Source organism: Chelativorans sp. J32 (assembly GCF_000518985.1).
GTDB lineage: Bacteria > Pseudomonadota > Alphaproteobacteria > Rhizobiales > Rhizobiaceae > Chelativorans.
The window spans coordinates 1-54,803 of sequence record NZ_JAEQ01000005.1 but is presented as its reverse complement, the minus strand read 5'-3'; the positions used below and the strand labels follow the sequence as shown (position 1 = coordinate 54,803).

The 54,803-nt window shown below is 61.9% G+C and carries 56 protein-coding genes, 1 other RNA gene and 1 pseudogene (1 of these 58 running past the window's edge); 41 read left to right on the top strand and 17 right to left on the bottom strand.

The annotated features are described in order from the left end of the window. A protein-coding gene (locus tag CHEJ32_RS0109315; RefSeq protein WP_028033633.1) for a YggS family pyridoxal phosphate-dependent enzyme crosses the window boundary here: on the top strand, window positions 1-472 show its 3' portion. Its footprint begins 206 nt before the window's first position; the window shows 472 of its 678 coding nt (coding positions 207-678); the start codon falls outside the window, past its left edge; the stop codon is at window positions 470-472. 227 nt (window positions 473-699) lie between these two features. Here CHEJ32_RS0109315 and pncA read toward each other — a convergent pair whose 3' ends face one another. The 5 genes from pncA to tsaD form a co-directional block, all read right to left on the bottom strand. Beyond that, window positions 700-1,299, bottom strand: coding sequence for a bifunctional nicotinamidase/pyrazinamidase (pncA, locus tag CHEJ32_RS0109310; RefSeq protein ID WP_028033632.1), 600 nt, complete (start codon window positions 1,297-1,299; stop codon window positions 700-702). A 27-nt stretch (window positions 1,300-1,326) separates the two neighbouring features. Then, the gene (locus tag CHEJ32_RS0109305; RefSeq protein WP_028033631.1) at window positions 1,327-1,752 is read right to left on the bottom strand and encodes an EVE domain-containing protein; all 426 of its coding nucleotides are present in this window, start codon (window positions 1,750-1,752) and stop codon (window positions 1,327-1,329) included. Then, window positions 1,752-2,048: a YciI-like protein gene (locus CHEJ32_RS0109300; RefSeq protein ID WP_028033630.1), complete on the bottom strand. Its 297-nt coding sequence runs from the start codon at window positions 2,046-2,048 to the stop codon at window positions 1,752-1,754. The genes CHEJ32_RS0109305 and CHEJ32_RS0109300 overlap by 1 nt, the downstream gene beginning before the upstream one ends. A gap of 80 nt (window positions 2,049-2,128) precedes the next feature. Beyond that, window positions 2,129-3,112 (bottom strand): NAD(P)H-dependent glycerol-3-phosphate dehydrogenase, encoded by a 984-nt coding sequence (locus tag CHEJ32_RS0109295; RefSeq protein ID WP_028033629.1) that lies wholly within the window; start codon window positions 3,110-3,112, stop codon window positions 2,129-2,131. Further along, window positions 3,109-4,197 (bottom strand): tRNA (adenosine(37)-N6)-threonylcarbamoyltransferase complex transferase subunit TsaD, encoded by a 1,089-nt coding sequence (tsaD, locus tag CHEJ32_RS0109290; RefSeq protein ID WP_028033628.1) that lies wholly within the window; start codon window positions 4,195-4,197, stop codon window positions 3,109-3,111. Before tsaD ends, CHEJ32_RS0109295 begins: the two co-directional genes overlap by 4 nt. 122 nt (window positions 4,198-4,319) lie before the next feature. On the opposite strand from tsaD, the gene hemC reads away from it, so the two are divergent. The 10 genes from hemC (at window position 4,320) to CHEJ32_RS0109245 (ending at window position 13,019) form a co-directional block, all read left to right on the top strand. Beyond that, window positions 4,320-5,249, top strand: a complete 930-nt coding sequence (hemC, locus tag CHEJ32_RS0109285; protein WP_028033627.1) for a hydroxymethylbilane synthase — start codon at window positions 4,320-4,322, stop codon at window positions 5,247-5,249. A 6-nt stretch (window positions 5,250-5,255) separates the two neighbouring features. Then, window positions 5,256-5,954, top strand: a complete 699-nt coding sequence (locus CHEJ32_RS0109280) for a uroporphyrinogen-III synthase (protein ID WP_034658148.1) — start codon at window positions 5,256-5,258, stop codon at window positions 5,952-5,954. A gap of 89 nt (window positions 5,955-6,043) precedes the next feature. Then, on the top strand, window positions 6,044-7,471 hold the full coding sequence (locus CHEJ32_RS24295; protein WP_028033625.1) for a mitofilin family membrane protein: 1,428 nt from the start codon (window positions 6,044-6,046) through the stop codon (window positions 7,469-7,471). Window positions 7,472-7,481: 10 nt separating this feature from the next. Next, window positions 7,482-9,089, top strand: coding sequence for a heme biosynthesis protein HemY (locus CHEJ32_RS0109270; protein ID WP_028033624.1), 1,608 nt, complete (start codon window positions 7,482-7,484; stop codon window positions 9,087-9,089). A gap of 131 nt (window positions 9,090-9,220) precedes the next feature. After that, window positions 9,221-9,691: a TerB family tellurite resistance protein gene (locus CHEJ32_RS0109265; RefSeq protein WP_028033623.1), complete on the top strand. Its 471-nt coding sequence runs from the start codon at window positions 9,221-9,223 to the stop codon at window positions 9,689-9,691. A gap of 9 nt (window positions 9,692-9,700) precedes the next feature. Then, window positions 9,701-10,486, top strand: coding sequence for a glutamine amidotransferase (locus tag CHEJ32_RS0109260; protein ID WP_028033622.1), 786 nt, complete (start codon window positions 9,701-9,703; stop codon window positions 10,484-10,486). Window positions 10,487-10,559: 73 nt separating this feature from the next. Then, a non-coding RNA gene (gene ssrS / locus CHEJ32_RS26685) (6S RNA) lies at window positions 10,560-10,716 on the top strand. 50 nt (window positions 10,717-10,766) lie between these two features. Next, complete coding sequence (locus CHEJ32_RS27105; protein ID WP_028033621.1) at window positions 10,767-11,354, top strand: 5-formyltetrahydrofolate cyclo-ligase; 588 nt, start codon at window positions 10,767-10,769, stop codon at window positions 11,352-11,354. A gap of 9 nt (window positions 11,355-11,363) precedes the next feature. Beyond that, window positions 11,364-12,188, top strand: coding sequence for a TIGR00282 family metallophosphoesterase (locus CHEJ32_RS27100; RefSeq protein WP_028033620.1), 825 nt, complete (start codon window positions 11,364-11,366; stop codon window positions 12,186-12,188). A 63-nt stretch (window positions 12,189-12,251) separates the two neighbouring features. Next, entirely contained in the window at window positions 12,252-13,019 is a 768-nt protein-coding gene (locus CHEJ32_RS0109245; protein ID WP_028033619.1) for a TerC family protein, read from the top strand. Window positions 13,020-13,053: 34 nt separating this feature from the next. Here CHEJ32_RS0109245 and CHEJ32_RS0109240 read toward each other — a convergent pair whose 3' ends face one another. Further along, window positions 13,054-13,401: a helix-turn-helix domain-containing protein gene (locus tag CHEJ32_RS0109240; protein WP_028033618.1), complete on the bottom strand. Its 348-nt coding sequence runs from the start codon at window positions 13,399-13,401 to the stop codon at window positions 13,054-13,056. Between the two features lie 159 nt (window positions 13,402-13,560). On the opposite strand from CHEJ32_RS0109240, the gene CHEJ32_RS0109235 reads away from it, so the two are divergent. Next, window positions 13,561-14,265, top strand: a complete 705-nt coding sequence (locus CHEJ32_RS0109235; RefSeq protein ID WP_028033617.1) for a glutathione S-transferase family protein — start codon at window positions 13,561-13,563, stop codon at window positions 14,263-14,265. Window positions 14,266-14,302: 37 nt separating this feature from the next. Here the strand turns inward: CHEJ32_RS0109235 and CHEJ32_RS0109230 are convergent, their stop codons facing one another. Then, entirely contained in the window at window positions 14,303-15,100 is a 798-nt protein-coding gene (locus tag CHEJ32_RS0109230; protein ID WP_028033616.1) for an MBL fold metallo-hydrolase, read from the bottom strand. Window positions 15,101-15,282: 182 nt separating this feature from the next. Between CHEJ32_RS0109230 and CHEJ32_RS0109225 the strand changes: the two genes are divergently transcribed. Beyond that, a complete protein-coding gene (locus CHEJ32_RS0109225; RefSeq protein ID WP_028033615.1) occupies window positions 15,283-16,032 on the top strand; it encodes a YebC/PmpR family DNA-binding transcriptional regulator in 750 nt (249 codons plus the stop codon). Window positions 16,033-16,037: 5 nt separating this feature from the next. After that, window positions 16,038-16,322, top strand: a complete 285-nt coding sequence (locus tag CHEJ32_RS0109220) for a SelT/SelW/SelH family protein (protein WP_028033614.1) — start codon at window positions 16,038-16,040, stop codon at window positions 16,320-16,322. Between the two features lie 118 nt (window positions 16,323-16,440). Here CHEJ32_RS0109220 and rpmE read toward each other — a convergent pair whose 3' ends face one another. Continuing rightward, the gene (gene rpmE, locus CHEJ32_RS0109215) at window positions 16,441-16,662 is read right to left on the bottom strand and encodes a 50S ribosomal protein L31 (protein ID WP_028033613.1); all 222 of its coding nucleotides are present in this window, start codon (window positions 16,660-16,662) and stop codon (window positions 16,441-16,443) included. A 201-nt stretch (window positions 16,663-16,863) separates the two neighbouring features. On the opposite strand from rpmE, the gene CHEJ32_RS0109210 reads away from it, so the two are divergent. Then, window positions 16,864-18,669 carry an ABC transporter transmembrane domain-containing protein gene (locus CHEJ32_RS0109210; protein WP_028033612.1) on the top strand — a complete coding sequence of 602 codons (1,806 nt, stop codon included), beginning with the start codon at window positions 16,864-16,866 and terminating at the stop codon, window positions 18,667-18,669. Window positions 18,670-18,750: 81 nt separating this feature from the next. On the opposite strand, the gene CHEJ32_RS0109205 is transcribed toward CHEJ32_RS0109210, so the two are convergent. After that, window positions 18,751-19,782, bottom strand: coding sequence for a peptidoglycan -binding protein (locus tag CHEJ32_RS0109205; protein ID WP_028033611.1), 1,032 nt, complete (start codon window positions 19,780-19,782; stop codon window positions 18,751-18,753). Further along, the gene (locus tag CHEJ32_RS0109200; protein ID WP_028033610.1) at window positions 19,782-20,795 is read right to left on the bottom strand and encodes a MotA/TolQ/ExbB proton channel family protein; all 1,014 of its coding nucleotides are present in this window, start codon (window positions 20,793-20,795) and stop codon (window positions 19,782-19,784) included. Before CHEJ32_RS0109200 ends, CHEJ32_RS0109205 begins: the two co-directional genes overlap by 1 nt. 143 nt (window positions 20,796-20,938) lie before the next feature. Between CHEJ32_RS0109200 and CHEJ32_RS24290 the strand changes: the two genes are divergently transcribed. Then, complete coding sequence (locus CHEJ32_RS24290; protein ID WP_051469567.1) at window positions 20,939-21,847, top strand: NAD-dependent epimerase/dehydratase family protein; 909 nt, start codon at window positions 20,939-20,941, stop codon at window positions 21,845-21,847. 212 nt (window positions 21,848-22,059) lie between these two features. Here CHEJ32_RS24290 and CHEJ32_RS0109190 read toward each other — a convergent pair whose 3' ends face one another. The 4 genes from CHEJ32_RS0109190 to CHEJ32_RS0109175 all read right to left on the bottom strand — a co-directional run bounded on the left by CHEJ32_RS0109190 (window position 22,060) and on the right by CHEJ32_RS0109175 (window position 25,334). Further along, on the bottom strand, window positions 22,060-22,854 hold the full coding sequence (locus CHEJ32_RS0109190; protein WP_028033609.1) for an inositol monophosphatase family protein: 795 nt from the start codon (window positions 22,852-22,854) through the stop codon (window positions 22,060-22,062). Between the two features lie 30 nt (window positions 22,855-22,884). Then, window positions 22,885-23,448, bottom strand: a complete 564-nt coding sequence (efp, locus tag CHEJ32_RS0109185; protein WP_028033608.1) for an elongation factor P — start codon at window positions 23,446-23,448, stop codon at window positions 22,885-22,887. A gap of 201 nt (window positions 23,449-23,649) precedes the next feature. Then, window positions 23,650-24,678 (bottom strand): tetratricopeptide repeat protein, encoded by a 1,029-nt coding sequence (locus tag CHEJ32_RS0109180; RefSeq protein ID WP_028033607.1) that lies wholly within the window; start codon window positions 24,676-24,678, stop codon window positions 23,650-23,652. After that, on the bottom strand, window positions 24,675-25,334 hold the full coding sequence (locus CHEJ32_RS0109175) for a thiamine phosphate synthase (protein ID WP_028033606.1): 660 nt from the start codon (window positions 25,332-25,334) through the stop codon (window positions 24,675-24,677). The genes CHEJ32_RS0109180 and CHEJ32_RS0109175 overlap by 4 nt, the downstream gene beginning before the upstream one ends. Before the next feature lie 169 nt (window positions 25,335-25,503). Between CHEJ32_RS0109175 and CHEJ32_RS0109170 the strand changes: the two genes are divergently transcribed. The 20 genes from CHEJ32_RS0109170 (at window position 25,504) to CHEJ32_RS0109075 (ending at window position 45,166) form a co-directional block, all read left to right on the top strand. Then, window positions 25,504-26,277 carry a sulfite exporter TauE/SafE family protein gene (locus tag CHEJ32_RS0109170; RefSeq protein WP_028033605.1) on the top strand — a complete coding sequence of 258 codons (774 nt, stop codon included), beginning with the start codon at window positions 25,504-25,506 and terminating at the stop codon, window positions 26,275-26,277. A gap of 54 nt (window positions 26,278-26,331) precedes the next feature. Further along, a complete protein-coding gene (locus CHEJ32_RS0109165; RefSeq protein WP_028033604.1) occupies window positions 26,332-27,975 on the top strand; it encodes an acyl-CoA synthetase in 1,644 nt (547 codons plus the stop codon). 323 nt (window positions 27,976-28,298) lie between these two features. Next, window positions 28,299-28,832: a DUF1465 family protein gene (locus CHEJ32_RS0109160; protein WP_028033603.1), complete on the top strand. Its 534-nt coding sequence runs from the start codon at window positions 28,299-28,301 to the stop codon at window positions 28,830-28,832. A 60-nt stretch (window positions 28,833-28,892) separates the two neighbouring features. Further along, window positions 28,893-29,408, top strand: coding sequence for a crossover junction endodeoxyribonuclease RuvC (gene ruvC / locus CHEJ32_RS0109155; protein WP_028033602.1), 516 nt, complete (start codon window positions 28,893-28,895; stop codon window positions 29,406-29,408). Further along, on the top strand, window positions 29,405-30,025 hold the full coding sequence (gene ruvA / locus CHEJ32_RS0109150) for a Holliday junction branch migration protein RuvA (RefSeq protein WP_028033601.1): 621 nt from the start codon (window positions 29,405-29,407) through the stop codon (window positions 30,023-30,025). Before ruvC ends, ruvA begins: the two co-directional genes overlap by 4 nt. A 69-nt stretch (window positions 30,026-30,094) precedes the next feature. Next, complete coding sequence (locus tag CHEJ32_RS0109145; RefSeq protein WP_028033600.1) at window positions 30,095-30,385, top strand: AbrB/MazE/SpoVT family DNA-binding domain-containing protein; 291 nt, start codon at window positions 30,095-30,097, stop codon at window positions 30,383-30,385. Continuing rightward, a complete protein-coding gene (locus tag CHEJ32_RS0109140) occupies window positions 30,364-30,780 on the top strand; it encodes a PIN domain-containing protein (protein WP_084032745.1) in 417 nt (138 codons plus the stop codon). Before CHEJ32_RS0109145 ends, CHEJ32_RS0109140 begins: the two co-directional genes overlap by 22 nt. Next, a complete protein-coding gene (gene ruvB, locus CHEJ32_RS0109135) occupies window positions 30,777-31,817 on the top strand; it encodes a Holliday junction branch migration DNA helicase RuvB (RefSeq protein ID WP_028033598.1) in 1,041 nt (346 codons plus the stop codon). The genes CHEJ32_RS0109140 and ruvB overlap by 4 nt, the downstream gene beginning before the upstream one ends. A 147-nt stretch (window positions 31,818-31,964) precedes the next feature. After that, window positions 31,965-32,429 (top strand): tol-pal system-associated acyl-CoA thioesterase, encoded by a 465-nt coding sequence (ybgC, locus tag CHEJ32_RS0109130; protein ID WP_028033597.1) that lies wholly within the window; start codon window positions 31,965-31,967, stop codon window positions 32,427-32,429. Between the two features lie 239 nt (window positions 32,430-32,668). After that, window positions 32,669-33,397: a protein TolQ gene (tolQ, locus tag CHEJ32_RS0109125; RefSeq protein ID WP_028033596.1), complete on the top strand. Its 729-nt coding sequence runs from the start codon at window positions 32,669-32,671 to the stop codon at window positions 33,395-33,397. Then, window positions 33,397-33,843 carry a protein TolR gene (gene tolR / locus CHEJ32_RS0109120; protein WP_028033595.1) on the top strand — a complete coding sequence of 149 codons (447 nt, stop codon included), beginning with the start codon at window positions 33,397-33,399 and terminating at the stop codon, window positions 33,841-33,843. Before tolQ ends, tolR begins: the two co-directional genes overlap by 1 nt. Before the next feature lie 5 nt (window positions 33,844-33,848). After that, window positions 33,849-34,907, top strand: a complete 1,059-nt coding sequence (locus CHEJ32_RS0109115) for a hypothetical protein (RefSeq protein ID WP_028033594.1) — start codon at window positions 33,849-33,851, stop codon at window positions 34,905-34,907. 35 nt (window positions 34,908-34,942) lie between these two features. Beyond that, a complete protein-coding gene (gene tolB, locus CHEJ32_RS0109110; protein WP_028033593.1) occupies window positions 34,943-36,259 on the top strand; it encodes a Tol-Pal system beta propeller repeat protein TolB in 1,317 nt (438 codons plus the stop codon). 167 nt (window positions 36,260-36,426) lie between these two features. Beyond that, a complete protein-coding gene (pal, locus tag CHEJ32_RS0109105) occupies window positions 36,427-36,948 on the top strand; it encodes a peptidoglycan-associated lipoprotein Pal (RefSeq protein WP_028033592.1) in 522 nt (173 codons plus the stop codon). Window positions 36,949-37,106: 158 nt separating this feature from the next. After that, window positions 37,107-38,123, top strand: a complete 1,017-nt coding sequence (gene ybgF, locus CHEJ32_RS0109100) for a tol-pal system protein YbgF (RefSeq protein WP_028033591.1) — start codon at window positions 37,107-37,109, stop codon at window positions 38,121-38,123. A 3-nt stretch (window positions 38,124-38,126) separates the two neighbouring features. After that, complete coding sequence (tilS, locus tag CHEJ32_RS0109095) at window positions 38,127-39,446, top strand: tRNA lysidine(34) synthetase TilS (protein WP_028033590.1); 1,320 nt, start codon at window positions 38,127-38,129, stop codon at window positions 39,444-39,446. A 112-nt stretch (window positions 39,447-39,558) separates the two neighbouring features. Then, window positions 39,559-41,496 carry an ATP-dependent zinc metalloprotease FtsH gene (gene ftsH / locus CHEJ32_RS0109090; RefSeq protein WP_028033589.1) on the top strand — a complete coding sequence of 646 codons (1,938 nt, stop codon included), beginning with the start codon at window positions 39,559-39,561 and terminating at the stop codon, window positions 41,494-41,496. A 468-nt stretch (window positions 41,497-41,964) separates the two neighbouring features. After that, window positions 41,965-43,320 carry a phosphoglucosamine mutase gene (gene glmM / locus CHEJ32_RS0109085; protein ID WP_028033588.1) on the top strand — a complete coding sequence of 452 codons (1,356 nt, stop codon included), beginning with the start codon at window positions 41,965-41,967 and terminating at the stop codon, window positions 43,318-43,320. A 125-nt stretch (window positions 43,321-43,445) separates the two neighbouring features. Further along, window positions 43,446-44,306, top strand: a complete 861-nt coding sequence (locus CHEJ32_RS0109080) for an outer membrane protein (protein ID WP_028033587.1) — start codon at window positions 43,446-43,448, stop codon at window positions 44,304-44,306. A 182-nt stretch (window positions 44,307-44,488) separates the two neighbouring features. After that, window positions 44,489-45,166 (top strand): outer membrane protein, encoded by a 678-nt coding sequence (locus CHEJ32_RS0109075; RefSeq protein WP_051469565.1) that lies wholly within the window; start codon window positions 44,489-44,491, stop codon window positions 45,164-45,166. 64 nt (window positions 45,167-45,230) lie between these two features. On the opposite strand, the gene CHEJ32_RS0109070 is transcribed toward CHEJ32_RS0109075, so the two are convergent. Further along, a complete protein-coding gene (locus tag CHEJ32_RS0109070) occupies window positions 45,231-46,601 on the bottom strand; it encodes a dicarboxylate/amino acid:cation symporter (protein ID WP_028033585.1) in 1,371 nt (456 codons plus the stop codon). 255 nt (window positions 46,602-46,856) lie between these two features. After that, the gene (locus CHEJ32_RS0109065; RefSeq protein WP_028033584.1) at window positions 46,857-47,180 is read right to left on the bottom strand and encodes a hypothetical protein; all 324 of its coding nucleotides are present in this window, start codon (window positions 47,178-47,180) and stop codon (window positions 46,857-46,859) included. A gap of 207 nt (window positions 47,181-47,387) precedes the next feature. Here CHEJ32_RS0109065 and CHEJ32_RS0109060 point away from each other — a divergent pair, with 207 nt between their 5' ends. Next, complete coding sequence (locus CHEJ32_RS0109060) at window positions 47,388-48,560, top strand: phosphoserine transaminase (RefSeq protein ID WP_028033583.1); 1,173 nt, start codon at window positions 47,388-47,390, stop codon at window positions 48,558-48,560. A gap of 67 nt (window positions 48,561-48,627) precedes the next feature. Further along, a complete protein-coding gene (gene serA, locus CHEJ32_RS0109055) occupies window positions 48,628-50,226 on the top strand; it encodes a phosphoglycerate dehydrogenase (RefSeq protein ID WP_028033582.1) in 1,599 nt (532 codons plus the stop codon). A gap of 42 nt (window positions 50,227-50,268) precedes the next feature. On the opposite strand, the gene CHEJ32_RS24285 is transcribed toward serA, so the two are convergent. Then, the gene (locus tag CHEJ32_RS24285; protein WP_034658168.1) at window positions 50,269-51,195 is read right to left on the bottom strand and encodes a DMT family transporter; all 927 of its coding nucleotides are present in this window, start codon (window positions 51,193-51,195) and stop codon (window positions 50,269-50,271) included. Between the two features lie 190 nt (window positions 51,196-51,385). Here CHEJ32_RS24285 and CHEJ32_RS0109045 point away from each other — a divergent pair, with 190 nt between their 5' ends. The 3 genes and pseudogenes from CHEJ32_RS0109045 to CHEJ32_RS28055 all read left to right on the top strand — a co-directional run. Beyond that, window positions 51,386-52,684 (top strand): adenylosuccinate synthase, encoded by a 1,299-nt coding sequence (locus tag CHEJ32_RS0109045; protein ID WP_028033581.1) that lies wholly within the window; start codon window positions 51,386-51,388, stop codon window positions 52,682-52,684. Window positions 52,685-52,976: 292 nt separating this feature from the next. Continuing rightward, window positions 52,977-54,605, top strand: coding sequence for a hypothetical protein (locus CHEJ32_RS0109040; RefSeq protein ID WP_028033580.1), 1,629 nt, complete (start codon window positions 52,977-52,979; stop codon window positions 54,603-54,605). Window positions 54,606-54,695: 90 nt separating this feature from the next. Further along, window positions 54,696-54,803 (top strand): annotated as a pseudogene (locus tag CHEJ32_RS28055) (IS630 family transposase); the annotation flags it as partial.

Below are 54,803 nucleotides of genomic sequence, written 5' to 3'. Positions count from 1 at the left end.
GAAAGACGCCTATCCCGATATCGAACTCCATCTCATCGGCCCCCTCCAATCGAACAAGGCCAGGGAGGCCGTGGCCCTGTTCGACGTGATCGAGACCGTCGACCGGGAAAAGATCGCTGGCGCGCTTGCCGCGGAGATCGCGAAGCAGGGCCGCCGCCCGCGCCTTTATGTCCAGGTCAATACGGGACTGGAGCCGCAAAAAGCAGGCATCGATCCGCGTGAAGCCGCGGCATTCGTTGCCCGCTGCCGTGAGGTGCATGGGCTCGAAATCGAGGGACTGATGTGCATTCCGCCCGTCGACGAGAATCCCGGACCGCATTTCGGCCTGCTCGAAAAGCTTGCGGGCGAAGCGGGCGTGGAAAAACTATCTATGGGTATGTCCGGCGACTATGAGACGGCCATTGCTTTCGGCGCGACAAGCGTGCGCGTCGGCTCGGCGATCTTCGGCAGCCGCGCATATCCCGGCGCCTGAGCGGGAGGCGAGGACGCTAATCGTCGTTATCGCTGCCATTTCCCTAGCTGTCATCCCGGCCCGGGAGTGAAGCCCGGGGCCTATTGGCCGTGAGACACAGAGCGCGGCCCGGCGTTATCTTGCACCTGGTCGGTGCCGTCTTTGCGTTAGCGGGGACCGGTCGTTCCCTCGATGATCCCTCCTGCTGTCGGCCGGGGTGACGGTAGAAGGTTCTAGCTGAAAGCTCCTCAAACCAGCTCTACGGCGGCGGCCTTCATCCGCTGCGTCATGGCGGCAAGCGAACCGCCAAGATCGATGGCGCGGCATGCCTGCAGCACCACGGTGGCGTCGAAACCTTGCTTTCGCGCATCCAGCGCGGAATAGGCGACGCAGAAGTCAGTCGCGAGACCGGCGAGCGTCACCTTGGCGATGCCGCGCTCGCGCAGATAGCCGGCGAGCCCGGTTGGTGTCTCATGGTCGTTCTCGAAAAAGGCGGAATAGCTGTCGATCCCGCCGCGGAAGCCCTTGCGGATGATCAGCTCCGCCTTCGTCCATTCCAGGCCGGGATGGAATTCGGCTCCCTGCGTCCCCTGCACGCAATGGTCTGGCCAGAGCGTCTGTTCGCCATAGGGCATTGCGATCGTCTCGAATGGAGCTTTGCCGGAGTGGGAGGAGGCGAAGCTGGAATGGCCGGCCGGATGCCAGTCCTGCGTCAGGATCACGTGGTCGAATTGCTGGATGAGACGGTTGATGATCGGCACGACCTCGTCGCCATTGTCGACGGCGAGCGCGCCACCGGGGCAGAAGTCGTTCTGGATGTCGATGACGATGAGCGCTTCTTTGGCCATTGTCGCCTCCCTTTCCTTCAGAGCCGATCAGGGTGCCTTGTCGAGCCCGCCCATACGGCAGATTTCCTCCCATTCCGCATCGCTCACCGGCTGAACGGAAAGCCTGGAATTGTTGACCAGAACCATATCCCTGAGCTTCGGATTGGCTTTGATCTCCTCCAGCGAAACCGGCCGCGGGATGTCCTGCACCGCGCGGATATCCACGCATTCCCAGCGCAGGTCGTCGGTGGTGGAATCGGGATGGGCCGTCGCGATGATCTCGACGATGCCAACCACGCTGGTTTCCTTGACCGAGTGGTAAAAGAATCCGAGATCGCCGATTTTCATCGCCCTCATATTGTTGCGCGCCTGGTAATTGCGCACGCCGTCCCATTCCTGTCCCTTGTCGCCCTTTTTCTTTTGCATCTCCCAGGACCAGGAGGTGGGCTCGGACTTGAACAGCCAGTAAGCCATCACGCGTTCTCCGGTTTGTTGAAAACCCAGTTCCAGGGATGAATTTCGACGGATTCGAAGAGACCGGCAAGCGCATAGGGGTCCGAACGTGCCAGTGCCTCGGCATCGACCAGGCTTGCCGCTTCCACTGCCACCATGCTGCCATTGGGCTTGCCGTCGCCATCGAGGAATGGGCCGGCAAATCGGAGCTTTCCTTCCGCGTTGAGAGTCTCGAGATAGGCGAGATGCTCAGGCCGCGTGTCCATGCGCAGTTGGAGATGACCGGGTTTATCCCGGCAAAGAATGACGAAAATCATTGAGGTCTCCTGCCCTTGGCCAATAGGAAGTCGTTAAACAGCGAGTTGTGATCTCGTGGGAGGTTCGTCGGCATCGTTCCCTATTCGCTCTTCAAGGGGCGGGCGAGGAGCGCTTGCATCGCCGTTTCGACCGTGAGCCGTCCCTCCAGGATACCGTTCACGGCTTCCACAATAGGCGCCTCCAATCCGCGTTCGCCGACGAGTCTTGCCGCTATCCCGGCGGTGAACACCCCTTCGGCCAGCGGCAGGTTCTCGATGCTTTCGCCGCGCCCCAGTGCCACGCCATAGGCGAAATTGCGCGACTGGGAAGAACTGCAGGTGAGAATGAGATCGCCCAGGCCCGAAAGTCCCATCAGCGTTTCCGTCCGAGCGCCGAAAGCCGCCCCGATGCGCCGGAGTTCCACGAAGCCACGGGTCGTTATGGCGGCCACGGCGCTTGCGCCTAATCCTGCGCCGGTTGTGGCACCTGCCGCGATCGCCAGCACATTCTTGAGCGCGCCTCCGAGTTCGACGCCGACGAGATCGTCGCTCGAATAGCAGCGCAGATGCGGTGCCGAGAGCCTTTTCGCAAGCTCTGCCGCCAGCGCACCGTCCGGAGATGCGACGGTCACGGCGGTGGGAAGACCCCGCGCCAGGTCGGTGGCGAAGCTCGGGCCCGAAAGTGCGGCGAGCGAGTTGCCGCGCAGAGCCTCGCGTGCGGCCTCGGACATCAGCCGACCGGTCTCGCGCTCGATCCCTTTGGCGCAAAGCACAACTGGAACATCCGGCGCGAGCACGTTAGACGCTGAGGCGAGCACTGCGCTGAGATGCTGCGCGGGTATGGCCGCAAGCACGCAATCTGCTTCGCTGACGGCCGCCGCCAGATCATCCGTGGCAAGCACGCGAGGGTCGATTGTAACGCCGGGCAGGTAGCGGCTGTTTGCATGGGTATCGTTGATTTCCCGCACAAGATTGGGATCGCGAGCCCAAAGCGTGGTCCTATGGCCGGCCCTTTGCATCGTAAGTGCCAGCGCGGTTCCCCAGGCGCCGGCGCCAAGGACGGCGATGCTCCAGCTCGTGCTCATGCCTTGGCTCCTCGCTTTCCCGCCCCGAAAAGTGGCGCGGAACTCTCATCCAGGGGCCAGCGCGGACGCGGGGCGAAGGCGAGCGCATTTTCTTCCGCAAGTCCGGCCTCCAGGCGTTCCAGCCCTGCCCAGGCGATCATGGCTGCATTGTCGCCGCAGAGTTTGATGGGCGGCGCGACAAGGCGAAAACCTTTCTGGCGGCAAAGGCTTTTCAGCGTGTTCCGGATCGCCGCATTTGCCGCCACGCCGCCGGCGACGACGAGCGCCGGCTCCTTCAGATGCGAATGCTCGGTTCTGAACCGTTCAAGACTGCGTGTCACGCGGTCTGCCAGCGTTTCGGTCACCGCGGCCTGGAAAGAGGCGCAGATGTCGGCAATGTCCTGCTCGGAAAGAGGTGCAAGCTCGCTGGCAGTGCGGCGCACGGCTGTTTTCAGGCCGGAAAAGGAAAAGTCCGGCCGCGCTTCGCCCTTGAGCGGCCGCGGAAATGCAAAGCGCGTCGCATTTCCCTGGGCGGCGGCCTTTTCCACGCTCGGCCCGCCGGGATAGGGCAGCCCGAGCAGCTTTGCCGTCTTGTCGAAAGCTTCGCCGAGAGCATCGTCTATGGTGCTCGCCCAGCGCTCGTATCGGCCGATGTCTTGAACGTGCACGATCTGCGTGTGGCCGCCCGAGACGAGCAGGAGCAGGTACGGGAATTCCAACCCGTCCGTCAGGCGCGCGGTGAGCGCGTGACCCTCCAGATGGTTCACGGGCAGGAGAGGTTTGTCCAGCGCTGCGGCAAGCGCCTTTGCCGTCGTGAGTCCGACGATGAGCCCGCCTATCAGGCCCGGGCCGGCAGTGGCGGCGATACCGTCGATTTCGTCAAGCGTGACGCCCGCTTCCTCAAGGGCTGCCTCGATGACGCCGTCGAGCGCTTCCACATGGGCGCGCGCGGCGATCTCGGGCACCACGCCACCGAAGGCGGCATGCTCCTCGATTTGACTCAACACCACATTGGAAAGGATCGCAGGCGCTCCGTCCTCGCCGCGCGTGATAACGGCGGCGGCGGTTTCGTCGCAGCTCGTCTCTATCCCCAACACGCGCGTCATTCAGTCCGGTCCACCTTGGTTGCCCACGCGTCCGATCCCCGCTAGGTATCGACGCGGTATCTTGTAGAGCCAATATAGCTATCCACCATAGTGGATACGCCGGTTAGCACGGACATGGCGGCATGCAAACTGATGTGGTGAAAATCGGGACGCGCGGCAGCGCATTGGCGCTTGCCCAAGCGGCCGAAACCCGGGCGCGACTGATGGCCGCGCACGCCCTCCCGAAAGAGGCGTTTGAGATCGTCGTCATCCGAACGTCCGGCGACCAGATTCAGGATCGCCCGCTTTCCGAAGCGGGTGGCAAGGGCCTCTTCACCAAGGAAATCGAGGAAGCGCTACTGGATGGCCGAATCGACCTGGCCGTCCATTCTTCCAAGGATATGCCGACCGTCCTGCCCCAAGGGCTCGAGCTTTCCGCCTTCCTGGAAAGGGAGGATGTGCGTGATGTCTTCATCGGCCGCGATGGGAAGCGCCTCGAGGAGCTTGCCCAAGGTGCCAATCTGGGCACGTCGTCGCTTCGCCGGCAGGCGCTCGCGCTCCGGCTCCGGCCTGACCTGAAAGTGGGCATATTCCGCGGCAATGTGCAGACGCGCCTCAGGAAGCTCGAAGCGGGAGAAGCCGACGGCACGCTGCTCGCGCTCGCCGGGCTCAAGCGGCTCAAGCTCGACCATCTCGCTACCGAGATCCTCGATCCGACGGCGTTTCCGCCCGCCTTGGGGCAGGGGGCAATCTGCATCGAAAGCCGGGTCGGCGATGAGCGGATCGCATCGCTGGTGCAGGCGATCCACCATCCCCCGACCGGTTTTGCGCTTTCCTGCGAGCGCGCGTTCCTTGCCGCCCTCGACGGTTCCTGCCGCACCCCCATGGCCGGGCTTGCCAGGGTCGAAGGAGACCGGATCTCCTTTTCCGGCATGATCCTCACGCCGGATGGCGGGGAGGTGCACGAAATCGACGGCGAGGGCGCGGTGACCGACGCGGCGGAGATCGGAACGGATGCCGGGCGACGGATTCGCGAGAGGGCGGGGGCCGGCTTTTTCACAAGCTGGAGCTGAACCGTGATGCGTGTTCTGGTCACGCGTCCGGAGCCCGGGGCAACCCGAACAGCCCGCAAGCTTGCAGCGCTGGGTTTCGAACCCGTGCTCTTGCCGCTGACCAGGATCGAACCGCTCCCGCTCGATGCCTTGCCTGACTTGGAGAAATTCAGCGCCGTGGCTATTCCGAGCGCGAACGCGGTGCGCCATTTGCCGCCTGCTTTCCTGAAGCAGATTTCTCACCTGCCGGCATTTGCTGTAGGGGAAAGGACCGGCCAGGTAGCGGCCGAGGCCGGCCTGTCCGTAAGCGATTCCAGTGCCGGCGATGCGCAGCGCCTCGCCGGCCGAATCATCGATACCGTGGCTTCGGGCTCTCACATCCTCTATCTTTGTGGGCGCGTGCGCCGAAACATACTGGAGAGCCGTCTTACTGCCGCCGGCCTCCCGGTGACAGCGGTCGAAACCTACGACACGATGCCCCTTCCCATCTCGAATGATGAATTCAGGGACGCGACCGCAAATCGTCCCATCGACAGCGTGCTTGTTTATTCGGCCTTCGCCGCGGAGGTTCTGTCGCCCTTCGTCTCATTGCTCAAGACGGCCCTATTCATCGCCATCTCGGAGCGTGTTGCGCAAAAATTGCCCGATATCGCCGGGATGCGCGTCCTGGCCGCACGGGAACCAACGGAAGAGGCTATGCTTTCCATGCTGCCAAGGCGTGATTAGCGTCAATCTTTTTTCAGGCCCGAAACCTATAATTGGGCACCCAAGTAGGATATCGGCGCAGAGCGCGGATTTAGCAACGGAGCTGCCAGATGGCCAAAACCCCAAGGGCACGTCACTCCAAGCCGAGCCGAGAGCCGGTGACGATCGATCTGGAGGCCGAACCCGTGCAACGGGAGCGCGATTCGGCGGAGCAAGTCTCGCCCGCAGGCGATGCTGCAACCGATCAGGAACCCATTGCAGACGCGTCCGAACCGGGGTCCTCAAGCGGTCCAGCCGCCGCCGCTGCGGAAAACCAGCCCTCTGAAAGGAACTCCCCATCCCCGGAGACCCATGGCGAAGCGGTCTCAGGGCCTGACCTCCCCCTGGAAGAATCTTTGCAACCCGAGGAAGCCCGGCCGGACACCGAAACATTCGAGCGGCCCGCGCCGGAAGAAGCGGCCGCGCCGGCTCGCAGTGGCGGTTTCGCAAACGCGCTTACCGGCGGGATCCTTGGTGCGCTGATCGCGCTCGCCGCCGGGGGAGCGGTCCTTTGGGCGGGGGTGCTGCCCGATCGGCGGCAGCAGGATGCCGATCCCGCCGTGCAGAATCTGGAACAGCAGGTCGCGACGCTCCAGAACGAGCTTTCGCAGTTACGGGAAAGCGCTTCTGCTGGGCCTTCCCAGCAAGCATTGGAGCAGGCGCTGGCGGAACCGCGGCAGCAAATCAGCGAATTGCGCGAGACCGTAAACGCGCTGCAATCAGCTTCGCCGGACCAGAGCGGCGCGGAGCTGCAAAAACTGGGGCAGCAGCTTGCCGAACTGGAGCGTCGCGTCGCTTCGGTAGCCCAGACGGCAGGCGGCGGCGACACGTCTCAGCTTTCACAGCAGATGAACGAGCTTCAAGGGCAGATTGCCTCGGCAGTGGAGGTGGCGGGTACCGCACAGCAGACGAGTGCGGCGACGGCGCAGCGGCTCGACGAACTCGCCGGTCAGGTCGCTCAGCTCAGCGAGCAGGTGGCCAAGGAAGACGAGGGACCGAGACTCGCTCTCATCGTGGCCGCGTCCGCTCTCAGGTCTGCAGTCGAGCGGGGTGCTCCCTTCGCGAGCGAGCTGGAGACCTATTCCGCGATTGCTCCCAATGCACCGGAGCTCGATCCGCTCAGGCCATACGCGCAGACCGGCATCCCCACGGAAGCAGCGCTTGTGGATGAGGCGCCGAATGTCGCCTCCCGCATCGCCGCATCCACGTCCGATCTGCCGCCTGATGCAGGCATGTTCGATCGGCTGATGGCAAGCGCACGTTCAGCAGTTACCGTCCGTCCCGTGGGCGAAGTGCCGGGCGATACGCCTGACGCCATCGCCGCCCGCATGGAGGCAGCCGTGAAGCGCGGGGACTATGCCCAGGCGCTGGCCGAATACGAATCGCTGCCGCCGAGTGCCAAGGAGGTGGCCGCCGATTTCGCAGAGAAGTTGCGGGCGCGGCAGGCAGCGGACCAGGTCCTCGAAAAGGCGCTTTCGAGCGCGCTGAAGCCAGCGTAAGGACGGCGCCATGTTCCGCATCCTCTCTTTCTTCGTCATCGTCCTGCTGCTCGGGCTCGGCTTTGCCTGGCTGGCTGACCGGCCGGGCGAGCTTGCCATCACCTTCGGCGGCTATCAGTACCAAGTGACACTGATGGTGGCTGCGGTGCTGCTGGTCGCTGCAGTTGCGGCCGTGATGATCCTCTGGTGGATCATCCGTGGCATCTGGACCAGCCCTCATGCCGTGCGGCGTTATTTCCGTGCGCGGCGGCGCGACCGGGGTTACCAGGCGCTTTCGACGGGTCTGATCGCGGCGGGGGCCGGCGATGCGGGCGTTGCCAGGCGCATGGGTCAGCAGGCCGCAAAGCTTATTTCTTCCGATCAGGAGCCTTTGATTCATCTTCTCGACGCGCAGGCATCGGTTCTCGAAGGCGATCACGAGGCCGCCCGTGCGAAGTTTCAGGCAATGGCCGAGGATCCGGAGACGCGCCTTCTCGGCCTGCGCGGTCTTTATCTTGAGGCGGAGCGCCTTGGCGAACGTGAGGTCGCCAGGCATTATGCTGCGGAGGCCACGAAGATTGCGCCCCAGCTTGGCTGGGCCGCCAATGCTACGCTTGAGGCCAGGACCGAGGCAGGCGACTGGCAAGGCGCGCTTACGTTGCTCGGCCAGCAGAAGCCGTCGGGCAAGGAGGAACGTGAGGCTCTCGCCCGAAAGCGCGCGGTGCTGCTCACGGCGCAGGCCATGGCTGAGCTCGATATCAACGCTGCCGCGGCCAAGACCGCCGCGCTCGAAGCTCATAAGCTGCAGCCGGATTTCGTCCCAGCGGCGGTGACGGCGGCCCGGGCGCTTTTCCGCCAAGACGATCTGCGCCGCGGCGCGAAGGTGCTGGAATCCGTATGGGCGAAATCGCCGCACCCCGAGGTGGCTGACGTCTATATCCATGCGCGGCCCGGCGACTCGACCCATGACCGGCTGGCGCGTGCAAAGAAGCTGCGGCGGTTGAAGCCCAACAATGCCGAATCGGAGCTTGCCGTCGCCCGTGCCGCCCTCGATGCAGGCGAATACAAGGAGGCCAGGGAGGCGGCTGAGGCGGCAGTGCGGCTCGATCCGCGTGAAGGAGCGTTCCTGCTCCTGGCGGATATTGAGGAAGCGGACACGGGGGACCAGGGCCGCGTTCGTCACTGGCTGGCGAAGGCTGTGCGCGCGCCGCAAGACCCCGCCTGGGTGGCGGATGGGTACGTTGCCGAACGTTGGGCTCCAGCTTCACCTATCACGGGCCGGCTCGATGCGTTCGAGTGGCGCGCGCCCATGGAGCGGCTCGGTCAGGTTATCGAAGGAGAAGACGCCTTGCGGGCGCTACCGCCGGTGGAAGCTGCCGCTGCACCCGCCGAAGAGCCCCAAGACCTTACCCTCGAAGCGGAAGCCGAGCCTGTCCGGCAAGAAGCCGTTCCGGTGGCAGGCGAAGGAGCAGCGCCTGAAGCTCCTCGCCCGAATGCCGACAACGGCTCGCAGAAGGACAAAGGCGATGCTTCCGTTGAGGAAGAGGAGGAGCTTCGGCCGCCATTGCCTGACGACCCCGGCGTCGAGCCGCGGCAAGAGAGCCGCGCCGACGAAGCCAACAGGTTCCGGCTATTCTGAGGGACGAATTCGAGCAAGGAACGGAGGCTTCCTGCGTTCGTTTTTCTTTGAACCATGTTGGCAGCCGCAAGAAAGGCATTGTGGGCTTTCGCGGGGGCTTTAACATGCATGTCTGATTCCATAGGTCTGCCATGTTCGATCGCATCCTCTCATTCCTCAAGGATCTGCCCTCCGGCGCCAAGACATCGCGCCTGCAGGAGGATGATCCCCGCGTGGCTGCGGCGGCGCTGCTCATTCATGTGATGGCGGCCGATGGCATGTGCAGCGCTGACGAGCGCGCCCGGCTCAAGAAGGCGCTGTCACGCGCCTACAATGTCAATGGCGCCGAACTGAAGGCGCTGTTGAAGGCCGCCGAAGAAGCGGAAGCCGATGCGGTCGACCTCTATGCGTTCACCAGCGTGCTCAAGCGGAATCTTGATGAGAACGCCCGCGCCGAGTTCATTCGCCTCATGTGGGAAGTGGTCCTTTCCGATGGCGAGCTGCACGAACTCGAGGATAATCTGGTCTGGCGGGTGGCCGAGCTGATCGACGTTGATACGCGCACACGCGTTGCCATGCGGCAGAGCGTGCAGGCTGAAAGCGGAAAAAAGGGGAGCGAGTAGCTGCAAGAGATGGTCCGGGGGGCGGGTAAGAAAATCCTGGTCGTCTTGCATCAGGAAATGTCCAGTCCTGGCCGCGTAGGCCAGCTTCTCGAAAAAACCGGCTTCACGCTGGATATCCGTCGGCCTCCCTTGGGCGATCAGCTGCCGGAAACGCTGGAAGAGCATCACGGCGCCGTTGTTTTCGGTGGCCCGATGAGCGCCAATGACAGAGACGAATTCGTCGTCCGTGAAACTGAGTGGCTTGCCGTTCCCCTGAAGGAGGAGAAGCCTTTCCTCGGCATCTGTCTCGGTGCCCAGATGCTGGTGAAGCATCTGGGAGGGCAGGTGAAGAGCCATGACGACGGGCTCGTGGAGGTTGGTTGGTATCCGCTCAGGGCCACGGAGGAAGGCCGGCAGCTCCTGCATTGGCCTGAAATGGTCTACCAGTTCCATCGGGAAGGTTTTTCGTTGCCCTCCGGGGCGACCCTCCTCGCCACTTCGGATCATTATCCAAATCAGGCCTTCCACTATGGCAGGAATGCCTGGGGCATCCAGTTCCACGCGGAGCTCACCCGAATGATGATGCAGCGTTGGGTCGTCCACGGCGCGCAGCGCTTCGTGCTGCCCGGCGCGCAGCCGGGGCGCGATCACCTGGGGGGCCGGCTGATCTGGGACATGCATCTGAGGCAGTGGCTGGTCGAATTCTTAAACATCGTCTTCGGCGGCGGCATCGATGTCGAGATCTCCGCCGGTGCGGAATTCGAGGCGCAGAAGCCGATCGGCCGCCGCAAGATCGGCCGGCGAGGGATAGCGTAAGTTTTACTGCAAATCTGCATCTTCTGCCGGCAAGAGGCTGGCATGGGTTGCCGCTGGAGCCTATATTGGTTGTGGCGGTCTGCGCCTCGCGACAGGAATTCAATTCCCCGGGGCCTTATCGATCCTTAAGGGAGCTGTCCCTGGCCTTGCCCGTGGGCTTGGTCATACGGCGCCCACCTACTTTGTAGGTTCCCGGGATCGGTCATTCCATCGGTTGCCGTGGATCGCCGCTTTCCCCCCGTCAGGGCGCATTCGCGCTGCAGTTCACACCAAGGCAAGGATGACCCTCCCACCCCGCGAATTGAAGAAGATGCTGCGGCAGGAGGCGCTTGCGCGTCGCGACGCGCTCGATCCCCGCTGGCGGATCGAAGCTTCGTTCCGCTTCGCGGAGAAGGCAAGCGAGATTGCGCCAATGCCCGGAACGGTCGTTTCGGGCTTCTGGCCCATGCGGTCGGAGGTAGATGTTCGCCCGCTGATGGCGGCGCTCAGGGATGGCGGCGCGCGCTTGTGCCTGCCTGCGATCCTCGACAAGACGACGATTGTCTTCCGCGAATTGCTGCGTGGCGCGCCGCTTGTGGACATGGGCTTCGGCACGCAAGGACCCGGCGAGGATGCGGCGGAACTCGAACCCGAATTGATGCTTGTGCCGCTTGCCGCTTTCGACGCGCGCGGGCACCGGATCGGCTACGGCGCCGGATATTACGATCGCGCGATCGAGCGGCTGCGGCAGCGAGGCCGCGCACCGAACCTCATCGGAATAGCCTTTGATTGCCAGGAGGTGCCGGAGGTTCCCAACGAGGCGCACGATATCGCGTTACCCGAAATCCTTACCGAAAGCGGCTTGCGCCGGTTCGCCCAGCCCCTGTAAGAGCAGGGAATGCGTATCTTGTTTCTTGGCGACATGGTTGGCCGCACGGGCCGGACCGCTGTCTGGGAGCGCCTTCCTGGCCTCGTCTCGGACTTCAAGCTCGATTTCGTTGTGGTGAACGGCGAAAACGCCGCTGGTGGCTTCGGCATCACCGAAGAGATCTTCCGCCACACATTGCAGGCCGGCGCGGATGTGGTGACAACGGGCAATCATGTTTGGGACCAGCGCGAGGCCTTGAGCTTTGCGCCCCGCGAGGAGCGTTTCCTCCGTCCTGCCAATTTCCCGAAGGGTACGCCAGGCCGCGGCTCGGGTCTCTACATTGCCAGGAACGGGGCGCGCGTGCTCGTGGCCAATATCATGGGCCGGGTGTTCATGCATCCTGAACTGGACGACCCGTTTCGTACTGCGGAGAACGAGCTTGCTGCTTGTCATCTCGGCGAGCAGGCGGATGCGGCGATCATCGATTTCCATGCGGAAGCGACATCCGAGAAGATGTGCTTCGGCCATTTCGTGGATGGGCGGGTGAGTGCCGTTATCGGGACCCACACACATCAGCCGACGGCCGACCATCAAATCCTCAACGGCGGCACGGCCTATATTTCCGATGCGGGCATGTGCGGCGATTATGATTCCTCTCTGGGCATGGACAAGGAAGAGCCGCTCAACCGGTTCCTCAGTAAGGTTCCCAAGAACCGCTTCGAGGCGGCGAACGGTCCGGCCACCATCTGTGGTGTCGGGCTCGATATCTCCGACCGCACGGGGCTAGCCGAAAAGATCGCGCCGCTGCGTCTCGGGCCGCGTCTCGAGGAAACAGTTCCCGCGTTCTGGCGTTGACGAAAATCAAGGGCCTCCGTAACTCTGCGGTGGCCTACTCTCAACCCCACGCAGGATCCCCCGATGGAATGGCTGCTTTCGCACTTCGACTTCGTGTCTAGCCCCGAAGCCTGGGTTGCGCTCGTTACACTGGTCACGCTCGAGATCGTTCTCGGCATCGACAACCTGATCTTCATTTCCATTCTCACCAATAAGCTGCCCAAGGAGATGCAGGCGCGCGCCCGCAGGCTCGGCATCGGCGCCGCCCTGGTGCTTCGCCTTGCACTGCTCGGCACAATCTCCATCATCGTGCAACTGACGACCCCGGTGTTCACGCTGTTCGACCACGGCTTCTCGTGGCGCGATCTCATCCTCATCGCGGGCGGTCTCTTCCTCGTCTGGAAGGCGACGAAGGAGATCCATCATTCGGTCGATCCGGAGGATCCCAAGGAGAACATGGTCGGAAAGGTGGCAACGATCACTATGGGATCGGCCATCACACAGATCCTGCTTCTCGATCTCGTCTTCTCGATCGATTCGATCATAACGGCTGTCGGCATGACCGATCACATCGCCATCATGTTCATCGCAGTCATAGCAGCGGTCACCGTAATGCTGCTCGCGGCAGAGCCGCTGTCCCGCTTCATCGCCGCCAATCCCACGGTGGTGATGCTCGCGCTCGGCTTCCTGCTCATGATCGGTATGACGCTGATCGCCGACGGCTTCGGTTTCCATGTGCCGAAGGGCTATATCTACACCGCAATGGGCTTTTCAGCCCTCGTGGAAGCTCTGAACATGATGGCGCGGCGCAAGCGTGCGCGCGAGGGTGCGTCGGGCGGCCACACCCACTGACGGCTGCTCCCTAAGAGCGCCTCCATGGCTGCGGTTATTCCGCAGCCATGCGTCGCGCGGTGATCGCGTCGGCGTGCTCCTTGCCCCAATTGGCGAGGGGAATGAGCGCATTATCGAGCGAGATGCCAAGCTCCGTCGCGGAGTATTCCACCCGCGGCGGGACCTCTTGGAACACTTTGCGATGGACCAGCCCGTCCGCCTCCATCTCTCTCAGATGCTGGATCAGCATCTTCTCGCTGATGTCCGGCACCAGACGCTTCAGCTCGCCGAATCGCCGCGGCTCCTGATGCACGAGCCATAGAAGCAGCGCCTTCCATTTCCCACCGATCACCTGAAAGGCCGGACCCAGTCCGCAACTATCGGGCTGAACTTTCTTTGCCATGGATTTCCTCAATACTTACCTCCAGGTCAGTACCTTACATTATTGTAAGTACTTGATAAAGCGCAAGTATTGGCCGACCTTCCAGTTCGAAACCGCGCCCGGCCTCATCGTCGGCCGCAGCGGTTCACGTTTCGAACATGAGGAATTTAGGAGTCGGAAATGGAACCTGTTCTCTTTTACGGCGTGCCGCATGGCTGCTCGTTTGGATCGATCGTGGCTCTGGAGTGGCTCGGCCACCCTTATCGCCTCGTTCGGATCGACATGCTCTCCAAGCCCCAAAGCAAGGTGTTCGGGGCAGTAAGTCCATTGGGGGCGACGCCGGCGCTTCTCCTCGAGAATGGTGATACGCTCACGGAAAGTCTGGCGATCCTGCACAACATCGCCAAGCGCGATCTAAGCCGGAAGCTCGGTTTCGCGCAGGAAACCCATGCTTTCGACCGGTTGAACCGGATGCTTTCCTTCCTGCACACGGATTTCCACTCGGCTTTCGCGCCAGCCTGGAGCGCCTATAAGCTCGCCGAGAATGATCCGCGCCGGGATATCCTCCGCGACCTTGCGCGAGAGAAAGCCGCGCGCTGCTACAGCCATCTGCAGGATGTGGTCTCGCATACCGAATGGCTAGTGGGCGACACGAAGACGGTGGCAGACGCATATTTCGTAGGCATCGCCCGGTGGGGCGAGGATCTGGGCCTCTTCGACCTTGAAAGCGAATATCCGCGCCTCCACGCGTTTCAGCAGAAGTTGGAAGCAGACAAAGGGGTAATCTTTGCTCACGCGATTGAGGACGGAAAGCCGGCGGAATCGAGCGGCGGCTTTCGCGGCCACGTAGAGATCGAATCGCTTGGCACGCGCCTTGCCGCATAGGCCAGGTCCACTGCTCTCCCGCCTTTGTGCGGGAGAGCTAGACGCCCTCCAAAACGATTATGGTAGGCTGTTTCGGAAGGCTCCCGATTGACACGCGTATCGTCCGCCCTTCGTGAAACTCCACGTCGAAACCTTCACCCATCCGTTCGGCGAAAGTGCCGATTGGCGTGGAGAAGCGGTGCATCGGCAGGATGATTGACGAGGAAAGCCGTCGTGCAATCTCGCTCATGCTGTCGATGGAAAGGGTGAGGCCCCCATCGATCGGCACCATCACCACGTCCAACCGACCTATCGCGGCATAGTGTGAATCGTCCAGCTCATGGTGCAGGTGGCCCAGATGGCCTATGCATAAACCCGCCACTTCGAAGATGAAGATGGAGTTGCCGTCCTTCGAGGCTTCCGAAAAGCCGCGAATGTCGGTCGTCACGTTTCGGATATAAACGTCGTCCACCACCAGCGAGTGCTTGATGGCGCCCCCATCCGGATTCCATCCGGTCAACACATATTCGATCGCTGGATCGGGGTAGAGGGTGTAATGGGTGGAATGCGCCCGGTTCATCGTGACCACACGTGGTGTAGGCGCTCCGCCGTAAATCCCCGAAAAATCGGTCGCAATGGTCACCCCGGCCGGCGTCTCGATAAGGTAGGTGGAGTGTCCGGCATAGGTGATCGACACTTCGCCCTGCGTTGCCGCCAATTCCTGAAAGCTAACGAACTTCACGTCGGGCAGGCTGTTTGCCACGGCCATGCAGGTGCTTGGGCGCTGTTCCTGGGCATGGACAGCTGCTGGTATCAGGAGCGCAAGAAAAAAGGCAATCAGGCGGAAGGCAGGCATAGGCATCTCCCCGGATTTGCAGGACGGATGCTAACCCACCTCCGCTGCGTTCGCTACGGAGCCCACCTCACCATTGCGTGAGGCAGTCGGCCGGATGAAAAGCCACGGTTCTGGACGTTTCGGGCTATTTTCACTATAAGCGCGCAATCCAAAAGATTTTTCAGAATCCAAGAAGGAGCCCCATGGCCGGCCATTCCCAATTCAAGAACATCATGCATCGCAAGGGGCGCCAGGATGCGGCCAAGTCGAAGATGTTCTCCAAGCTGGCGCGTGAGATCACAGTCGCCGCCAAAGCGGGTCTGCCCGATCCGGCGATGAATCCGCGTCTTCGCCTTGCTGTCCAGAACGCCAGAGCCCAGTCCATGCCCAAGGACAATATCGAGAGGGCGATCAAGAAGGCGCAGGGCAACGACGCCGAGACCTATGAGGAGGTTCGCTACGAGGGCTATGCGCCGGGCGGCGTTGCCGTCATCGTCGAGGCGCTGACCGACAACCGCAACCGTACGGCTTCCAATATACGTGCCGCTTTCACGAAGGCAGGCGGAGCCCTGGGCGAAACCGGCTCCGTTTCTTTCATGTTCGACCGCGTCGGCGAGATCGTTTATCCGGCTGCGGCAGGCAATGCCGATGCGGTGATGGAAGCGGCTATCGAAGCCGGCGCCGACGATGTGCAGTCGGACGAGGACGGCCACGTCATCATCTGCGCCTTTGAGAATATCGGCGAGGTGACGGCAGCGCTTGAGAAGACCCTTGGCGAAGCCGAGTCGGTCAAGACCATTTGGCGGCCACAAACCACCACTCCGGTGGATGAGGAGCGTGCGCAATCGATCCTGAAGCTGATCGGCGTGCTCGAGGATGATGACGACGTGCAGAACGTCTACGCCAATTTCGAGGTGGACGACGCCACGATGGCAAAGCTGAGCGCGGCCTGAGCCTCATGGCCCATCGGGTGACCATCGCCTATTGCCGCCAATGCCAGTGGCTCCTGCGCGCCGGCTGGATGGCGCAGGAGCTGCTTTCCACCTTTTCGGAGGAGTTGGAGGAAGTGGCGCTCAAGCCCGGAACGGGCGGCATCTTCGAAATCCATTGCGATGGCGAGCTTGTCTGGGAACGCAAACGCGACGGCGGCTTCCCCGACGCATCGGAGCTCAAGCGGCGCGTGCGCGACGTCATCGCGCCCGAACGCGCCTTGGGTCATGTGGATCGGAAATCGGCTGAATAGCGCCCGGTTCGCTTGCCCTGCTCCGGGTGTCGCTGGTTAAAACACGAAACTGCGGAAGTTAAGCGAAACAAAAAAGCCCGCCGGAAGGCGGGCCTTTTCATTAAGCTTATGGCGGACTTTAGATGCCCAGGCCTTCGTAGCGCTTCTTGAACTTCGACACACGGCCGCCACGGTCGACGAGCGTCTGCTGGCCGCCGGTCCATGCCGGGTGCGAGTTGGGGTCGATGTCGAGGTTGAGTGTGTCGCCTTCCTTGCCCCAGGTCGAGCGCGTCTCGTATTCGGTGCCGTCCGTCATGACGACCTTGATCATGTGATAGTCGGGATGGATATCGGCTTTCATCGCTCTGTCCTGAATTTGTCACTCATGTGGCTCGTGCGCGGCTTCCGCTGCGGCAATCTCGCCCATTTTGAAAACTTGAAGCCGCGGCCAAGGGCGGCTACGGCTTCGAAAAGGTTCGCGTGCCTATACATCAGCCGGCGGATTGATACAAGGCCGGTGGAACGGAATCTTGGAACACCGGTGCGCCGGAAGGAAGGGGCTATGGCATTGACACCCGTCGCGCAGGAGGAAAAGTCGCGACGCACCCTCAAACCGCTGCGCGGCCTCCTGCCTTATCTGCGCACCTATAAATGGCTGGTCGCCGGAGCGGGCTTCTTTCTGCTGCTTGCCGCCATCGCCACGCTCATCCTCCCGATCGCGGTAAGAAGGATGATCGATCACGGCTTCTCGGAAGCCGATAGCGGCTTCATAGCCAGCTATTTCTCCATGCTCGTGATCGTGGCCGCGGTGCTGGCCGTGGCATCGGCCGGGCGCTATTATTTCGTCATCACGCTTGGCGAACGGGTCGTGGCCGATCTGCGCCGCGACGTCTTCACCCATGTCACGCGGCTTTCGCCGGCATTTTTTGATCAGGCTTTGTCGGGAGAGATCGTCTCCAGGCTTACGGCAGACGCGACGCAGATCAAATCCGCAGTCGGAGCGACGGCTTCGACCGCGCTGCGCAACACCATCATGGGGCTCGGCGCCGTCGCGATGATGGTTGTGACGAGCCCAACGCTTTCCGCGCTGGTGGTGGTGGCGATACCGGTCATTGTCTTTCCGCTCGTCGCCTTCGGACGCTCCGTTCGAAAACGGGCCCGCCGCGCCCAGGATACGCTCGCGGACGCCACTGCTTTTGCAGGCGAGCAGATCGCGGCCGTTCGGGTGTTGCAGGCCTTCACCAACGAGACGGTCGTTGCAAAGCGCTTCGCTGAGGCCGTGGAGGCGGCGTTCGAGGCCGCCCGCAGCTCGATTTTCGCCCGCTCGATCCTCACCTTCGTCGCTATCTTCGCCACCTCCGCCTCGGTCGTTGCGGTCCTGTGGGCGGGTTCGCATGCCGTGCTCAATGGCACGATGACGGCGGGCACGCTGGGCCAGTTCCTGCTTTATGCCGTGCTTGGCGCTGGAGCTCTCGGCGCCCTGTCGGAAGTCTGGGGCGAGCTTGCCCAGGCGGCCGGCGCCGCGGAACGGATGACGGAGCTTTTGGCGCAGAAACCTGCCATCGCAGCGCCGGCCCAGCCTCTCGCCCTACCGCTGCCGCCTCGCGGCTCCGTGTCCTTCAGGAACGTCAGCTTCGCCTATCCGTCACGTCCTGGCCGTTCCGCTTTACACGATCTTTCCTTCGATGTGGCGCCGGGTGAGACGGTGGCGATCGTCGGGCCGTCTGGAGCCGGCAAGAGCACGGTCTTCTCGCTGCTCCTGCGCTATTACGATCCCGACCAGGGCGCGGTGCTGATCGACGGGGTCGATATCCGCAGAGCCGACCCCCAGGCCGTGCGCGAGCGCCTTGCGATCGTGCCGCAGGACGTCACGGTATTCGCCGCCACGGCGGCCGATAACATCGCCTTCGGCCGGCCGGGTGCAACGCGGGAACAGGTGGAGGCTGCCGCCCGTGCAGCGCTTGCCCACGACTTCATCAGGGCGCTGGAAAATGGGTATGATACCCAGGTCGGCGAGCGCGGGGTGACGCTTTCAGGCGGCCAGCGCCAGAGGCTCGCCATTGCCCGCGCCATCCTTCGTGACGCCCCGATCCTCCTTCTGGACGAGGCCACCTCGGCTCTCGATGCAGAGAGTGAAACGCTGGTGCAGGAAGCGTTGGAGCATCTGATGCGGGGCCGCACCACGATCGTGATTGCACATCGCCTCGCCACCATCCTCAAGGCGGACCGGATCCTCGTGCTTGAGGAAGGCAGGATCGTGGAGGAAGGACGACATGCCGAGCTCGTCGCTCGTGGCGGCGTCTATGCCCGGCTTGCCAGCCTGCAGTTCGAGGCAGGGGCAGACGTGTTCAAGGGAGCAGCGGAGTGAAATTGGAGAATGGCGGAGGCGGCTAGGGGGCTGGAAGCCGCGCGAGCGCCGCAATGTTGCGCGCGCTCGTCTTTGTCCCATTCACCGCTCGGTGAGCTTCAGCTCGATGCGCCGGTTGCGTGACCGCGCCTCCGGTGTGTTCTCCGGATCGAGCGGCTGGAATTCTCCAAATCCTGCTGCCACCAGCCTCTCAGCCGGCACGCCGTTCTCGATCAGGAACTTCACCACTGCCACCGCGCGCGCGCTGGAAAGCTCCCAATTGTCGCGGAACCGGCCGGTGCCCGAAAGCGGAATATTGTCGGTGTGCCCGTCGACGCGCAGGACCCAGTTGATCTCGGGCGGGATTTCCCTCTGCAATTCAAGGATCGCGCCGGCGAGCTTTCTCATCTCGTCCTGGCCGCTCGGGTTGATCTCCGTCGCGCCGGAGGCGAAGAGCACCTCCGATTGGAACACGAAGCGGTCTCCCACGATGCGGACGTCCTCTCGGTCGGACAGGATTTCACGCAATCGGCCGAAGAAGTCGGAGCGATAGCGGTTCAGTTCCTGTACGCGCTGAGCGAGAGCCACATTCAGCCGGCGTCCGAGATCGGCGATCTTGGCGTTGGATTCCCGGTCGCGCTTTTCCGAAACTTCCAACGCATCTTCCAGAGCGGCGATCTGCTGCCTTAATGCCGAAATCTGCTGGTTGAGAAGCTCCACCTGGGAAAGAGCACGCTGGCTGATCTGCCGTTCCTGATCCAGTTCGCCCGTAAGCGCGCCGATGCGTTCGTTCGCGACGGCTTCGGTTCCGGCGCCGCTCGAAAGAAGCTGCTGCAGCCGGCTCTGCTCCGCTTCGGCATCAGCCAAAGAAGCGCGCAGCGTGGCGATCTGGTCTTCGGCGTCCTGGGAGTTCGCCTGTTCGAGAGCCAGGAGCTGTGTCAGTTCGTTGATCTGCGCATTGAGCCGGTCGAGCGCCTCGTCCCTGCCGCTGATTTCCCGGCTCAGGAAATATTGCGCGACTACAAAGACCGAGAGCAGGAACATGATGGCCAGGAGCAGCGTCGACAGCGCGTCAACGAAGCCCGGCCAGTAGTCGATCGTTCTTTCCCTGCGGCGGGAGCGCGCAAGCGGCATCAGGTGTTTTCCCGCTTCTTAAGGGCGACAGCGATCTTTTCCAGAGTCTCGCGCAGCGCCTTCTGGTCGGTCGCCTGGGCTTCGACCCAGTCGCGCATCATCTGCTGCTCCTGGCGCATATTCTTCACGAGACCTGAAATGCCCTCGGCCAGCGAAGCCATTGCGGCAGCCGTACGGGGATTGCTGCTGCCCCCTTCCTGCATGGAGCGCAGCTTCTCTGCGAGATCGCGAAGCTCTTCGGAGGAGCCGTTCTTGGCGCCGTCCAGATCAGAGCTCAGATCAGTCACCGTCGAGAGCCAGTTCTCCAATTCCGTGTAGAAGCGGTTTTGCGCGCGGCCCGCCTGCAGGTCCAGGAAGCCGAGAATGAGCGATCCGGACAGGCCGAACAGCGACGAGGAGAACGCCGTGCCCATGCCGCTCAGCGGCGCCGAGAGCCCTTCCTTGAGCGAGTTCAGCACATCATTGGCATCACCCGAGCCGGGATCGAGCGACTGGATCGTTTCGCTGATCGAGCCGATCGTCTGCAACAGGCCCCAGAAGGTGCCCAGCAGCCCGAGGAATACGAGGAGACCGATGAGGTAGCGCGATATGTCGCGGCTTTCATCCAGCCGCGTGGCAATCGAATCCAGGATGGACCGCATCGAACTCGTCGACAACGCCATGCTGGACGAGCGGCTGAGCAGCGCTTTCATCGGGGCCAGAAGAACGGGTTCCGACGATTCGGAGCCCGCCAGGAAGGAATTGACCCAGCGCACCTCCCGAAACAGGCGCACCACCTGGCCGATGGCCAGGAGCACGCCTACAGCGAGCACGCCCAGAATGAGGCCGTTGAGGCCGGGATTGCTCTGGAAGGCGCTGGAGATCTGGCGGTAAAGTATAGCCGCGACAAAGCCGACTATCACCAGGAAGATCAGCATCGAATAGAGGAAAACCTGCGGGCTCGAAAGCCGGCGCGGATCATATTGATCATCCACGACAAGCCGATCCGCCCCCAGCGATTTCAGCAACGCCATCTCTCCCCGACTCCGCTTCTGCCTGAAAAGTTTGGCCGAGACTCTAAACGGAAATGTGACCAAATTGAAATATATATCCGTTCCATCCTTCCGCCGCCTGTAGAGCCGGCGCATCCGAAAACGCTGGAAACCCGAGAGAGTTCATGGCGCGAATACTTGTGACCGGCGCGAGCGGCTTCATCGGCCGGCATCTCGTGCGGGTTCTCCAAGAACGAGACCATGAGATCACCGAAGCCGGGCGGCGCCATCGGGGCACGGAACGCCGGTTCGTCATGATTGGTGATATCGGTCCAGCAACGGATTGGTCGTCAACGCTCATCGATATCGACGCCGTGGTCCATCTGGCGGGTCTGGCGCACCGGGAAGATGCGAGAGAGGCGGAATTCTTTGCGGTCAACGACGAGGGAACCAGAGCACTCGCAGCGGCCTGTGAGGCTGCTGGCATCCAGGTGCTCGTCGCGTTGAGCAGTATCGCCGCGCGGGAAACAGAACAAAACCCGCAAAATGCCAATGCCTATGGCCGCTCCAAGCTTGCTTCCGAGGCGCATGTGAGGCGGTTTGCCGAGCGTGGAGGCATCGGCATCGCGCTACGGCCCCCGCTGGTCTATGGCCCTGATGCGCCTGGCAACTGGCAAAAACTGCAGCACCTTGCGGCCAAGAGGCTGCCGCTCCCCTTCGGCGCCGTGCGGAACCGGCGTTCCATGTGCTCCGTCGGCAATCTCTGTGACGCGCTCGTCACGGCGTTGGAAGCTGGGCTGAACGGGGTCGGCGGAGGCACTTACGAGATCGCCGATCGGGAGGTGGTCTCTCTTTCCCAAATCCTTTGTTGGCTTCGAGAGGGGATGGAGCGACCGGCATGGCTCCTGCCCGTACCGCATGGCCTCCTGGATGCTGTGGCGCGGCTGTCGGGGAGACAGAAGCTGAAAGCTGCTCTGCTGGACGACCTGACGCTCGATCCCTCCGCCTTTATCCGCGTCTTCGCCTGGAGCCCGCCCGAGACGGCGGAGGAGGCGATTCGGCATTCGGGGAGGTGCTTTATCTCAGCGCGTTAAACACTTCGAAGGAATCGGAGACGGCTTCGTTATCGCGCCCAGCCGCATAGAGGGGGACCATTGGGAGGCGCGGCCGTTCCCACAGTAGGCTCGTCTATGTCAAAGCCTGACAGGACTGAACCCGCTCGGCGAGGAGCGGCCGCTTTTCGCGATCTGGGCGACCAATAGGTTCCCGGATAGCCGTTCTGGCTTCCGGCATACAAAGGGCAGATTCAGGAAACCGGCTTCTGCAGCGTTTTGAGCAGGCTGCGGTGGATGAGTTCGTTGCCAGCCACGACAGACCCGCTGTCGAGCATGTCCTGCCCGCCGTTCCTATCTGTCGCGAAGCCGCCGGCTTCACGCACCATGAGGATGCCTGCCGCCATATCCCAAGGGCTCAGCGCATCTTCCCAGAAGCCGTCCATCCGGCCTGCCGCCACGTAGGCCAGGTCGAGGGCGGCCGAGCCGAGCCGGCGGATGCCGGCCGCCTCGCCCATCACATTGCGTAGGTCGAGAAGCGCGCGTCCATGGTGGCCGCGGCCCAAATGAGGGATGCCCGTGCCGATAACGCAGTCCGTCAGTTCGCGGCGCGCTGCCACCCGCATGCGCCGGTCGTTCAGGAACGCGCCGCCGCCGCGTTCGGCCGTATAAAGCTCATCCATGGCGGGATTGTAGATCACGCCCGCCACGAGCGTGCCCTGCCGCTCCAGCGCGATGGAGACGGAGAAGATCGGGATCCCGTGCAGGAAATTGGTGGTGCCGTCGAGCGGGTCCACCAGCCAGCGATGCTGCGGATCGTCTCCGTCCACCGCTCCTCTCTCCTCCATAAGGAAGGAGTAGCCCGGACGGGCACGCGAAAGCTCCGTGTGGATGATCTCCTCTGCGCGGCGATCGGCCTGGCTCACATAGTCGCCGGGCCCCTTTAGCGAGACCTGCAGGTTCTGCACCTCGCCGAAATCGCGCGCGAGCGAGCGGCCGGCCTTCATCGCGGCTTGAACCATGACATTGATGATGGCCGAACGGGGCATTGGGGTATCCTAATATAAAGTGGCGCGCCGTTAGTCGGCGCGGCGCAGGTAAGTGATCTCGTCGGTATCGACCACGATTCTCTCGCCGGCCGAAATGAAGGGCGGCACGAGGATGCGAATGCCGTTTTCAAGCACCGCAGGCTTGTAGGAGGAAGCAGCCGTCTGGCCCTTTACCACCGGGTCTGCCTCCGCGACCGCAAGCGTCACCTGCGGCGGCAGGGAAATGCCGATCGGCCTCTCCTGATAAAGCTCCACGGTCACGGTCATGCCATCCTGCAGGAATGCCGCGCGGTCGCCCACGAAATCCTTCTGCAGCTCCAGCTGCTCATAGGTCTCCGAGTCCATGAAGACCAGTGCGTCGCCCTGCTCGTACAGGAATGTGAAGTCCTTCTGCTCGAGGCGGACCTTCTCTACCGTTTCTGCTGAGCGGAAGCGTTCGTTGAGCTTAGTCCCGTCGATCAGGTTCTTCAATTCGACCTGATTGTAAGCCCCGCCCTTACCGGGCTTCACCGCGTTCGTCTTCACTGCGACCCAGAGGCCGCCATTGTGCTCGATGACGTTTCCGGGCCGGATTTCGTTACCGTTGATCTTCATTCTCACCGTCCTGATATGGAGCCGCGCCACTGAGCCGGGCCGGCGCTTCAAGACCACAAAATGGGCGTTGAGGCAAGGTGGGGGAGTGGGGGAATAGGGCGGGAAGGCAGTGGGACGGGGATGTGAACGAGGAGCCAAACCCCGCCAGGCACTGAGCCACGTACTGCCCTGCTGCCTTCTTCCTTATTGCTTTATTTTCGCCTACCGCAACTCCCTGGACCGCTGCGTCGCTTCTTCGATCTGCTCATCGGTAAGGCCACCCAGGAAGTCTTCCATGTCCATGTCCGTCAGCCCTGCCCGGCGTGCTGTCAGATACCAGGATGCGGCGAGGATCGGGTCCGGTTCCGTACCGAAACCGGCCATATAAGCCTTTGCGAGGCGGTTCTGGGCGGCCACATTGCCGCTTTCCGCCGCCCTCTTGAGCCAGAGGAACCCTTCTTCCATGTTCCGTTGCCCGCCTCGACCTTCGATGAGCCAGAGTCCGAGATCGAGCTGAGCGGTTTCGAAGTTTTGCCGTGCCGCACGTTCCAGCCAGCGCCGCGCTTCCTCCTCGTTCCTCTCCTTGCCTCCGAACCCGTTGGAATAGACCTGCGCCATGGCATATTGCGCGTCCGCGAGCCCCGCTTCGGCTGCGCGTTCGTACCAAGTGACAGCCTCGGTGCTCTTTGCTCCGGTTTCCATCAGCATCTGAGCCAGGTTGAACTGAGCGAGAGGCTTGCCCGCTTCCGCCGCCTTTCGCATCAGTCCGAAAGCCCTGTCAAAATCGCGGTCGATGAATTCTCCGTCGAGCAGCATCAATCCGTATTGAAGCTGGGCCTCGGGATCGTCTTGGTCGGCCGCCTTGCCATACCATTTGGCCGCCTCCTTCCCGTCGCGCTTTACGCCGAGCCCCCGCGCATAGATTTCGGCTATCAGCGTTTGCGCCGCCGCGTCACCAGCTTCGGCGCGGGGCTGCGCGAGCTTGAGCGCGGTCAGATAATGTCCGCGCTGATAGGCGCCGAAAGCGTCGTCGAGGACTTTGCCGAAGCGCGAGGGATCGATGGCAGGTACGGAGGGTTGCTGTCCTGTCGCGGGTTCGTTGTTCGGCGCTGAAGGTCGGGGCCCCTTCTGCTCCGCAGGCTTGGCCGCCGGCGCGTTCTGGGCAGGCTGAGGTTCCTGCTGCGCCCAAATCGGGTGCGAGCTAAACCAGATCGCCAGGGCGCAAACCGCAGCGGACGAGAGACGTCTCATCCGGCGCCCTCCAGGGCGGGCGCATGCGCATCGAGGAGGGCGTTCGCTTCGGCCACCATGGCGGCAGGTTCACGCCCGGCGGCAAAGACGGCATTGCCGAGTGCGACGAACTCCGCGCCAGTCTTCGCGACATCGACCACCGAGTGGATTTCAGAGCCCGCAAGCACGATGCATGGGATCTGGATCATCTCGGCCCACCAGGTCGCGAGCGCGAGATTGCGCGAATGTGGTTCGGGTTTCGTGTCATAGCCGAACCGGCCGAAAAAGATGTAGTCGGGCTGAGTTTCGCCCAGTTCCAGCGCATCGTCGCGGGTTTTCACGCCGCCGCAGCCCACCATCATGCGCACCTGATGCTTTGCGATGATCTCGGCGAGTTCCGCCTTTGGGGCTTCAATATGCACGCCGTCCGCCTGCACGCGGGCAGCGACCCGCGGCTCGCCTGCGACCAGAACGGCGACCCCCTTCGCCTGTGCCAGCGACGTAAGCTGCTCGGCCCGTGCCTGGAAAACGCTTTCATCCGCATCATAACCGGGAATGATGAGGGAAGCGACGTCGCCGCCCGAAAGCGCGGCTTCGATGCGTTCCGCGTCGCCCGGCTGGGTCGGAGGCGCGATCAACACGATTCGGCAGCGATTGGGCGTCCTTGCTTCACTCATCTATTCGCCGTGAACTTCATGGAGATTGAAAATTGGCCACTCTTTTTGGTGTGATTGGGGCATAGACGATGGGGAGGCCGGGCCACAAGCAGAATCGGAATCATAGGCGCACCTCTCGCAAAAGGAAGCCAAACGGTTTATTGCCGCTGGGTAACCCGATTTCTCAGCCATGGCTCCCATCCTAACGGACCCGACATTTTATCTTGTTGCGATCCCTGCGGTCGTCCTGGTCGGTCTCTCCAAGGGCGGGCTGGGCGGGGCATTGGCGCTGATCGGGGTGCCTTTGATGGCGCTTGTCGTCTCTCCCGTCCAGGCGGCGGCCATCATGCTGCCCATCCTCATCGTGATGGATCTGGTGTCGCTGTGGGCTTGGCGTGGCTTTTACGATCGGCGGCTTCTTACGATCATGCTGCCCGGGGCTGTCCTGGGGGTCGGGATCGGATGGCTCACGGCGGCTGTGGTCACCGCGGATCACGTCCGGCTGATCGTCGGGATCACCACGCTGGCGTTCTTCTTGCGGTGGGTTGCGGACAAGCTCAGGAAGAGCGATCGCGTGGCCGGCCACAACTGGGGAAAGGGCCTGTTCTGGGGCACCGTCTCCGGCTTCACCAGTTTCGTTGCGCATGCGGGCGGGCCGCCCTATCAGGTCTACGCGCTGCCGCTGAAGCATGATCCGAAGCTCTATACCGGCACGAGCGTCATTTTCTTTGCCATCGTGAATGCGGTGAAGCTCATTCCCTATTTCGCGCTCGGCCAGTTCGATGCGACCAATCTCACCGCATCGCTGATCCTTGCTCCCATCGCGCCGATCGCCACATTTGCCGGCGCTTGGATCATCCGCCGCATGAGGCCGGAAGTCTTCTATCCGCTGATGTATGGAATGATCCTCGTCGTCTCGCTGAACCTGATCTATGAAGGAACGAAAGGGCTTTGGGGCTGGTGAGAGGGATGGCTTGCGGCTAAAAAAATGGGCGCAAAGGCCTCGGGAGGAGCATCAGTGCGCGACAACCCATACGAACGGGATCTCGACAGGAATCCGGCCAACTACCAGCCCCTCACGCCGCTTACGCTGCTTGAGCGCGCCGCTACTGTCTTTCCCGATCAAACGGCGATCATTCACGGCTCCTTGCGACGCAGCTACCGTGCGTTTTGGGAGCGATCCGTCCGGCTCGCCTCAGCCCTTGCGCGGCAGGGCATCGGCAAGGGGGACACGGTTTCCGTCATGCTGTCCAACACGCCGCCAATGCTGGAGGCCCACCATGGCGTTCCGATGGCCAAGGCGGTGCTGCACTCCATCAACACGCGGCTGGACGCTGCGGTGATCGCCTTCCAGCTCGACCATTGCGAGAGCAGGGTGGTGATCGTGGACCGCGAGTTTTCAGCGGTGATGAAGGATGCGCTTGCAAGAACGCAGGTGCAGCCTCTGGTGATCGATTTCGACGATCCGGAATATCCGGCTGATGCGCCCTATCCGAAGGGCGAACGGATCGGCACCGTCGATTATGAGGAGTTTCTCGCCTCGGGCGATCCGGATTTCGCCTGGTCGATGCCCGATGACGAATGGGACGCCATTTCGCTTAATTATACGTCAGGCACCACCGGAAATCCCAAGGGCGTGGTCTGCCACCACCGCGGCGCGGCATTGATGGCCTATGCCAATACGGTTCATGCGGGCATGGGGCGGCATCCGGTTTATCTCTGGACCCTGCCAATGTTCCACTGCAATGGCTGGTGCTTTCCGTGGACATTGGCGCTCCAGGCGGGCACGCATGTCTGCCTGCGTTGGGTGCGTGCCAAAGCCATGTACGATGCCATAGCCGATCACGGCGTGACGCATCTGTGCGGCGCGCCCATCGTCATGTCCACGCTGCTTTCGGCCGGTCCTGACCAGAGGCGCGGTTTTCCGCAGACCGTCAATTTCAGCACAGCCGCGGCTCCGCCGCCTGAATCGGTGCTTTCCGCGATGGCCGATGCCGGGTTTGCCGTCACCCATCTTTACGGGCTCACCGAAACCTATGGTCCCGCCGTGGTGAACGAGTGGAAGCTCGAGTGGGATGAACTCGACGAAGCGGGGAAGGCTGCACAGAAAGCGCGTCAGGGGGTGCGCTATGCCGCGCTCGAAGGCCTCACGGTCATGGACCCCAGGACGATGCAGTCCGTTGCAGCCGACGGAAAGACGATCGGTGAAGTGATGTTCCGCGGCAACATCGTCATGAAAGGCTATCTGAAGAACAAGCAGGCCACCGAAGAAGCTTTCGCGGGCGGCTGGTTTCATTCCGGCGATCTCGGAGTGCTCCATCCGGATGGCTACATCCAGCTCAAGGACCGGTCGAAGGACATCATCATCTCCGGCGGCGAGAACATTTCATCCATCGAGGTGGAAGAAGCACTCTACAAGCACCCTGCCGTCGCCTTTTGCGGTGTGGTTGCGCGTCCGGACGAGAAATGGGGTGAAACGCCCGTCGCTTTCGTCGAGTTGAAGGCGGGGATGGAGCCGACGGCGGAGGAACTGATCGCCCACTGCCGGAGGCTGCTGGCCGCGTTCAAGTGCCCGCGGCACGTCGTCTTCACCGAAATTCCGAAAACATCCACAGGAAAAATTCAGAAGTTCCGGCTGCGCGAACTTGCACGCTCGCTCTGAACTGCGCGCAGTTTTATCGTAATTTTTTCCTTAGGCGGTCCAGTTCGTTAACCCCCCATTAAGCTTTACGGGCGTTTACTGTGTGTATCCAGAGATCTGGATTCTGACCGAGTGGCTGGAGCCATTCTGTTTGACGCCTCCCTGTTAACTCCTGAGAGCCGCAGTCCCGCGGCTCTTTTTTTGTCCACAGTTCCCTGTTAACCTTCGATTAATCCTGGGACTTGCGTTTGGGGCCGACCCGGCGCATTTTCCCGGCCAAATTCCAAGATGTTTAGAGTGCCCGGGCTGACCGGGCCGGTACAGGGGTTGTGAGGCGAGTAGGAATGGCTACCGTTTATACGGGGGGCGCCGCCAATATGATCAAGCTGGCTGAAAGGCGCGTCTTCTCCCAATCATTCAAGCCGCTCTACAACGAGGGCATGGGTCTCGTTGAGGAGACGGCCGAATATCTCGATGGGGAAGGGCGGGCCGCCGCCAAGACCCTCTCGCGGGTCGCCGCCGGTCTCTATGCCGCCGAATCCATGCGGCTCACCACCCGTTTGATGCAGCTCGCCTCCTGGCTGCTCCTGCAGCGCGCTGCCAATTCGGGGGAGATGACGCGCGAGCAGGTTGCCGCCGAGAAGGTCAAGGTTCGGCTCGACACGGCCTCGCTCCACGAAGGAGCCCCCGGATGGAGCGAACTGCCGGAGGCGTTCCGCAGCTTGGTCGAGCGTTCGCTGAGGCTCGAGGCTCTCGTCCGCCGCATGGACGAGGAGATTTACGGCTCGGCCGATGATCATGCCCGGGACGAACAGTTTCCCGGAAATCCGGTTTCCGATCAGATCAATCTCCTGCAGACCGCGTTCGGAAGAGGCTGAAGCCTCCGACTTCTCCCTTCCTGCTGGTGCTGGCCGCTGTCTGGCGGCTATGCTGAGCGCATGACAGGCACGATTCGCATCATCGGCATCGATCCGGGGTTGAGACGCACCGGTTGGGCCATCATCGAGACACTCGGCAATTCGCTCCGGTTCGTTGGCGCCGGTACCGTGCGCTCCGACGACAAGGCAGACCTCGCCTCGCGCCTGTGCCAGCTCCATGACGGGCTTGCCGAAATCCTGCATGTCCATATGCCGCATGAGGCAGCGGTCGAAGCCACCTTCGTCAACAAGGATGCCGTGGCGACGCTGAAGCTCGGGCAAGCGCGCGGCATCGCAATGCTCGTGCCGGCGCGCGCGGGCCTGCGCGTCGCCGAATATGCGCCGAATGCGGTGAAAAAAGCGGTGATCGGCGTCGGCCACGGCGAGAAGCGGCAAATCCATATGATGGTGAAAGTGCTCATGCCCAAGGCCCGGTTCGACAGCGACGATGCGGCGGACGCGATCGCGGTGGCCATCTGCCACGCGCATCACCGGCAGTCACCCACCTGGCGGCTGGCCCTGGAGGCCCAGTCATGATCGGCAAGCTGAAAGGCATTCTCGACGAGATCGGCGAGGATCATTGCGTGGTGGATGTGGGCGGAGTGGGTTATGTCGCCCATTGCTCCGCCCGCACAATGTCGTCCCTCGCAGGCGTGGGAACGCCCGTCACGCTCTTCATCGAAACCTATGTCCGCGAGGACATGATCCGCCTCTACGGTTTCCAGTCCGCGCTGGAGCGCGAATGGTTCCGGCTGCTGCAAAACAATGTCCAGGGCGTCGGTGCCAAGGTCGCTCTCGCAGTCCTGTCCACCCTTTCGCCATCCGAGCTTGCAAATGCGATCGCGCTCAGGGACATCGCCATGGTGGCACGCGCGCCCGGCGTGGGCAAAAAGGTGGCCGAGCGCATCGTCACGGAACTGAAAAGCAAGGCCCCGGCCTTCGCCGGCGAGGCGACCGGCACGATTGGCCTCAAGCAGGAGCTTGGCGAGGGGGTCGCTCCCGCGCCGGTTTCGGACGCGGTCTCGGCGCTTGCCAATCTCGGCTATTCGCGCGACATCGCGGCGAATGCGGTGGCGGCGGCTCTCAAATCAGCCGGCGAGGGCGCGGATACGGGTACATTGATCCGGCTCGGCCTGAAGGAATTGGCCCGGTAAGTTGCGGATTGAAGTCCAGTCTTCCTTACCTTACCTTTCGGGTAAGGAATTGTGCGGTAGGTAAGGAAAATGGGTGTCCGAGCGACCATCACTTCAAAAGGACAAGTTACGATCCCGAAGGAAGTCCGGGACCGCCACAATCTCCAACCCGGCGACACGATCGAATTCGTCGAGGAAAACGGGAGGACGTGGTTGCGTCCGCGTAATGTGAGGGCAGTTGATCTTTTCGGTATTCTCGGCACACCGCCTATCAAATTGAGCGATGAGGAGCTGGAGCAGGCAATAGAAGAGGCCGCTGAAGGAGCTGCAGCCGAGGATGACGCGCGGATCATGCGTGAGTGGCGAAGGGGAACCAAGTGATCGGCATCGATACGAACGTGCTGGTGAGATTCCTTGCCGGTGACGATGCTGGCCAGGCCGATGCTCTGCGGCGCTTTTTCTCTGAGCGAAATCCAGCCGATCCGGCCTTCGTTAGTAAAGTTGTGCTGCTTGAGGCGTTATGGGTGTTGAGAAGGCGGTTCGGATATTCGCGTTCCGCTGTGCTCGATGCGCTGCGCCAGGTATTGGCAACTGCCGAGTTCAAGTTCGAGCACGGTGAGCAATTGGAGGAAATCTTGGCTGCAGGTGATCCTTCGTCTTCGGATATCGCCGATCATCTCATAGCCTGGTCCGCGAATGCCAATGGCTGTTCCCGTACCGTGACTTTCGATAAGAGGGCCGCTTCTCGCGTCCCGGGCATGGAGCTTTTGCCATGAGCGAGCCGGACCGCATCGTTTCTGCCGCTCAGCGAGGCGAGGACGCCGACACGACCATGCGCCCGCAATCGCTGGACGAGTTCGTCGGCCAGAAGGCGGCGCGGGCCAATCTGAAGGTGTTCATCGAGGCGGCGCGTTCGCGCGGCGAGGCGCTGGATCATGTACTTTTCGTCGGTCCGCCGGGGCTCGGAAAGACGACACTCGCCCAGATCATGGCTCGCGAGCTCGGCGTCAACTTTCGCTCCACCTCCGGCCCTGTTATCGCCAAGGCGGGCGATCTTGCGGCTCTTCTCACCAATCTCGAAGAGCGCGACGTGCTCTTCATCGACGAAATCCACCGGCTCAATCCGGCCGTCGAGGAAATCCTCTATCCCGCCATGGAGGATTACCAGCTCGACCTCATCATTGGGGAGGGTCCGGCTGCGCGCTCGGTGAAGATCGACCTTGCAAAGTTCACCCTTGTCGCCGCAACCACGCGCCTCGGCCTGCTAACCACGCCGCTTCGGGACCGCTTCGGCATTCCCGTCCGGCTTGAATTCTACACGGTCGACGAGCTGCAGGCGATCGTCACGCGCGGCGCCCGCATTCTGGGTCTGCCGCTCTCCGAAGACGGTGCAGAAGAAATTGCCCGGCGCGCCCGCGGCACGCCCCGCATTGCCGGGCGCCTCCTGCGCCGGGTGCGCGATTTTGCCTCAGTGGCCGGTGCGGAGAAGGTGACGCGGCAGGTCGCTGACGCCGCGCTTTCAAGGCTCGAGGTCGATTCTTTAGGGCTGGATCAGCTCGACCGGCGATATCTCACGATGATTGTCGAGAATTTCGGGGGCGGCCCCGTAGGTATCGAGACGATTGCCGCAGCGCTTTCGGAGCCGCGCGACGCCATCGAAGACATCATCGAACCGTACCTCATCCAGCAGGGATTTATCCAGCGCACCCCACGCGGGCGGGTGCTCGCCGCCAAAGCATGGAAGCATCTGGGCCTCAACCCGCCCAAGGAGCTTTCGCAGGCGCAGATCAGCCTCTTCCAGGAAGAAGAGTAGCAAGCTTGCGCTTGGGACCCGGCTCGTGTTGAACCGGAGATATATCGAACGTTTCGGTAGGCAGTCTCGGGGTCGACCTGAGGGGACGGAACGGCTTCATCTTCATTGACGGTCGAGAACCGTCGACGGAACAGCGGCAGGACAACAATGGCCGATGGCGGACATGACCTTGCGACAGGCATCAGCGGTGAGCTGACCGAGACCGGTCACCGTCTGATGGCGCGCGTGTATTTCGCGGATACGGATTTTACCGGCGTCGTATATCACGCGCGTTATCTCGAGTTCCTGGAGCGCGGTCGTTCGGATTTCCTGCGGCTCTCGGGCGTGCACCATACCGAGCTCGCCGACGGGAAACATGGCGAGCGGCTCTCCTGGGTCGTGCGTCGCATGGAGATCGATTTTCGCCAGCCGGCCCGCATCGATGACATCATCACCGTCGAAACATGTGTCGAAGATATATCAGGCGCGCGTATCCACATGCGCCAGAAACTGAAGCGCGATGCGGACCTTCTGGTCGAAGCGCGGGTGGAAGCCGCGATCATCGGTGAGAGTGGAAAGCCGCGGCGTTTTCCGAAAGAGTGGATTCCGGCCTTTCTGCGCCAGCCGGGCTGAATCCGCAATCAAAGCCTAACCGCAAAATAATAAGCGCATCAGTAATACTGCATTAACCATACATCTTCATATGATGAAACGCGCAACCAAGGCTTGAGCGCCTTCCTTTGACCAAAATTTGTCGGAAGAAGGCGCGATTGAAGCTCTTCGGGGGGCGTAGCGGCTAGGTTCGATGGCTCGCAAATTGAAACGGGGACGGACCCGCATTGAAGCTGCCCGGATTTAGAGGACGGTAGGGTATGGAAAGTGTAGAGCTCGCCGCGCCTGGTGGGGATCTCTCCATCTGGGCGTTGTTTTGGCAGGCCGGATGGGTCGTGAAGCTGGTGATGATCGGGTTGCTCGGCGCCTCCATCTGGAGCTGGGCCATCATCATCGATAAAGTGTTGAGCTATGCGCGGATGCGAGTGGCGCTCAACCGCTTCGAGCAGGTTTTCTGGTCGGGTCAGTCGCTGGAAGAGCTTTACCGCTCGCTTTCGGATCGCAAGACCACCGGCATGGGCTCGATCTTCGTCGCTGCAATGCGCGAATGGAAAAAGAGCTTCGAGAAGGGGGCCCGTTCGCCGCTTGGGCTGCAAACCCGAATCGACAAGGCCATGGAACTGGCGCTCACCCGCGAGATGGAGCGGCTGGAGAGTCGGCTTGGCTTTCTTGCTTCCGTAGGCTCATCCGCTCCCTTTATCGGCCTGTTCGGCACGGTGGTCGGCATCATGACCTCCTTCCAGGCGATCGCCGGCTCAAAATCGACCAATCTCGCCGTCGTGGCGCCCGGTATCGCGGAGGCGCTCCTTGCCACCGCCATCGGTCTGCTCGCGGCCATTCCGGCCGTCATCGCGTATAACAAGCTCACGGCGGATGCCGGCAAACTTGCCTCCCGGATGGAAGGATTTGCGGACGAATTCTCGGCCATACTATCGCGGCAAATCGATGAGAAGGTCGCTCCGAAGACTCGGGTCGAGGAGTATGCCTGATGGGGATGTCTGTCGCTTCGGGTGGCGGAAAGGGACGACGGCGGCATGGTCGCCGTCATGCGCCCATGTCGGAGATCAACGTCACGCCCTTCGTGGACGTGATGCTCGTTTTGCTCATCATCTTCATGGTGGCGGCGCCCCTGCTTACGGTCGGCGTGCCGATCGACCTGCCGGAAACGCAGGCGAAAGCGCTCAATTCGGAAACGCAGCCGATCACCGTCTCCGTCAATAACGAGGGCAAGATCTATCTGCAGGAAACCGAGGTTTCTCTGGAAGAGGTGGTGCCGAAGCTGCAGGCAATCGCGCAGACCGGCTACGAGGAGCGGATCTATGTGCGTGGCGACCGGGCGGCCGATTACGGCACCGTCATGCGCGTGATGGCCCGGATTTCCGCTGCCGGTTTCCGCAATCTCGGACTCGTAACTCTGCAGGAACAGGATAGCTGATCGCCATGAGGGCCGGTCTCGCTTCGTCGGTCACCTTGCACGTCGTGCTCCTCGGCTTCGGGCTCGCCTCGTTGTCGGCGCCGAGCGCTTTTGAGGTCGCGGATGTGGAGGCCCTCCCGGTCGATATCGTCCCGGTGGGCGATATCACCCAGGTCCAGCAAGGCGAAAAGAATGCGCCGGTCGCACCAAGGCCGGCTCCAAAGCCTACGCAGCGTCAGGATCCGGTGGAAAACGCGCAGAAGGTGGGCGAAGCGGATACCGACCTGAAGCCTCCCCCCACGCCCGAGGCGAAGCCGAAGCCCGTCGAGCAGGCTTCCGAGCCTCCTCCGTCGCCGAAGCCGCAGCCCACACCGGTAGAAAAGCCGGTCGAAAAGCCCCAGGAGGCCAAGGCCGAGGATGTGCCTGTGCCGGCCGCCGAGCGCGAGCCGCAAGCGCAGCCGCGCCAGGAGATGAAGCCTGATCCTGCGCCGGAGCCGATGGTTGCGGAGAATACGGAAGGCGAAAGCGTTAAGCTGCCGCCCGCCGCTCCCCTGCCGCAATCCCGGCCACAGCCACCCAAGCCGCAGATCGCCAAGGCGCCGGAGCGCAAGCAGGCCGAAAAGCCCGCTGCCGAGCAGAAGCAGGCGAGCAAGGAAACCAAGGACAGCGAGGTTCTCGACCAGGTCGCCGCGCTTCTCAACAAGGAAAAGGCCTCCGGGGGCGGCGCCAAGCGTTCGACCGAGGAGGCAGCACTCGGAGCCAGTCAGACCACCAGCGGAAATACGCTTTCCCAGAGCGAGATGGATGCGCTGAAAGCGCAGGTCCAACGCTGTTGGAATGTGCCGGCCGGCGCCCTTGACGCGGAGAATCTGCGCGTGTCTGTCAAGTTCAAGTTGGACCCGAGTGGCGCAATTGAGGGTCGCCCCGAGGTCATCGAGGGAGGCGGTGGCTCGGGCGTCGCCCGTGCCGCGGCGGAGTCGGCGCGGCGCGCCATCCTTCAATGCGCCCCTTATAATCTTCCCGCCGAAAAATATAGCGCCTGGGCGGACGTGATCATGGACTTCAACCCGAAGGACATGTTCTGACCTGCGGCTCAATCCAGAATCAAGAGGCACAGCTTATGCAGAGATTCGTCAAAGCAACCCTGGCCATAGTAAGCTTGGCCCTGGGCTTCTTTGTCCTGATGGTCGCGCCGGGGCAGGCGCTGGTGCGGATCGAAATCACGAAAGGTGTCGTCGAGCCGGTCCCGATCGCCATCACCGATTTCCTGTCGGGAGGGCAGCGCGGCGCAGAGATCTCGTCCGTGATCGCGGCAGACCTCCGCCGCTCCGGCTTGTTCGCGCCGATCGACCGTGCAGCCTTCATCGAGAAGATCTCAAATCCTGACGTCGCTCCCCGCTTCGAGGACTGGAAGGTCATCAACGCGCAGGCGATCGTCACCGGGCGCGTGACCGAGGAGCCGGGGGGTAGGCTCAAGGCGGAATTCCGTCTTTGGGATACCTTCGCCGGGCAGCAGCTCGTCGGCGAGCAGTTCTTCGCAAAGCCGGCGGATTGGCGACGCGTCGCCCACATCATCGCCGACACCATCTACCAGCAGTTCACCGGCGAGAAGGGTTATTTCGATAGCCGCATCGTCTTCGTGGACGAGTCCGGCCCCAAGGAGAACCGCGTGAAGCGGCTCGCCATCATGGATCAGGACGGCGCGAATTATAAGCCGCTGACGGATGGACGCGCCATTGTCATGACGCCCCGCTTTTCGCCCGAGCGGCAGGAAATCACCTACATGTCCTACGAGGGCGGCCAGCCGCAGGTCTATCTCCTGCAGTTGGAGACAGGGCAGCGCGAGCTCGTCGGCAATTTCCCCGGCATGACGTTTGCGCCGCGCTTCTCGCCGACCGGTGACAAGGTGATCATGAGCCTCCTCCGGCAGGACGGGAACTCCAACATCTTCACCATGGACCTCAGGACGCGGACCACGGCGCGGCTGACCGACACCAACGCCATCGACACCTCGCCATCCTATTCACCGGACGGCAACAGGGTCGTCTTCACCTCCGACCGCGGAGGGCGCGCGCAGATCTATGTCATGAATGCGGATGGCTCCAACCCGCAGCGCATTTCCTTCGGAGAGGGAACTTATTCGACGCCTGTCTGGTCTCCGCGGGGCGACCTCATCGCGTTCACGAAGCAGAGCGGCAATCAGTTTCAGATCGGCGTGATGCGGACGGACGGCTCGGGCGAGCGAATCCTATCCTCGGGATTCCTGCAGGAAGGTCCGACCTGGTCTCCGAACGGAAGGGTGATCATGTTCTTCCGGCAGGATGCCGGCGGGGGTGGGCCGAAGCTTTACTCCATTGATCTTACCGGCCGGAATGAGCAGCAAATCCCAACGCCGAACTTTGCTTCGGATCCTGCCTGGTCTCCGCTTCTTAAATAAAACGGGACGCCCCCTTTCAGCCGCAATTGCCGTTACCGTCGAGCATCTGTCCAGTGAGTCTGCCCAACGGTAATAAAAAATTAACCCTGTTTCTTGAGTCCCCTTTAACCCAGCCATGGTTACTAGGTGCTCAAGAAATCCGCTTAAATGCCAAGGAGAGTGACGGCATGCGCCGTATCGCAGCTCTGACGAGAAACCCTGTAGCCATCGCCCTGGTCGCCGCGCTCGCCGTCGCCGGCTGCCGCTCCAACAAGCAGGTTCCCAATTCCGCCGCCGATCTGGGCCTCGGTGCCGGCGCCGGACTCGGGGGAACCGCCGCTCCGGGATCGCGGCAGGAATTTACGGTGGCCATCGGCGATCGCATCTTCTTCGACACCGATTCCTCGGTCATCCGTGCCGACGCCCAGGCAACGCTTGCCCGCCAGGCACAGTGGCTCAACCAGTACCCGTCCTACACGGTCACGGTCGAAGGGCACGCGGACGAGCGTGGCACCCGTGAATACAACCTGGCGCTCGGCGCACGGCGCGCTGCCGCGGCGCGGGACTTCCTGGTTTCGCGTGGGGTAGCTGCAAGCCGCATCCAAACCATTTCCTACGGCAAGGAGCGGCCTGTCGCAGTCTGCGACGACATCTCCTGCTGGTCGCAGAACCGGCGCGGCGTCACGGTGCTGAACGGCGCCGGAAGCTAAGCACTGCGACTTTTTTGCATCACCGCAGAGGCGGCAATCGTGCCGCCTCTTTCGTATGCGTGCTCTAATCAAAATTTGGCCGAAGTCTCGCGACCTGATAAAGGGATGCCGCAGGGTTAATCTTCCCTGTCTTTTCTTGGTCGAGATGCGAGATAGGAATGCTGTCCCGAAACCATTTGCGTGGCCTTGCTACGCTCATTCTCTTTGTCGCGGCGTCGGCCGGTCCGGCCGCGGCGTTTCAACTGCCATGGGCGCAGAGACCGGCTCGTCCCGTCGCTGACGGCGCGCAGGTAATCCAGGTCCAGGCCAACGACCCGCGGCTGATGACGCTCGAGGAGGAAATCCGCAAGCTCAACGGCCGGCTTGAGGAACTCAACTTCCAGATCCTGCAGATGCAGGACCAGATGCGCCGTATGCAGGAAGACACGGAGTTCCGGTTCCAGGAGCTCGAAGGTGGGGCCGCCGGGCAGGCTGCCAAACCGGAACAGCGGTCGGAGCGGCTAGCGCCGCCCGCCGGCGCGCCCGAGCAGACTGCAGCCAGCAGCGTTCCGCCGCCACCGGCGGCGAGCGCACCCGCTGCCGCAACCCCGCCATTGGGTGCTCCCCCAACAGGCGCCCCCCAGGCGGGAGCAGGACCGGAACTGGGCGCTCCTCCCCGTACTCTCGGCACCATCACATTCGACCAGAACGGCAATGTCGTCTCCACCGGCGCCGGCGAGCCGGTCGATCTCCTGCGGGGAACGGCTGTCGAGGGCACCGACGGTGCGGTTGTCGCCGCGCTGCCGCACTCCGACAATCCAGAAGAAATCTATCAGAGCTCCTATCAGTTCATCCTCTCCGGCGACTACAAGACAGCGGAAGCCGGTTTCCGGCAGTATCTGACCATGTTCCCCGACGGCAGCCACGCGCCGGACGCGAATTTCTGGCTCGGCGAAGCGATGCTCGGCCAGGATCGGTACCGCGAAGCGGCCGAGGTGTTCCTGAATGCCAATCGCCAATATCCGGAGGCGAGCAAGGCGCCCGAGATGCTCCTGAAGCTAGGGGTTTCGCTCGCCGCCATGAACCAGCGCGACGTGGCATGTGCGACTTACACAGAGATCGGACATCGTTATCCGAACGTTTCCTCCGCGCTCAAGGAGCGCGTGAAGCAGGAACAGGCGCTCGCCGGTTGCTGAGCGATGCCCGAGCCGGGCGCACTTTTTTCTGATATCCGCCTAGCGGGACGTCGCTCCCTCATTGCGGCGGTTTCAGGCGGTGGCGATTCTCTCGCCCTTCTTCTTCTTCTTCACGATTACCTGAAATGCCTCCCCGAGCGACCGTCGCTCGTCGCGGTGACCGTCGATCACGGCCTCCGGTCCGAATCGGCTGCGGAAGCGCGCGCGGTCGGTGAACTTGCGGCTGCGCGTGGCATCGCCCATCGCACCCTGCGCTGGGAAGGCGCAAAGCCCGCATCCGGCATTTCCGTGGCTGCGCGCGAGGCGCGGTTTTCATTGCTGGCGCACGCTGCGCGTCAAGCGGGCACGGATATGGTTTTGACCGCCCACACCGCAGATGATCAGGCGGAAACGGTCGCGATGCGATCGTCGAGGGGGCAGGGCAGAGGCACGGCGGGTATCGCGCCTGCGACGCTTTACGACGGCGATGTCTGGTTCTTGCGGCCGCTCCTCCAGGCCCGCCGCGCTACATTGCGAGCATTTCTTCGCGAGCGCGATATCGGGTGGTTCGAGGACCCGAGCAACCGCGACGCCCGCTTCGAGCGGGCGCGGGTCCGTCTCAGCCTTGATGAAGCGAGAACCCAGTTGCTCCTAGGCGAGGCCAGGGACGCGCAAAGGCGGCGCGAGGAGGAGGGGCGATCGGCTGCGCACCTCATCCGCAATTATGCGCAACAGCCCGTGCCAGGCCTGCTCCGCTTCTCCCTCCAGGCTGCTTCCGATCCCGAAGCCGGTCTCTACACATTTCGCATCCTCCTTGCCGCAGCAGGGGGAGCCTCCCACTTGCCGGACGAAGAGCGCTCGGCTGAAATCCTTCGACACGTGCTCGCTGATGGCCGGAGGGCCAGCCTGTCGCGTGTGATCATGACGCGGAAGGGGGATTGGCTTTATCTGCACCGGGAATTGCGCAACCTGCCGGAGAAGCCTCTTGTCCGGGAGCTGGTTTGGGATGGCCGTTATAGGATCAGTACGGAAAGCCCTGAGCCGGACACCCGGATCGCGCCTTTCGGCACGGTGAATGCGGCCGCGCTTGATCTTCCAGCAGCCGATACGCCCACCCATCTCCTGCTATCGGCGCAGGCGGCGGAACCCTCCGCCTGGGTGGGAGACCAGTGCGTCGGCCTTGCACAACAGATGAAGGGAATTGCCCTGCGCCCCCTAGCCGCACCCTGGGCAAAGCTCCTCCCCTCCTTTGATCTTGCTCCCGCCGCTGCTCTTCTTGGGCTCATGCACGGCGAGCCGCCACCTGCCTTGCCATTCGATGGCCACAAAGGACATAACGAATAAACCATATGGTCCTAGATTTGCCATTGAAGACGGCCGGACTGCTTGGCAACTCTCCCCACGCTCCCTATGTTAGGGAAGACTAAGCCGGCCTCGGCGCACTTACGGAACGAACATGAATCCAAATTATAGAAATTTCGCGCTGTGGGCGATCATTGCGGTCCTGCTCATCGCGTTGTTCAATCTGTTTCAAGCGCCCCAGCAGCGCGGCGCTACGCGCGATATCGCCTATTCCCAATTCCTTCAGGAACTTTCGCAAGGCCGGGTAGAGAGCGTCACCATTACGGGCAGCCGGATTTCAGGCACCTATGTGGACAATAGGACACCCTTCCAGACCTATTCTCCGGGCGATCCCAATCTCGTCCAGCGCCTCGAAGACCATAATGTGAAGATCACGGCTCGCCCCGAGACGGACGGCTCCAATTCAATCTTTGGTTACTTCATCTCCTGGCTGCCGATGATCCTGATCCTGGCCGTTTGGATATTCTTCATGCGGCAAATGCAGTCGGGCTCGGGACGGGCCATGGGCTTCGGCAAATCCAAGGCCAAGCTTCTTACCGAGGCGCATGGACGCGTGACGTTCCAGGACGTTGCCGGTGTGGACGAAGCCAAGCAGGATCTGGAGGAGATCGTCGAATTCCTGCGCGATCCGCAGAAGTTCCAGCGGCTCGGCGGCAAGATCCCGCGCGGCGTGCTGCTTGTCGGCCCTCCCGGGACGGGTAAGACGTTGCTTGCACGCTCCGTTGCGGGCGAGGCGAATGTGCCCTTCTTCACCATTTCCGGTTCGGATTTCGTCGAGATGTTCGTCGGCGTCGGTGCAAGCCGTGTCCGCGACATGTTCGACCAGGCCAAGAAGAACGCGCCCTGCATCATCTTCATCGACGAGATCGACGCGGTGGGCCGCCACCGCGGCGCGGGTCTTGGCGGTGGCAATGACGAGCGTGAGCAGACGCTGAACCAGTTGCTGGTGGAGATGGACGGTTTCGAGGCCAATGAAGGCATCATCCTGATCGCCGCCACCAACAGGCCGGACGTGCTCGATCCCGCGCTTCTGCGTCCGGGCCGTTTCGACCGCCAGGTCGTCGTGCCCAACCCCGACATTGTCGGCCGCGAGAAGATTCTCAAGGTCCATGTTCGCAACGTTCCGCTCGCGCCCAATGTCGATCTCAAGACCATTGCGCGCGGTACGCCGGGCTTCTCCGGCGCCGACCTTGCCAATCTCGTCAATGAAGCTGCACTGATGGCCGCGCGCCGCAACAAGCGCCTCGTCACCATGCAGGAATTCGAGGACGCCAAGGACAAGGTGATGATGGGTGCTGAGCGCCGCTCGCATGCCATGACCCAGGAGGAGAAGGAACTGACGGCGTATCACGAGTCCGGCCATGCCGTGGTCGCGCTCAACGTTCCCGCCTCCGATCCAGTGCACAAGGCAACGATCATCCCGCGTGGCCGCGCGCTTGGCATGGTCATGCAGTTGCCCGAAGGCGACCGGTACTCGATGAGCTACAAATACATGATCTCCCGACTGGCGATCATGATGGGCGGCCGTGTCGCGGAAGAGCTGAAATTCGGCAAGGAGAACATCACCTCCGGCGCTGCCTCCGATATCGAGCAGGCAACGAAGCTCGCGCGCGCCATGGTCACGCGTTGGGGCTTTTCCGACAAGCTGGGCCAGGTCGCCTATGGCGAAAACCAGGAAGAAGTCTTCCTTGGTCATTCGGTCACGCGCCAGCAGAACATGTCGGAAGAAACGCAGCAGAAGATCGACGACGAAGTTCGCCGGCTGATCGACGAAGCTTATGACAAAGCGCGCGAGATCCTGACCACGAAGCGCGACGCGTGGATCGCCGTTGCCGAAGGGCTGCTCGAATATGAGACGCTTTCGGGCGAGGAGATCCAGGCGATCATCCGCGGCGAGAAGCCGGCGCGGGATTTGGGCGACGATACGCCGCCTTCGCGGGGGTCCACGGTGCCGAAGGCCGGGGTGCGGAAACAGGGTAAGAAGGGCGGCGAGGAACCGGACGCCGGCCTGGAACCGCAACCGCAGGGGTGAACCCGGGAATTTCTGAGATCCGAACGCCGCTGGAGAAATCCAGCGGCGTTATTTTTTTGCGAAGATTTTCCCGCCCGGGCGGGGTGCAGAGGGCATTCGCGATGCCCATCGCACCGGTCGCCATCGTCAGCAATGAAGCATGGAAAACTCGCCGCCGCCGCCCGGAATTGAGGTTCGAATGGTCGGAAAGCACGCAATGCAGCCTGAGAGGTGAGCATCGCGTATCTAAGGGGGAGCCTAGCCTACCACTTGCTATGACGTCATGAAACGGCCCCTTTGCCTGATCAGGGAGCGCGTTGGGGCGTGGTTTTCACCAACCATTAACCAAGGTGGACAAGCCGCTGTTCATATGGATCGGTTACAATTTGTCCCATAATATGCTTGTTACGCGTTACGCGCGAAGCCGTGGCAGAGGGAAGGAGCGCTGCTTTGCGATCGAATTCCAAATCGGTACGGACGAAGAAGAATATGTCGAAACAATATTTCGGGACCGACGGGATCAGGGGGCGGGCGAACCGCTTTCCCATGACGGCCGAGGTGGCGATGCGTGTAGGCATGGCTGCTGGCCTTTCCTTTCAGAATGGAAACCACAGGCACCGCGTGGTGCTTGGCAAGGACACGCGCCTTTCCGGCTATATGATCGAAAATGCGATGGTCGCGGGCTTCTGTGCTGCGGGCATGGATGTATTCCTTCTCGGTCCCATCCCGACGCCGGCCGTCGCCATGCTGGTGCGCTCGCTGCGCGCCGATATCGGCGTGATGATCTCCGCTTCCCACAATCCGTACCATGATAACGGCATCAAGCTTTTCGGGCCCGACGGTTACAAGCTCTCGGATGAACTGGAGAGCCGCATCGAGGCCATGCTGGACCGCGATGTGGAGCTTGCGCTGGCAGATTCGGAGAATCTCGGCCGGGCCAAGCGCGTCGATGGCGTGCATGATCGTTACATCGAGTTCGCCAAGCGCACTCTACCGCGCGACATGTCGCTTTCGGGCCTGCGCATCGTCATCGATTGTGCCAATGGTGCCGCTTACAAGGTGGCGCCGGCAGCCCTTTGGGAACTCGGTGCGGAAGTCGTCCCCATCCACGTGGATCCGAATGGCTTCAACATCAATGAAGAGTGCGGCTCCACCCATCCCGCGAGCCTTGCCAAGAAGGTGCATGAGGTGCGGGCCGATATCGGCATCGCGTTGGATGGCGATGCCGATCGCGTCGTTATGGTCGACGAGAACGGCACCGTCATCGATGGGGACCAGATTATGGCTCTCATCGCGCAGTCCTGGCACGACAGCGAGAAGCTCGTGGGCGACGGTATCGTCGCCACCGTTATGTCGAATCTTGGTCTCGAACGCTTTCTACGCGATCGGGGATTGTCGCTCCACCGCACAAAGGTCGGCGACCGGTATGTGGTCGAGCATATGCGCGAGCATGGCCTGAATGTCGGCGGCGAACAATCCGGCCATGTCATCCTTTCGGATTTCTCGACCTCTGGTGACGGGCTTGTCACCGCGCTCCAGGTGCTTGCCCATATCAAGCGGCTAGATAAGCCGGCGAGCGAGGTCTGCCGGAAGTTCGAGCCGGTGCCGCAGCTGTTGAAGAATGTCCGGATCAGCGGCGGCAGGCCCCTTGAGGCGGCTTCGGTGAAGGCTGCGATCGCTGATGCCGAGGGGCGGCTTGGGGATACCGGCCGGCTTGTCATACGCCCCTCTGGCACGGAGCCCCTCATCAGGGTCATGGCCGAAGGCGATAATCCCGATCTCGTCAGGGATGTGGTCGACAGCATTGTCGGGGTCATCACGGACGCCAGGACGGTGGCTGCTTGAGGAGGATCACGCCAAGCCCTCAAAAATTATTAGGGTTAAGCGGAGCTTAACTTTTCTGCTGCATTTTTCGACATGTTTCAACCAGCCGTAGCGTCGGTCACGGAACGGCTTTCGGGGGTGTGTATATGTCGAGAATGATCAGGCCGATTTTTGCGGCAGTTGCCCTTACGCTTGCAACCAGCGCTTACGGCGCTGACCTCTATATCCCTCCAGTCGAGGCTCCGCCCCCGCCTCCGCCGGTCGTCGAGCAGGTCTCGGTGGGCGGTTGGTACCTGCGCGGTGATGTCGGTTATCGCTGGTCGAAATTGCGCGGAACCGAATACATTACCTACGGCCCCCCGCCCGGGACGAGCGAGTTCACCTCCACGGATCTTGACGGGGCGGCAACGCTGGGTGGCGGTATCGGCTATCAGATCAATCGCTACTTCCGCACGGATTTCACGGCAGACTATCTGTTTGATTCGGATTTTCGCGGGACGACGGCGGGTTACTGCGCGGGCGTCCCCTGCACCTCGACGGATCGCACGTCCTATAGCGCGCTTCTCTTGATGGCCAACGCCTATGTGGATCTCGGCACCTATCACGGCATCACGCCCTATGTCGGCGCTGGTATCGGCGGTGCCTATGTGAAGTGGGACGATCTCAACAACACGATCGGGGACGACAGCTGGACTCACAAAGGTGCCAAGGAATGGCGTTTCGCCTGGTCGCTGATGGCAGGTGCCTCATACTGTCTGACCCAGAACCTGCAGCTCGATGCCGGCTATCGCTTCACCCGCATCGAAGGCGGCAGGATGTTCGAGGAATTCGGGCCGGATGGCGCCAGCATCGGCGCTGGGCCTGGCTTCGACGACGGCTTCAACATTCATCAGGCGCGTGCAGGCCTGCGTTACTCCTTCGGCGGGGCGAATGTGAATTGCGCGGCACCGCAGATCGCGTATGAGCCACCCTATCAGCCGCCCGCAGAGCCGGTGATCTACAAGTAACCGCTCTCGCTCATCATTTCAGGGCCGCCCGGTCGCAAGCCGGGCGGTTTTGTTTTTGGCAGCAGGGCGGCTTAAAGATTCCGTTAGCCTTAACCGCTGCTTAACCAGAATGGTTAACAATATCCGGAAGGAAAGCGGCGGGGGGCAGCATAGGCTCCGTCGCGCTTGCGGAGAACGGAACCATGCGGAAATCCAGCGGCCTCATTTTGTTTGCGACCTTGCTTCTCTCGGTGCTCCCGGGACATGCGGCCGATTACGAGCCGCCGATCGTGGTCGAAGAAGCGCCGCTAGTTCCGGTGGAGGTCGGCTCCGGCTGGTATCTTCGCGGCGACGTGAGCTACAGCGCAAACAAGTCCGTCTACGATGTCGGGAGCCTGCGCGGCAATATCGACAACAATCGTGTCGGGGGCAGCATCGGCTTCGGCTATCACTTCACCGATCTCCTGCGCGCCGATATCAATCTCGCTTATGTATCGAGCGACGATTATGACGACGGCGCCATCTCAGCCGAGCATCGCGTCTGGGGCGGCATGGTGAACGGCTATGTGGACCTGGGTACCTTCGTGGGCTTCACACCCTATGTGGGGGCGGGGGTCGGCGTTCTCTATTCGACCTATGATATTTCCGGCGCAGACCCGTTTCTGACCGACGCCTTCAACTCGATCGATAGCCGATATGAGTTCGCCTATGCGCTGAACGCAGGCGTGAACTACCAGATGACGAGGAATATGTCGGTCGATGTCGGCTACCAGTATTTGAGCTCGCCCGGCACCAAATATGTGGACGTGGACAGGGGCACCATCGAAGAAGGGGTGGACTTCCATCAGGTGAAGGTCGGCCTCAGATATGATCTCTGGTAACTTCCGGCACAAACAAGAAGGCCGGCACTCGGTGCCGGCCTTTTTGCTGATGTAGATTCAAAGCTCAGGCCGCCCGAGGCGTGGGCTCCGCATCGAGACCACCGATTTGCCTCGCCTGGTCGTAGCGGCTCTGGTCGAGAATGCCGGCGCGCTTGGCCACGATGGTCGGCACCAGCGCTTGGCCCGCGACATTGACCGCTGTCCGTCCCATGTCGAGGATCGGGTCGATCGCGAGGAGGAGGCCGACGCCCTGCAGGGGCAGGCCCAAGGTGGAAAGCGTCAGCGTGAGCATCACCACCGCGCCTGTGAGACCTGCAGTTGCCGCGGAGCCAATCACTGAGACGAAGGCGATCAGGAAATAATCCTGGAGCGCCAGCGGCACCTGATAGAACTCGGCGATGAAAATTGCAGCAATGGCGGGGTAGATGGCTGCGCAGCCGTCCATCTTCGTCGTCGCGCCGAGCGGAACGGCGAAGGCGGCATATTCGCGGGGAACGCCAAGTTCCCGCTCTGTGACGGTCTCCGTCACCGGAAGTGTGCCGATCGAGGAGCGGGAAACAAAGGCGAGCTGGATCGCAGGCCATGCGCCTGCAAAATAGCGCGCCGGGCTGAGGCCATGTCCAGCGAGGAGGGCAGGATAGACGACGAAGAGAACGAGTGCGAGGCCGATATAGACTGCTGCGGCGAACCAGCCGAGTTGGCCCAGTGTCTGCCAGCCATACTGGGCGACAGCATTTCCGAGCAGGCCGATCGTACCGATGGGCGTAAGCCGAATCACCCACCAGAGAATCTTCCGCACGATCGCGAGCAGTGAGCGGTTGAGTTCCAGGAACGGCTCGGCCGCCTCTCCCACGCGCAGAGCCGCGACCCCGACGACGATGGAGATCACGAGGAGCTGGAGGACATTGAAATTGAGCGATGTGGAGGCTCCGCTTTCCGCCAGCTTTGTCGACGCTTGTAGGCCAAACATATTGACGGGTACCAAGCCCTTCAGGAAATCGAGCCAGGAACCAGTGGTCGAGGGGGCGCTGGCGGCGGCTTGGTCGATCACCGCGCGCGTGCCGGGCTGGATGATGAGTCCAAGTGCAATGCCGATCACGACCGCGATCAAGGCCGTGATGGCGAACCATAGCAGGGTTTGCCATACCAATGCTGCAGCGTTGGAGAGTTGCCGCAGATTGCTGATGGAGGCGACGATCGCCGTGAAGATCAGCGGCGGAACCAGGGCACGGAGGAGCTGAACGAAGATCGAGCCGACGGTCTGCAGCGTTTGCGCGAGCCAGTTCGGATCGCCGGCCGGACCGCTGCCGAGCTGCCGCGCGATAAGGCCTAGCACAATGCCAAGCGCCATCGCGGCCAAGACCTGGAAGCCGAAGCTACGATAGAACGGCTTTTGTTCTGCCGGCCTTGAGGAAGACTGTATTTGCGTTGCCATGACTGAACTCTTGTTTTCGAGTCACTGAATGTGGCGCTTGCCAATGCGGACAGCGCCTTGAAATGAATTTCTATATAGCGGTTATGCTTCTCAATTTTCAGGAATGGAATTCTAACGCGCCGCCTAATTCGGAGAGAATAATCCTCCTGGGCATTCCGCGCATCGCCGATCCAGGGCCGGCACAAAAAACCCGGCGGGACGCCGGGCTTTCTGATGGAGATATTGGTGATGCGGTTGGCTGCACCAGCCCGGCAGTCACTCTATGGTATAGCTTTCGGTCTCGCAAAGATTGACGGTGTCTTCAACGACGTCACCATCGGCAAACTCGGACCGAAGGTCATATTCGCATTGGCTGCGCCCATCGGCGATCGTGATGCTGACCGTTTCGCCGGCCGCGAGTGTGTCGCGGCCAAGAATATCTTCTTCCCAACTGCCGACGTTCGAGGGTGATGCGTAAAAGGCCCTCAACTCGACTGCGGTCTTGTTGCTGAGCGTAAAGATGAGATCCTTATTGGCGCCGGCTGGCGACGCGACGAGAAATGCTGCCGCGCAGGAATCGGCAAGAACGAACGATTTCATGATGTCCCCCCAAATGGCACGATAGAAGCCGGACGCATGCGAGCGTCGATTGGCCTCTAGCTTCCTTTCCCGGGGGCAGCAAGAGGTGGTAGGGTGCATAACCTGACCATCCGTTTCCTCTTGCGCTTTGTTCTCGCTTCGGCTAATCCCGCCAGTGGGCCACCCCTCCCCACCGAGGGGCGTGCTATCTGGAAGGATAGGAACAACATGACCACGCTCTCGAAGCCGGACCTGCGTCCGGCCAATCCTAATTTTTCTTCAGGACCTTGCGCAAAGCGCCCCGGCTGGACGGTCGAGGCATTGAAAGGCGCTCCCCTTGGCCGCTCGCACCGCGCCAAGATCGGCAAGGAAAAGCTTGCCCGCGCCATAGAACTGACCCGAGAGGTCCTTCAGGTCCCCGCTGATTACCGCATCGGAATCGTTCCGGCCTCGGACACCGGCGCTGTTGAGATGGCGCTCTGGTCGCTGCTCGGGGAACGCGGCGTTGATATGCTTGCCTGGGAATCGTTCGGCGCCGGCTGGGTGACGGACGTGGTCAAGCAGCTCAAGCTCAAGGACGTGCGCCGCTTCGTGGCCGATTACGGCAAGCTGCCCGATCTTTCGCAGGTCGATTTCGATCGCGACGTGGTCTTCACCTGGAACGGCACGACCTCTGGTGTGCGCGTGCCGAATGCCAATTTCATTCCGGCCGGCCGCAAGGGCCTCACCATCTGCGATGCAACTTCGGCGGCTTTTGCCCAGCGGCTCGATTTCGCCAAGCTCGACGTGGTCACCTTCTCCTGGCAGAAAGTGCTGGGCGGTGAAGGCGGCCACGGCGTCCTGATCCTCAGCCCGCGCGCCGTCGAGCGTCTGGAGACCTATGCCCCCGCCTGGCCGCTCCCGAAAATCTTCCGCATGACGAAGGGCGGCAAGCTGATCGAAGGGATCTTCAAGGGCGAGACGATCAACACGCCCTCCATGCTCTGCGTGGAAGATTATCTCGACGCGCTCGAATGGGCGAAGTCGGTGGGTGGCCTCGAAGGGCTGATCGCCCGCGCGGATGCCAATTTCGCCACCATCGATCGGTTCGTGGAGAACAGCGGATGGCTCGCCCATCTCGCAGAAGACCCTGCGACACGGTCGAACACCTCTGTCTGCCTCAGCATTGTCGATCCGGCGGTCGCCGGCCTGGATGAGGATGCCAAGGCAGCCTTCGCCAAGGGCATTGTCTCGAAGCTCGACAAGGAAGGCGTGGCCTACGATATCGGCCATTACCGCGATGCGCCTTCGGGTCTGCGGATATGGGCGGGCGCTACGGTCGAGACATCCGATCTCGAAGCCCTGATGCCTTGGCTTGACTGGGCCTTCCAGGAACAAAAGGCCGCGCTTCAAGCCGCCTGAGCCGCCTCGGCCGCATGGTTCATGCGGCCCAACCTCTTTTTTCTTCTGACTTGAATGGAGCCTTGAAATGGCACCTCGCGTACTCGTTTCCGATAAGCTTTCCCCCACCGCAGTCGAAATTTTCCGGCAGCACGGCGTGGAGGTGGATTACCAGCCGGACCTTGGAAAGGATAAGGAGAAGCTCCTTTCCATCATCGATCAATATGATGGTCTTGCCATCCGCTCCGCGACCAAGGTCACCGAGAAGCTGATCGCCGCCGCCACCAATCTGAAGGTGATCGGGCGCGCCGGCATTGGCGTCGACAATGTCGATATCCCTGCCGCCTCGCGGCGAGGCATCATCGTGATGAACACGCCTTTCGGCAATTCCATCACGACGGCCGAACACGCGATCGCCATGCTGTTCGCGGTTGCCCGGCAGATCCCCGAAGCCAATGCATCGACCCATGCGGGCAAGTGGGAAAAGAACCGCTTCATGGGGGTGGAAATCACCGGCAAGACGCTGGGCGTGATCGGCTGCGGCAATATCGGTTCGGTGGTCGCGATGCGCGCGATCGGGCTCAAGATGCATGTGGTGGCCTATGATCCGTTCCTGTCAGAAGACCGGGCCGAGGAGCTCGGCGTGGAGAAGGTCGAGCTGGACGAGCTTTTCAGACGCGCCGACTTCATCACCCTCCACACGCCGCTTACCGACAAGACGCGCAACATCATCAACGCCGATGCGATCGCGAAGATGAAGAACGGCGTGCGTATCATCAATTGCGCGCGTGGCGGCCTTATAGTCGAAGCCAATCTGGTCGAGGCTCTGAAGTCCGGCAAGGTGGCGGGCGCAGGCATTGACGTGTTCGAAAACGAGCCCGCGACGGAGAATCCTCTCTTCAATCTGCCGAATGTGGTCTGCACGCCCCATCTCGGCGCCTCGACTACGGAGGCCCAGGAAAATGTGGCGCTGCAGATTGCAGAGCAGATGTCGGATTACCTCATCAAGGGTGCCGTCACGAATGCCATCAACATGCCTTCGATCACCGCGGAGGAAGCGCCGCGTCTGAAGCCATTCATCAAGCTGGCGGAGGTGTTGGGCGGTTTCGTGGGCCAGGTGACGGACGAGCCCATCGAGGAGGTCGAAATCCTGTTCGATGGCGCCACCGCTGCGATGAACACGCGTGCGTTGATCAGTGCCGCACTCGCCGGTCTGATCCGGCCGCAGGTGAACGACGTCAACATGGTCTCCGCGCCGATCATGGTGAAGGAGCGGGGCATCATCGTTTCGGAGGTGAAGCGCGACAAGTCGGGCGTGTTTGACGGCTATATCAAGCTCACCGTGAAAACCACTGAGCGCACCCGCTCCATCGCCGGCACCTGCTTTTCTGACGGCAAGCCGCGCTTCATCCAGATCAAGGGCATCAACCTTGATGCCGAGGTGGGTGAGCACATGCTCTACACCACGAACTATGACACGCCCGGCATCATCGGCCAGCTTGGCACGATCTGCGGCAAGCATGGCGTGAACATCGCGAATTTCCAGCTTGGGCGCAACCGGCCGGGTGGGGATGCGATCGCGCTTCTTTATCTCGACGCGCCGTTCCCGCAGACGGTTCTGGAAGAGCTCAGGTCTGCCGGTTCTATCATTTCCGCCAGGCCGTTGCGGTTCGACGTCGGAATCTAGGCACGAAATCGGCGGTCACCCTGACAGGGCGGTGGGGCCCTGTCAGGACCCGTCGATGGGCGCACGGACGCGGGCGGGCACAGGCGCTTTCTTTCTGCTGCTCGCTTCCGCGAGCCAGATGCCGAAGAACACAAGAAGCAGTGCCACCGCGTGATAGAGGAAGAACTCCTCGCCGAGCAGAAGGATCGAGAGCAGGGTTCCGAAGATCGGCACGAGATTCACGAACAAGCCGGCGCGGTTGGCGCCGATAAGCTCGACGCCGCGGATATAGAAGACCTGTGACACCACCGACGGCATCAGCGCGACATAAATTACCACCATCCAGCCGGTGAAGTCCGGAAGAAGCAGGTCGCCGGTCGAATACTCCCAAATCATAAGCGGAAACGAGCTGACGAGGGCCGACACCGCCAGCACCGTGATCATGCTTACCCAATGGATCTCGGGTTTGAAGCGCAGTGCCACCGTATAGAAGCCGTAGGCAAGCACGGCGAAGAGCATCAGAAGGTCGCCGAAATTGATGTCCATCGCGGTAAGCCGACGAAGATCGCCGTGGCTTGCCGTGAGCGCGATGCCGACGAGCGAAAGCAGGAAGCCCGCTATCTGAAGCCAGCTCGCTCTCACGCGGAAAAAGACGAAATTCACCACGATGATGACGAGCGGGATGGCGCCCTGTTCGATGGAGACGTTGACCGCTGAAGTGAGCGTGAGGGCGCTGTACATCGTGGCGTTGAAGCAGGTGAACCCCATGATGCCGAGCAACGTGAGCAGGCCCAGATTGCTGCGGATCTTGGGCCAGTCACGGCGGAGCGGACCCCAGGCGACCGGCAAGAGCACGGCGACTGCCAATATCCAACGCAGGAAAGTCAGGGCGAAGGGGGAGATATGGCCAACGGCCAATTTCCCCGCCACAGCATTTCCGCCCCAAGAAAGGGTGGTCAGCAACAGAAGCGGATAGGCTGAGTTGAGCATCGGACGTCCGGCGTGTTCTTGGCATGCGAAGGGATAAAGCATCCTGCCTCTTGATGCTACCGGCCTAAAAATCTCTCTGTCGATTCGACTGCGGCGAAAGAGGGGTCGCATCGCGCCGCACATGGCGCTATAGAGCCTCTGTTTTTCGTAAGGCGGAGCCCGTCTCTGGCCGGTAGGAAGGAAGCACCTGATGGCGAATGTGGTGGTCGTCGGCTCTCAATGGGGCGATGAAGGCAAAGGAAAGATCGTCGATTGGCTTTCCGAGCGCGCGGATGTGGTCGTGCGGTACCAGGGTGGCCACAATGCCGGCCATACGCTCGTCATCGATGGCGTGAGCTACAAGCTCTCTCTCCTGCCTTCCGGCGTTGTGCGTCCCGGCAAGCTTTCCGTCATCGGCAATGGCGTCGTCTTTGATCCTCATGCCTTCGTGGCGGAGATAGAGCGGCTGAAGGGCCAAGGCGTCACCGTCACGCCGGAAAACCTGAAGGTGGCGGAGAACACCGCGCTTATCTTGTCGCTGCACCGGGAACTCGACGGTTTCCGCGAGGATGCGGCTTCGAATTCGGGGACCAAGATCGGCACCACCCGCCGGGGCATCGGGCCCGCTTACGAGGATAAGGTGGGGCGCCGGGCAATCCGGGTCATGGATCTGGCCGATCCGGAGACGCTTTCGCTCAAGGTCGACCGGCTGCTGACGCATCACAATGCGCTGCGTCGAGGCCTTGGCCATGCCGAGGTTTCGCATGAAGCGATCATGCAGGAACTGACCTCCGTTGCCGACAAGATCCTGCCTTTCGTCGACCGCGTATGGAAAATACTCGACGATGCACGCCGGGCTGGCAGCCGCATCCTTTTCGAGGGTGCCCAGGGCACCATGCTCGACATCGACCATGGTACCTATCCGTTCGTGACATCATCGAACACGGTGGCCGGGCAGGCCGCGACCGGATCCGGTCTTGGCCCTGGAGCGGTGGGCTATGTGCTTGGCATCACCAAGGCATACACCACCCGCGTCGGGGAGGGGCCTTTTCCGACCGAGCAGGACAACGAGATCGGCGAGTTCCTGGGCACGCGCGGCCACGAATTCGGAACCGTCACGGGGCGCAAGCGTCGCTGTGGCTGGTTTGATGCGGTTCAGGTCCGCCAATCGGTGGTGGCGAATGGCATGGACGGCATCGCGCTCACCAAGCTCGACGTGCTGGACGGCATGAAAGAGATCAAGGTGTGCACCGGCTATCGGCTCGACGGCCAGGTGATAGATTATCTCCCGGCAAGCCAGGGTGCGCAGGCTCGACTCGAGCCCATTTACGAAACGCTTGAAGGCTGGGGAGAGACGACGCGCGGTGCCCGCAGCTGGAACGATCTGCCCGCCCAGGCGGTGAAGTATGTTCGTCATATCGAGGAACTGATCGGTGCGCCCGTCGCGATTCTGTCGACCAGCCCGGAGCGTGAGGATGCAATTCTCGTAACGGATCCGTTCCAGGACTAGCGCAAAAGAGGGCGGCATTTCCAAAGCGAGGAGATCTTCGCGAATAGCATGCCACAACAGTTCGGCTGCCATTATAGGGGAAGATCTGCCGCCATTTGCTGACAGATCGCGTGAGATACGAGGCAGCTTTTGACGGAGCTGAATGCGTATCGTCTAATATGTTGAATTGGTGTGATCTCAAGCTGCGCGTGATTTCAATATTTGGGACTGTGTTGTAGTGTGACCACAATTTCGTGCGAGTTCTAGGCGAATTTGGGTGAGCAAGGGCAAGCAGGAGCGGGCATTTTAAGTTATGGCAGATTTTGCTGCGGTTTTGCGCAAGGCCGTCGAGGCGCTGAAGGAGAATACGCCCGAGGCGCGGGAAAAAATCTATGCAAAGGCGCGCGCCACCATTGAGACCAAGCTTGCCGCCGTCTCGTCGCCGCCGCAGGTCGCTGAGCGCCAGCGGCAGCTTCTTGACGAGGCGATCACCACGGTCGAGGCGGAGTATGCGCCTCCAGCGCCCGAGCCAGTTCAAACCGAACTCGACGACGAATTCGAAAGCCTTCTCTCGGATCTTCAGTTCACCCAACGCAGGAGTGCGCCGGTCGTTCGCCCCATCGCGGGAGAACCGGAGGAGGCGCCAGCACCCGAGCCGGAGGCCGTAGCTGAGCCGGACTGGAGCGAGGACCATGCGTCGTCGGCCGAGCCCGAAGCCGCCGAGCCAGAAGTAGAACCTGCCAGCATCGATCCGGCTCCACCGCTGGTAGCGACCGCAACGCCATCCGCTGAGGAAGCAGGAGCGGTTATCGAGGACGTCGACTGGTCGCAGACCAGGGAAGTGACCGTTGAGGGCCCGGAAGCCCTGCCGCCTTTCGATCGCCCTGTCCCGGACGAAATAGCGGCAAGCACCACACCGCAGAAGCGCCGCGGCGGCATCGGAAAGATGGTGCCGCTTGTCCTGCTTCTTCTCGTGGTTTGTGGCGCTGCCGTTGCAGGATGGGTCTATCGCGACGAGGCCGCGCGGCTCGCCGGCCTCTCGGGTTTGGATGAGCCCGTTGCCGGCGCTTCAGGCGGAACCGAAGCGGTTGCGGAAAACGGTGGCAGTGACCAGGTCGCCGTGGCTTTGCCCGAGCAGCCTGCAGAAGAGCAGCCCACCGCCGAAGCTCAGGCTGCGCCGGAAACGCCGGCGGAACAGCCACCGCAGAAATTCACGCAGCGGCTTCTTCCCGACGGAAGCGAGGTTGACGAAGGCCCCGCCGGCGGTGAGCCGGGCCTGGGCGAGGGAACCTCCGTCGCGCAGGTGACGCAGGGAACCGGCGGCCCCGTCCAAAGCGGCCAGGCCGGTGAGGCCCAATCGCAGGATGCGGAAGGCGCCGTTCCTGTGGGCCAGAAAGCAATTTTCTATGAGGAGCGCACCAGCGCTTCTGAAGGTTATGCCGAGGGCGGCTCGGTCGTTTGGTCCGTTATCAACGAATCCGCCGGCGAGAACCAGCCGTCCGAGCCTGCCATCCAGGCGGAAGCGACAATCCCGGAAAAGGGCCTGCAGCTTCGGATGACCATTCGCCGCAATTCGGATCAATCCCTGCCGGCGAGCCACATTGTCGAGTTGATTTTCCTGACGCCGGAAAATTTCCCGGGCGGCGGCATCAGCAATGTGCTGCGGATCAATATGAAGCGGAGCGAGCAGGACACGGGTAGCCCGCTCCTCGGCATTCCCGCGAAGATCGCAGATGGTTTCTTCCTTGTCGCTTTGAGCGACACCCAAGGGGACCAGCGCATCAATTCCACCCTGCTTCGACGGCAGAATTGGATCGATATCCCGATCGTTTATACGTCGGGCCGCCGAGCACTCATCACCTTGGAAAAGGGGCTGCCGGGCGAGCGCATCTTCAACGAGGCGCTCGATGCCTGGAGCCGGGCTGCCGAATCCAGCGGCTAGAGCGGTTCAGGTTGTATCTGAATCGGAGGGGATTCCGATTTCGGAGGTTTTGTGATTCAAGATGCTGGCTGGAGTGGAGGCCAGCATCGGATGACGCGACCTCTTCGAATGATCTTCGTGAGCGTGTTGTTAGGGCGATCGGGGCTGGGGAAAGCTGCCGGTCGGTGGCGGCTCGTTTCGGCGTTGCCGTCTCGTCAG

Bases quoted from the DNA above. Each gene is read 5' to 3' on its own strand.
- pncA (WP_028033632.1), bottom strand. From the start codon at position 1,299: ATGGCCAAAGAAGCGCTCATCGTCATCGACATCCAGAACGACTTCTGC.
- CHEJ32_RS0109305 (WP_028033631.1), bottom strand. From the start codon at position 1,752: ATGGCTTACTGGCTGTTCAAGTCCGAGCCCACCTCCTGGTCCTGGGAG.
- CHEJ32_RS0109300 (WP_028033630.1), bottom strand. From the start codon at position 2,048: ATGATTTTCGTCATTCTTTGCCGGGATAAACCCGGTCATCTCCAACTG.
- CHEJ32_RS0109295 (WP_028033629.1), bottom strand. From the start codon at position 3,112: ATGAGCACGAGCTGGAGCATCGCCGTCCTTGGCGCCGGCGCCTGGGGA.
- tsaD (WP_028033628.1), bottom strand. From the start codon at position 4,197: ATGACGCGCGTGTTGGGGATAGAGACGAGCTGCGACGAAACCGCCGCC.
- hemC (WP_028033627.1), top strand. From the start codon at position 4,320: ATGCAAACTGATGTGGTGAAAATCGGGACGCGCGGCAGCGCATTGGCG.
- CHEJ32_RS0109280 (WP_034658148.1), top strand. From the start codon at position 5,256: ATGCGTGTTCTGGTCACGCGTCCGGAGCCCGGGGCAACCCGAACAGCC.
- CHEJ32_RS24295 (WP_028033625.1), top strand. From the start codon at position 6,044: ATGGCCAAAACCCCAAGGGCACGTCACTCCAAGCCGAGCCGAGAGCCG.
- CHEJ32_RS0109270 (WP_028033624.1), top strand. From the start codon at position 7,482: ATGTTCCGCATCCTCTCTTTCTTCGTCATCGTCCTGCTGCTCGGGCTC.
- CHEJ32_RS0109265 (WP_028033623.1), top strand. From the start codon at position 9,221: ATGTTCGATCGCATCCTCTCATTCCTCAAGGATCTGCCCTCCGGCGCC.
- CHEJ32_RS0109260 (WP_028033622.1), top strand. From the start codon at position 9,701: ATGGTCCGGGGGGCGGGTAAGAAAATCCTGGTCGTCTTGCATCAGGAA.
- CHEJ32_RS27105 (WP_028033621.1), top strand. From the start codon at position 10,767: ATGACCCTCCCACCCCGCGAATTGAAGAAGATGCTGCGGCAGGAGGCG.
- CHEJ32_RS27100 (WP_028033620.1), top strand. From the start codon at position 11,364: ATGCGTATCTTGTTTCTTGGCGACATGGTTGGCCGCACGGGCCGGACC.
- CHEJ32_RS0109245 (WP_028033619.1), top strand. From the start codon at position 12,252: ATGGAATGGCTGCTTTCGCACTTCGACTTCGTGTCTAGCCCCGAAGCC.
- CHEJ32_RS0109240 (WP_028033618.1), bottom strand. From the start codon at position 13,401: ATGGCAAAGAAAGTTCAGCCCGATAGTTGCGGACTGGGTCCGGCCTTT.
- CHEJ32_RS0109235 (WP_028033617.1), top strand. From the start codon at position 13,561: ATGGAACCTGTTCTCTTTTACGGCGTGCCGCATGGCTGCTCGTTTGGA.
- CHEJ32_RS0109230 (WP_028033616.1), bottom strand. From the start codon at position 15,100: ATGCCTGCCTTCCGCCTGATTGCCTTTTTTCTTGCGCTCCTGATACCA.
- CHEJ32_RS0109225 (WP_028033615.1), top strand. From the start codon at position 15,283: ATGGCCGGCCATTCCCAATTCAAGAACATCATGCATCGCAAGGGGCGC.
- CHEJ32_RS0109220 (WP_028033614.1), top strand. From the start codon at position 16,038: ATGGCCCATCGGGTGACCATCGCCTATTGCCGCCAATGCCAGTGGCTC.
- rpmE (WP_028033613.1), bottom strand. From the start codon at position 16,662: ATGAAAGCCGATATCCATCCCGACTATCACATGATCAAGGTCGTCATG.
- CHEJ32_RS0109210 (WP_028033612.1), top strand. From the start codon at position 16,864: ATGGCATTGACACCCGTCGCGCAGGAGGAAAAGTCGCGACGCACCCTC.
- CHEJ32_RS0109205 (WP_028033611.1), bottom strand. From the start codon at position 19,782: ATGCCGCTTGCGCGCTCCCGCCGCAGGGAAAGAACGATCGACTACTGG.
- CHEJ32_RS0109200 (WP_028033610.1), bottom strand. From the start codon at position 20,795: ATGGCGTTGCTGAAATCGCTGGGGGCGGATCGGCTTGTCGTGGATGAT.
- CHEJ32_RS24290 (WP_051469567.1), top strand. From the start codon at position 20,939: ATGGCGCGAATACTTGTGACCGGCGCGAGCGGCTTCATCGGCCGGCAT.
- CHEJ32_RS0109190 (WP_028033609.1), bottom strand. From the start codon at position 22,854: ATGCCCCGTTCGGCCATCATCAATGTCATGGTTCAAGCCGCGATGAAG.
- efp (WP_028033608.1), bottom strand. From the start codon at position 23,448: ATGAAGATCAACGGTAACGAAATCCGGCCCGGAAACGTCATCGAGCAC.
- CHEJ32_RS0109180 (WP_028033607.1), bottom strand. From the start codon at position 24,678: ATGAGACGTCTCTCGTCCGCTGCGGTTTGCGCCCTGGCGATCTGGTTT.
- CHEJ32_RS0109175 (WP_028033606.1), bottom strand. From the start codon at position 25,334: ATGAGTGAAGCAAGGACGCCCAATCGCTGCCGAATCGTGTTGATCGCG.
- CHEJ32_RS0109170 (WP_028033605.1), top strand. From the start codon at position 25,504: ATGGCTCCCATCCTAACGGACCCGACATTTTATCTTGTTGCGATCCCT.
- CHEJ32_RS0109160 (WP_028033603.1), top strand. From the start codon at position 28,299: ATGGCTACCGTTTATACGGGGGGCGCCGCCAATATGATCAAGCTGGCT.
- ruvC (WP_028033602.1), top strand. From the start codon at position 28,893: ATGACAGGCACGATTCGCATCATCGGCATCGATCCGGGGTTGAGACGC.
- ruvA (WP_028033601.1), top strand. From the start codon at position 29,405: ATGATCGGCAAGCTGAAAGGCATTCTCGACGAGATCGGCGAGGATCAT.
- CHEJ32_RS0109145 (WP_028033600.1), top strand. From the start codon at position 30,095: ATGGGTGTCCGAGCGACCATCACTTCAAAAGGACAAGTTACGATCCCG.
- ruvB (WP_028033598.1), top strand. From the start codon at position 30,777: ATGAGCGAGCCGGACCGCATCGTTTCTGCCGCTCAGCGAGGCGAGGAC.
- ybgC (WP_028033597.1), top strand. From the start codon at position 31,965: ATGGCCGATGGCGGACATGACCTTGCGACAGGCATCAGCGGTGAGCTG.
- tolQ (WP_028033596.1), top strand. From the start codon at position 32,669: ATGGAAAGTGTAGAGCTCGCCGCGCCTGGTGGGGATCTCTCCATCTGG.
- tolR (WP_028033595.1), top strand. From the start codon at position 33,397: ATGGGGATGTCTGTCGCTTCGGGTGGCGGAAAGGGACGACGGCGGCAT.
- CHEJ32_RS0109115 (WP_028033594.1), top strand. From the start codon at position 33,849: ATGAGGGCCGGTCTCGCTTCGTCGGTCACCTTGCACGTCGTGCTCCTC.
- tolB (WP_028033593.1), top strand. From the start codon at position 34,943: ATGCAGAGATTCGTCAAAGCAACCCTGGCCATAGTAAGCTTGGCCCTG.
- pal (WP_028033592.1), top strand. From the start codon at position 36,427: ATGCGCCGTATCGCAGCTCTGACGAGAAACCCTGTAGCCATCGCCCTG.
- ybgF (WP_028033591.1), top strand. From the start codon at position 37,107: ATGCTGTCCCGAAACCATTTGCGTGGCCTTGCTACGCTCATTCTCTTT.
- tilS (WP_028033590.1), top strand. From the start codon at position 38,127: ATGCCCGAGCCGGGCGCACTTTTTTCTGATATCCGCCTAGCGGGACGT.
- ftsH (WP_028033589.1), top strand. From the start codon at position 39,559: ATGAATCCAAATTATAGAAATTTCGCGCTGTGGGCGATCATTGCGGTC.
- glmM (WP_028033588.1), top strand. From the start codon at position 41,965: ATGTCGAAACAATATTTCGGGACCGACGGGATCAGGGGGCGGGCGAAC.
- CHEJ32_RS0109080 (WP_028033587.1), top strand. From the start codon at position 43,446: ATGTCGAGAATGATCAGGCCGATTTTTGCGGCAGTTGCCCTTACGCTT.
- CHEJ32_RS0109075 (WP_051469565.1), top strand. From the start codon at position 44,489: ATGCGGAAATCCAGCGGCCTCATTTTGTTTGCGACCTTGCTTCTCTCG.
- CHEJ32_RS0109070 (WP_028033585.1), bottom strand. From the start codon at position 46,601: ATGGCAACGCAAATACAGTCTTCCTCAAGGCCGGCAGAACAAAAGCCG.
- CHEJ32_RS0109065 (WP_028033584.1), bottom strand. From the start codon at position 47,180: ATGAAATCGTTCGTTCTTGCCGATTCCTGCGCGGCAGCATTTCTCGTC.
- CHEJ32_RS0109060 (WP_028033583.1), top strand. From the start codon at position 47,388: ATGACCACGCTCTCGAAGCCGGACCTGCGTCCGGCCAATCCTAATTTT.
- serA (WP_028033582.1), top strand. From the start codon at position 48,628: ATGGCACCTCGCGTACTCGTTTCCGATAAGCTTTCCCCCACCGCAGTC.
- CHEJ32_RS24285 (WP_034658168.1), bottom strand. From the start codon at position 51,195: ATGCTCAACTCAGCCTATCCGCTTCTGTTGCTGACCACCCTTTCTTGG.
- CHEJ32_RS0109045 (WP_028033581.1), top strand. From the start codon at position 51,386: ATGGCGAATGTGGTGGTCGTCGGCTCTCAATGGGGCGATGAAGGCAAA.
- CHEJ32_RS0109040 (WP_028033580.1), top strand. From the start codon at position 52,977: ATGGCAGATTTTGCTGCGGTTTTGCGCAAGGCCGTCGAGGCGCTGAAG.